This window comes from Thalassospira sp. MCCC 1A02491 (genome assembly GCF_001613785.1).
GTDB lineage: Bacteria > Pseudomonadota > Alphaproteobacteria > Rhodospirillales > Thalassospiraceae > Thalassospira > Thalassospira povalilytica.
Genome location: NZ_LPVX01000030.1, coordinates 172068 through 229738 on the forward strand (window position 1 = coordinate 172068; position 57671 = coordinate 229738).

Annotated in this window: 51 protein-coding genes (2 of these 51 cut by a window edge); 31 read left to right on the plus strand and 20 right to left on the minus strand. The window is 54.7% G+C overall.

The annotated features are described in order from the left end of the window. The 13 genes from glp to AUQ42_RS12295 form a co-directional block, all read left to right on the plus strand. A protein-coding gene (gene glp / locus AUQ42_RS12235; RefSeq protein ID WP_068519358.1) for a gephyrin-like molybdotransferase Glp crosses the window boundary here: on the plus strand, positions 1 to 629 show its 3' portion. It extends 625 nt beyond the left edge of the window; only the last 629 of its 1254 coding nucleotides appear in the window; the start codon falls outside the window, past its left edge; the stop codon is at positions 627 to 629. 86 nt (positions 630 to 715) lie between these two features. Beyond that, the gene (locus AUQ42_RS12240) at positions 716 to 2290 is read left to right on the plus strand and encodes an MBL fold metallo-hydrolase (RefSeq protein ID WP_068519359.1); all 1575 of its coding nucleotides are present in this window, start codon (positions 716 to 718) and stop codon (positions 2288 to 2290) included. A 236-nt stretch (positions 2291 to 2526) separates the two neighbouring features. Continuing rightward, positions 2527 to 3627 carry a glycosyltransferase family protein gene (locus AUQ42_RS12245; RefSeq protein ID WP_228195356.1) on the plus strand — a complete coding sequence of 367 codons (1101 nt, stop codon included), beginning with the start codon at positions 2527 to 2529 and terminating at the stop codon, positions 3625 to 3627. Between the two features lie 21 nt (positions 3628 to 3648). Further along, complete coding sequence (locus AUQ42_RS12250) at positions 3649 to 4932, plus strand: glycosyltransferase family 4 protein (protein WP_068519361.1); 1284 nt, start codon at positions 3649 to 3651, stop codon at positions 4930 to 4932. 11 nt (positions 4933 to 4943) lie between these two features. Continuing rightward, positions 4944 to 6098, plus strand: coding sequence for a glycosyltransferase family 4 protein (locus tag AUQ42_RS12255; protein WP_068519362.1), 1155 nt, complete (start codon positions 4944 to 4946; stop codon positions 6096 to 6098). Continuing rightward, complete coding sequence (locus AUQ42_RS12260; RefSeq protein WP_068519363.1) at positions 6095 to 6697, plus strand: histidine phosphatase family protein; 603 nt, start codon at positions 6095 to 6097, stop codon at positions 6695 to 6697. The genes AUQ42_RS12255 and AUQ42_RS12260 overlap by 4 nt, the downstream gene beginning before the upstream one ends. Beyond that, positions 6697 to 7827, plus strand: coding sequence for a glycosyltransferase family protein (locus AUQ42_RS12265; RefSeq protein ID WP_068519364.1), 1131 nt, complete (start codon positions 6697 to 6699; stop codon positions 7825 to 7827). The genes AUQ42_RS12260 and AUQ42_RS12265 overlap by 1 nt, the downstream gene beginning before the upstream one ends. Beyond that, positions 7824 to 8582, plus strand: a complete 759-nt coding sequence (locus AUQ42_RS12270) for a polysaccharide deacetylase family protein (protein WP_068519365.1) — start codon at positions 7824 to 7826, stop codon at positions 8580 to 8582. Before AUQ42_RS12265 ends, AUQ42_RS12270 begins: the two co-directional genes overlap by 4 nt. Then, complete coding sequence (locus AUQ42_RS12275) at positions 8573 to 9211, plus strand: hypothetical protein (protein WP_068519366.1); 639 nt, start codon at positions 8573 to 8575, stop codon at positions 9209 to 9211. Before AUQ42_RS12270 ends, AUQ42_RS12275 begins: the two co-directional genes overlap by 10 nt. Beyond that, positions 9208 to 11136, plus strand: coding sequence for an ABC transporter ATP-binding protein (locus AUQ42_RS12280; protein ID WP_068519367.1), 1929 nt, complete (start codon positions 9208 to 9210; stop codon positions 11134 to 11136). The genes AUQ42_RS12275 and AUQ42_RS12280 overlap by 4 nt, the downstream gene beginning before the upstream one ends. Further along, positions 11133 to 13064: an ABC transporter substrate-binding protein gene (locus AUQ42_RS12285; RefSeq protein ID WP_068519368.1), complete on the plus strand. Its 1932-nt coding sequence runs from the start codon at positions 11133 to 11135 to the stop codon at positions 13062 to 13064. The genes AUQ42_RS12280 and AUQ42_RS12285 overlap by 4 nt, the downstream gene beginning before the upstream one ends. Positions 13065 to 13142: 78 nt before the next feature. Then, the gene (locus AUQ42_RS12290) at positions 13143 to 14141 is read left to right on the plus strand and encodes an ABC transporter permease (RefSeq protein WP_068519369.1); all 999 of its coding nucleotides are present in this window, start codon (positions 13143 to 13145) and stop codon (positions 14139 to 14141) included. Then, positions 14138 to 15307 carry an ABC transporter permease gene (locus AUQ42_RS12295; RefSeq protein WP_068519370.1) on the plus strand — a complete coding sequence of 390 codons (1170 nt, stop codon included), beginning with the start codon at positions 14138 to 14140 and terminating at the stop codon, positions 15305 to 15307. The genes AUQ42_RS12290 and AUQ42_RS12295 overlap by 4 nt, the downstream gene beginning before the upstream one ends. Positions 15308 to 15390: 83 nt before the next feature. Here the strand turns inward: AUQ42_RS12295 and AUQ42_RS12300 are convergent, their stop codons facing one another. From AUQ42_RS12300 to dusA, 4 genes are all read right to left on the minus strand, one after another. Continuing rightward, a complete protein-coding gene (locus AUQ42_RS12300) occupies positions 15391 to 16197 on the minus strand; it encodes a class I SAM-dependent methyltransferase (RefSeq protein ID WP_231856755.1) in 807 nt (268 codons plus the stop codon). A gap of 115 nt (positions 16198 to 16312) precedes the next feature. Next, positions 16313 to 17521 carry a 3-phenylpropionate MFS transporter gene (locus tag AUQ42_RS12305; protein ID WP_068519372.1) on the minus strand — a complete coding sequence of 403 codons (1209 nt, stop codon included), beginning with the start codon at positions 17519 to 17521 and terminating at the stop codon, positions 16313 to 16315. Next, positions 17518 to 19572 (minus strand): bifunctional tRNA (5-methylaminomethyl-2-thiouridine)(34)-methyltransferase MnmD/FAD-dependent 5-carboxymethylaminomethyl-2-thiouridine(34) oxidoreductase MnmC, encoded by a 2055-nt coding sequence (gene mnmC, locus AUQ42_RS12310; protein WP_068519373.1) that lies wholly within the window; start codon positions 19570 to 19572, stop codon positions 17518 to 17520. Before mnmC ends, AUQ42_RS12305 begins: the two co-directional genes overlap by 4 nt. Continuing rightward, positions 19569 to 20564, minus strand: a complete 996-nt coding sequence (dusA, locus tag AUQ42_RS12315; RefSeq protein WP_068519374.1) for a tRNA dihydrouridine(20/20a) synthase DusA — start codon at positions 20562 to 20564, stop codon at positions 19569 to 19571. Before dusA ends, mnmC begins: the two co-directional genes overlap by 4 nt. A gap of 143 nt (positions 20565 to 20707) precedes the next feature. Between dusA and AUQ42_RS12320 the strand changes: the two genes are divergently transcribed. Beyond that, on the plus strand, positions 20708 to 21061 hold the full coding sequence (locus tag AUQ42_RS12320) for an ArsC/Spx/MgsR family protein (protein ID WP_068519375.1): 354 nt from the start codon (positions 20708 to 20710) through the stop codon (positions 21059 to 21061). A gap of 11 nt (positions 21062 to 21072) precedes the next feature. Next, positions 21073 to 21747 (plus strand): HAD family phosphatase, encoded by a 675-nt coding sequence (locus AUQ42_RS12325; RefSeq protein ID WP_068519376.1) that lies wholly within the window; start codon positions 21073 to 21075, stop codon positions 21745 to 21747. A 94-nt stretch (positions 21748 to 21841) separates the two neighbouring features. On the opposite strand, the gene ggt is transcribed toward AUQ42_RS12325, so the two are convergent. Continuing rightward, positions 21842 to 23617: a gamma-glutamyltransferase gene (gene ggt, locus AUQ42_RS12330; protein WP_231856756.1), complete on the minus strand. Its 1776-nt coding sequence runs from the start codon at positions 23615 to 23617 to the stop codon at positions 21842 to 21844. Between the two features lie 117 nt (positions 23618 to 23734). Continuing rightward, positions 23735 to 24571 carry an alpha/beta hydrolase gene (locus tag AUQ42_RS12335; RefSeq protein WP_068519377.1) on the minus strand — a complete coding sequence of 279 codons (837 nt, stop codon included), beginning with the start codon at positions 24569 to 24571 and terminating at the stop codon, positions 23735 to 23737. A 246-nt stretch (positions 24572 to 24817) separates the two neighbouring features. Between AUQ42_RS12335 and AUQ42_RS12340 the strand changes: the two genes are divergently transcribed. Together AUQ42_RS12340 and AUQ42_RS12345 are read left to right on the plus strand one after the other, a co-directional pair. Continuing rightward, positions 24818 to 25498 (plus strand): Crp/Fnr family transcriptional regulator, encoded by a 681-nt coding sequence (locus tag AUQ42_RS12340; RefSeq protein ID WP_068519378.1) that lies wholly within the window; start codon positions 24818 to 24820, stop codon positions 25496 to 25498. 294 nt (positions 25499 to 25792) lie between these two features. Further along, complete coding sequence (locus AUQ42_RS12345; RefSeq protein WP_068519379.1) at positions 25793 to 26167, plus strand: DUF423 domain-containing protein; 375 nt, start codon at positions 25793 to 25795, stop codon at positions 26165 to 26167. 134 nt (positions 26168 to 26301) lie between these two features. On the opposite strand, the gene rpmG is transcribed toward AUQ42_RS12345, so the two are convergent. From rpmG to AUQ42_RS12360, 3 genes are all read right to left on the minus strand, one after another. Further along, entirely contained in the window at positions 26302 to 26469 is a 168-nt protein-coding gene (gene rpmG / locus AUQ42_RS12350; protein WP_008890790.1) for a 50S ribosomal protein L33, read from the minus strand. Positions 26470 to 26563: 94 nt separating this feature from the next. After that, a complete protein-coding gene (locus AUQ42_RS12355) occupies positions 26564 to 28195 on the minus strand; it encodes a S41 family peptidase (protein ID WP_231856757.1) in 1632 nt (543 codons plus the stop codon). Positions 28196 to 28266: 71 nt separating this feature from the next. Beyond that, positions 28267 to 28707 carry a DUF983 domain-containing protein gene (locus tag AUQ42_RS12360; protein ID WP_082817837.1) on the minus strand — a complete coding sequence of 147 codons (441 nt, stop codon included), beginning with the start codon at positions 28705 to 28707 and terminating at the stop codon, positions 28267 to 28269. A gap of 186 nt (positions 28708 to 28893) precedes the next feature. Between AUQ42_RS12360 and AUQ42_RS12365 the strand changes: the two genes are divergently transcribed. After that, positions 28894 to 29676, plus strand: a complete 783-nt coding sequence (locus AUQ42_RS12365; RefSeq protein ID WP_068519380.1) for an Hpt domain-containing protein — start codon at positions 28894 to 28896, stop codon at positions 29674 to 29676. 87 nt (positions 29677 to 29763) lie between these two features. On the opposite strand, the gene rnr is transcribed toward AUQ42_RS12365, so the two are convergent. The 7 genes from rnr to AUQ42_RS12400 form a co-directional block, all read right to left on the minus strand. After that, positions 29764 to 32181 carry a ribonuclease R gene (rnr, locus tag AUQ42_RS12370; RefSeq protein WP_068519381.1) on the minus strand — a complete coding sequence of 806 codons (2418 nt, stop codon included), beginning with the start codon at positions 32179 to 32181 and terminating at the stop codon, positions 29764 to 29766. A gap of 49 nt (positions 32182 to 32230) precedes the next feature. Beyond that, on the minus strand, positions 32231 to 34879 hold the full coding sequence (gene topA, locus AUQ42_RS12375; RefSeq protein ID WP_068519382.1) for a type I DNA topoisomerase: 2649 nt from the start codon (positions 34877 to 34879) through the stop codon (positions 32231 to 32233). 168 nt (positions 34880 to 35047) lie between these two features. Next, on the minus strand, positions 35048 to 36337 hold the full coding sequence (gene dprA / locus AUQ42_RS12380) for a DNA-processing protein DprA (protein ID WP_231856758.1): 1290 nt from the start codon (positions 36335 to 36337) through the stop codon (positions 35048 to 35050). 63 nt (positions 36338 to 36400) lie between these two features. Further along, entirely contained in the window at positions 36401 to 37057 is a 657-nt protein-coding gene (gene plsY, locus AUQ42_RS12385; protein WP_369813523.1) for a glycerol-3-phosphate 1-O-acyltransferase PlsY, read from the minus strand. A 1-nt stretch (position 37058) separates the two neighbouring features. Then, positions 37059 to 38381 carry a dihydroorotase family protein gene (locus AUQ42_RS12390; protein ID WP_068519383.1) on the minus strand — a complete coding sequence of 441 codons (1323 nt, stop codon included), beginning with the start codon at positions 38379 to 38381 and terminating at the stop codon, positions 37059 to 37061. Next, positions 38378 to 39337: an aspartate carbamoyltransferase catalytic subunit gene (locus tag AUQ42_RS12395; protein WP_101246441.1), complete on the minus strand. Its 960-nt coding sequence runs from the start codon at positions 39335 to 39337 to the stop codon at positions 38378 to 38380. Before AUQ42_RS12395 ends, AUQ42_RS12390 begins: the two co-directional genes overlap by 4 nt. Before the next feature lie 171 nt (positions 39338 to 39508). Then, positions 39509 to 40432 (minus strand): AEC family transporter, encoded by a 924-nt coding sequence (locus AUQ42_RS12400; RefSeq protein ID WP_068519385.1) that lies wholly within the window; start codon positions 40430 to 40432, stop codon positions 39509 to 39511. 263 nt (positions 40433 to 40695) lie between these two features. Between AUQ42_RS12400 and AUQ42_RS12405 the strand changes: the two genes are divergently transcribed. Further along, the gene (locus AUQ42_RS12405) at positions 40696 to 41511 is read left to right on the plus strand and encodes a VOC family protein (protein WP_068519386.1); all 816 of its coding nucleotides are present in this window, start codon (positions 40696 to 40698) and stop codon (positions 41509 to 41511) included. Between the two features lie 65 nt (positions 41512 to 41576). Here the strand turns inward: AUQ42_RS12405 and ruvX are convergent, their stop codons facing one another. Further along, positions 41577 to 42101, minus strand: coding sequence for a Holliday junction resolvase RuvX (ruvX, locus tag AUQ42_RS12410; RefSeq protein WP_068519423.1), 525 nt, complete (start codon positions 42099 to 42101; stop codon positions 41577 to 41579). Positions 42102 to 42383: 282 nt separating this feature from the next. Between ruvX and gatC the strand changes: the two genes are divergently transcribed. Genes gatC through gatB form a run of 3 tightly spaced genes read left to right on the plus strand, consistent with a single transcriptional unit; the run spans position 42384 to position 45610 of the window. Beyond that, positions 42384 to 42674: an Asp-tRNA(Asn)/Glu-tRNA(Gln) amidotransferase subunit GatC gene (gene gatC / locus AUQ42_RS12415; protein WP_008890773.1), complete on the plus strand. Its 291-nt coding sequence runs from the start codon at positions 42384 to 42386 to the stop codon at positions 42672 to 42674. Continuing rightward, positions 42674 to 44152, plus strand: a complete 1479-nt coding sequence (gene gatA / locus AUQ42_RS12420) for an Asp-tRNA(Asn)/Glu-tRNA(Gln) amidotransferase subunit GatA (RefSeq protein ID WP_068519387.1) — start codon at positions 42674 to 42676, stop codon at positions 44150 to 44152. Before gatC ends, gatA begins: the two co-directional genes overlap by 1 nt. 3 nt (positions 44153 to 44155) lie before the next feature. Next, positions 44156 to 45610, plus strand: coding sequence for an Asp-tRNA(Asn)/Glu-tRNA(Gln) amidotransferase subunit GatB (gatB, locus tag AUQ42_RS12425; RefSeq protein WP_068519388.1), 1455 nt, complete (start codon positions 44156 to 44158; stop codon positions 45608 to 45610). 254 nt (positions 45611 to 45864) lie between these two features. On the opposite strand, the gene AUQ42_RS12430 is transcribed toward gatB, so the two are convergent. Together AUQ42_RS12430 and AUQ42_RS12435 are read right to left on the minus strand one after the other, a co-directional pair. Then, the gene (locus tag AUQ42_RS12430; protein ID WP_068519389.1) at positions 45865 to 46065 is read right to left on the minus strand and encodes a heavy-metal-associated domain-containing protein; all 201 of its coding nucleotides are present in this window, start codon (positions 46063 to 46065) and stop codon (positions 45865 to 45867) included. Positions 46066 to 46136: 71 nt separating this feature from the next. Beyond that, positions 46137 to 46817 (minus strand): type 1 glutamine amidotransferase domain-containing protein, encoded by a 681-nt coding sequence (locus AUQ42_RS12435; protein WP_068519424.1) that lies wholly within the window; start codon positions 46815 to 46817, stop codon positions 46137 to 46139. Between the two features lie 106 nt (positions 46818 to 46923). Here AUQ42_RS12435 and AUQ42_RS12440 point away from each other — a divergent pair, with 106 nt between their 5' ends. Next, positions 46924 to 47832 carry a LysR family transcriptional regulator gene (locus AUQ42_RS12440; RefSeq protein ID WP_068519390.1) on the plus strand — a complete coding sequence of 303 codons (909 nt, stop codon included), beginning with the start codon at positions 46924 to 46926 and terminating at the stop codon, positions 47830 to 47832. Positions 47833 to 47905: 73 nt separating this feature from the next. After that, the gene (locus tag AUQ42_RS12445; protein ID WP_068519391.1) at positions 47906 to 48484 is read left to right on the plus strand and encodes a thymidine kinase; all 579 of its coding nucleotides are present in this window, start codon (positions 47906 to 47908) and stop codon (positions 48482 to 48484) included. 36 nt (positions 48485 to 48520) lie between these two features. On the opposite strand, the gene AUQ42_RS12450 is transcribed toward AUQ42_RS12445, so the two are convergent. Further along, positions 48521 to 49144: a LysE/ArgO family amino acid transporter gene (locus AUQ42_RS12450; protein WP_068519392.1), complete on the minus strand. Its 624-nt coding sequence runs from the start codon at positions 49142 to 49144 to the stop codon at positions 48521 to 48523. A gap of 102 nt (positions 49145 to 49246) precedes the next feature. Here AUQ42_RS12450 and AUQ42_RS12455 point away from each other — a divergent pair, with 102 nt between their 5' ends. The 7 genes from AUQ42_RS12455 to AUQ42_RS12485 form a co-directional block, all read left to right on the plus strand. Continuing rightward, positions 49247 to 50146, plus strand: coding sequence for a LysR family transcriptional regulator ArgP (locus AUQ42_RS12455; RefSeq protein ID WP_068519393.1), 900 nt, complete (start codon positions 49247 to 49249; stop codon positions 50144 to 50146). 147 nt (positions 50147 to 50293) lie between these two features. Further along, complete coding sequence (locus AUQ42_RS12460) at positions 50294 to 51625, plus strand: paraquat-inducible protein A (protein ID WP_068519394.1); 1332 nt, start codon at positions 50294 to 50296, stop codon at positions 51623 to 51625. Then, on the plus strand, positions 51622 to 53301 hold the full coding sequence (locus tag AUQ42_RS12465) for an intermembrane transport protein PqiB (protein ID WP_068519395.1): 1680 nt from the start codon (positions 51622 to 51624) through the stop codon (positions 53299 to 53301). The genes AUQ42_RS12460 and AUQ42_RS12465 overlap by 4 nt, the downstream gene beginning before the upstream one ends. Continuing rightward, complete coding sequence (locus AUQ42_RS12470; RefSeq protein ID WP_068519396.1) at positions 53298 to 53894, plus strand: membrane integrity-associated transporter subunit PqiC; 597 nt, start codon at positions 53298 to 53300, stop codon at positions 53892 to 53894. Before AUQ42_RS12465 ends, AUQ42_RS12470 begins: the two co-directional genes overlap by 4 nt. A gap of 263 nt (positions 53895 to 54157) precedes the next feature. Continuing rightward, on the plus strand, positions 54158 to 55846 hold the full coding sequence (locus AUQ42_RS12475) for a hypothetical protein (protein ID WP_068519397.1): 1689 nt from the start codon (positions 54158 to 54160) through the stop codon (positions 55844 to 55846). 132 nt (positions 55847 to 55978) lie between these two features. Continuing rightward, positions 55979 to 57028, plus strand: coding sequence for a GlxA family transcriptional regulator (locus AUQ42_RS12480; protein WP_082817844.1), 1050 nt, complete (start codon positions 55979 to 55981; stop codon positions 57026 to 57028). 72 nt (positions 57029 to 57100) lie between these two features. After that, positions 57101 to 57671 carry the start of an MFS transporter gene (locus tag AUQ42_RS12485; protein WP_068519398.1) on the plus strand. It continues 614 nt past the right edge of the window, so the window shows 571 of its 1185 coding nt (coding positions 1-571); its start codon is at positions 57101 to 57103; its stop codon lies off the right edge, out of view.

A 57671-nucleotide genomic window follows, 5' to 3' on the forward strand; every position in this document is an offset into this window, starting at 1 on the left:
TTTATGATTCCAACCGGTTTGCGATGATCGGCATGTTGCGCGACATCGGATGTCAGGTCACCGATCTTGGCCTGCTTGCGGATGATTTTGACGTGCTTGCCACCGCAATAGGGGACGCTGCCCAAAATCATGATGTGGTGATGACATCGGGCGGGGTGTCTGTGGGCAAGGCGGACTTGCTGAAACCGGTTGTCGACAAACTTGGTGAAATCACGGCCTGGAAGCTTGCCATCAAACCGGGAAAGCCGTTGATGCGTGGCCGGATTGGCAAATGCCTGGTCATCGGATTGCCAGGCAATCCTGTTTCGGTGCTGGTGTCCGGTCTGCTGTATGTTTTGCCACTGCTTCGTCATATGATGGGGGCGGAACGGTCTTGGAGTGAGCCTGTGCGCATTCCGGTTCGCGCCGGTTTTGATTTTCAGCGTGGGACCGGACGTCGCGAATGGCTGCGTGCGAGACTGATACAGACTGATGACGGTGAATTTGAAGCGGTCGCCTTTTCTTCGACCAGTTCGGGGATGCTATCATCCATGGTATGGGCAGAAGGCCTGATTGAAATCCCTGAAAATTGCGGCAAGCTGTCCAAGGGCGATCAGATTTTGTATCTGCCGCTGCGTGGTTTGCAATAAAGCGTCCAATAAGTGATCCATATCATTGCAATGACAGGTTTATTCCTGAATCCTTGCAGCCTTGTTGACGTGCAGGAGGAACGGGAATGACCGTATCAGTTACGTTTTGTGGTGCCGCTGGCGGTGTGACCGGCTCGTGTTATCTGTTGCAGACCGACCATGGTCAGTTTCTTGTTGATTGCGGCATGTTCCAGGGCAGCAAAACTGTCCGCGAACTGAACTATGGCCCGTTTCCGTTCAAGGCATCCGATATTTCAGCCGTTTTGTTGACCCACGCCCATATCGATCATTCCGGATTGTTGCCGAAACTGGTCAAGGCAGGCTTTGAAAACCACATTCTGGCGACCGAGCCGACCTGTGATCTTCTGACCTATATGTTGCCTGATTCCGGATATATTCAGGAAAGCGAGGTCGAACGCCTTAACCGCCGCAATGCGCGCCGTGGACGTCCGGAAGTAACCCCGATCTATACCCGCAAGGATGCCGAACAAACCTTGCAAAGGCTCAAACCCGTCGAATATCACGAATGGATTGATGTCATCGACGGTGTGCGTGCCCGCTATTGGGATGCCGGGCATCTGCTGGGCTCGGCCTCGATCGAGGTTGAAGTCGCACCGGTTGGCAAGGAAACCAAACCGACCCGCATTCTGTTTTCGGGCGATATCGGTACCGGCGAAGCCGTGTTTAACGAGGCCCCCGAAGGCCCGTCTGATCTTGACTATCTGTTTGTCGAGACGACCTATGGTGATCGCAATCGCCCGAATGTCAGTGATGATGAACGCCGTGCCATGTTGGGCAAGGAAGTTCGTGATGCACTGAATGCCGGTGGCAACCTTGTCATTCCAAGCTTTGCCGTCGCCAGAACCCAGGAATTGCTGGTTGATCTTGCACATCTGTTTAATCGCGGGCACTTGCCCGAGGCAAATGTCTTTGTCGACAGCCCGCTTGCGCAACATGCCACAGACGTTTTTGCCCGTCATCTCAGTCATGAAGATGCGCGTGCCCTTGAACATCCGAAATTCCATATGGTTCCCGATGTTGAAGCCAGCAAACAACTGGCACGGGTGACCAGCGGTGCGATCATTCTGTCGGCAAGCGGCATGTGTGATGCAGGTCGCATTCGCTATCATTTGAAAAACAACCTGTGGCGGGCCAACTGCACCGTCTTGCTGGTCGGCTTCCAAGCCGCGGGATCATTCGGACGTGTCTTGCAGAAGGGGGCGAAACATGTCCGCATTCATGGCGACGAGATCGAGGTCCATGCCCGAATTCGCACGCTTGATGTCTATTCCGGTCACGCAGATCAGGACATGCTCTTGCGCTGGACCAAAGACAGACTACCTGTGGCCAAGCGCATTTTCCTTACCCATGGTGAAGAGGGCGCGCGAACTGCCTTCCAACAAGCGCTGATTGCCCATGACATACCTGTCGAAAAGATATCCCTGCCCATGCTTGATGAAACAGTGACCTTGCAAAAGGGCACCTTGCATGTGGTTCAGCACAAGCCGAGACTTTCGGGTGAAGAACTGTCGCGTGATGATTGGCATAACATGTATGCCGGGACCATCACCGCGCTTTCCGAGAAGTTGCAGTCACTTGGCACACCAGCCGAAAGGCAGAAGCTGCTCGAAAAAGTCTTGCGCGATATTGGGTCAGTGTGAGAGCAATTAGCTGGGAAAACAAAATGGCAAACCGGATTTGTACAAACGGATTTGCTTGCCAATAAGAGATATCCTGTCACCCTGTGAGGTGGGGAGACAGGATATTAAGGATCACTACGCAGACGGGCGGGTATATGTCTATCGTGGGGAACTCCGGGTATCGGGTTCTAATTTACAGTCATGATACGTTTGGGCTCGGCCATCTGCGCCGTTGCCGCACAATTGCGCATGCGCTTGTGTCACGTCGTGATGATGTTTCTGTTCTTATCCTGTCCGGGTCACCGATCATTGGCAGTTTCGAATTCCGTTCGCGAGTCGACTTTGTCCGTATTCCCGGCGTGATCAAACTGTCGAACGGGGAATATACGTCCCTTAATCTGAATATCGACGTTGATCAGATCCTTGCGATGCGTGAATCGATCATTCAGCACACGGCCGATGTCTTCAATCCCGACATTTTCATCGTCGACAAGGAACCACTTGGTCTTCGTGGCGAAGTGGAATCGACGCTTAAGATGTTGCGTCATCGCCGGACCCGTCTGGTGATGGGCTTGCGTGATGTGATGGATGATCCGGCCAATCTGCGCGAAGAATGGGATCGCAAACAATGTGTTCCGGCGCTCGCCGATCTGTATGACGAAATCTGGGTCTATGGTTTGCAGGAAATCTGTAATCCGCTCGAAGGGATTGATTTGCCGCCGGGTGTCGAAAACAAGATGGCCTATACCGGATATCTGCCGCGTACTGCAACACGGCGCCCGACCCCGGAACATGGTGCGCTTGGTCTTGAAGAACCCTATTATCTGGTAACCACCGGTGGTGGCGGGGATGGTGTCAATCTGGTGGACTGGGTGATCAGTGCCTATGAAACCGACCCGACGATTGCAGTCCCGTCGCTTGTTGTTCTAGGACCATTCATGGCGCCCGCAGAACAAAAGGCCTTCATGGAACGTGCCGAAAAGATTGAAAAGCTCTCGGTCATTACCTTTGACGCCAATGTCGAAATGCTGATGGACAAATCGGCCGGTGTTATTGCCATGGGCGGTTACAACACGTTTTGCGAAATCCTGTCCTTTGACAAGCCCGCGGTTATCGTGCCGCGCACAGTGCCGCGTCTGGAACAATATGTCCGCGCATCAGCCGCCGAAAAGCTCGGACTGGTCAAGATGCTGACCGAAGATGGCGGGCGCGATCCGCGTGAAATGGCCGATGCCCTTCATGGACTGATCCATCAGCCCAAACCGTCCCACGTCACGGTGCCCAACCTTATGGGCGGGCTTGATCGGGTCGGGGATCTTGTTGATCGCTGGCTTCCGCCGCAAATGGCCGCTGAATAAGCATTTCCGGGAACAAAATTGATGACACGCGACAATCTTGCAATCGTGGTGAAGGGATATCCGCGATTGTCGGAAACCTTTATTGCGCAGGAAATTCTTGGCATTCAGCAGGCAGGTATTCCGTATCGCATCGTTTCATTGCGTCATCCGACCGACAAAAAACGCCATCCGATCAATGACCGGATCACCGGGGCTGTCGATTACCTTCCGGAATATGTTTATCAGGAACCGATGCGTGTTTTGCGTGCCTGGTTAAAGGCCCGCAAACTTCCGGGATATCGCCGGGCTTTCAATATCTGGTGGCAGGATTACCGTCGTGATCGCACGTCCAACCGCGCACGGCGGTTCGCACAGGCAGTGGTCATGGCGGCCGAGCTGCCTGATGATGTGACGCGCATTTATGCGCATTTCCTGCATACCCCCGCATCGGTGGCCCGTTATTGCGCGATCATGCGCGGCTTGCCATGGTCATGTTCGGCGCACGCCAAGGACATCTATACCAGTGAAGACTGGGACATGCGCGAAAAGCTGCGAGATATGGATTGGCTTGTGACCTGTACCAAGGCCAATGTTGATTACCTGCGCACGCTTGCCGAAGACCCGGACAAGGTGAACCTGCTCTATCATGGGCTTGATTTTTCGCGCTTCCCCGAAGAATTGCCAAACCGGCCGATGCGCGATGGCAGTGATCCGGAAAACCCGGTGATCATACTGTCGGTCGGTCGTCTGGTCGGCAAAAAGGGATATGACGATCTTTTGCGTGCGCTGGCAAAATTGCCAGCCGGCTTGCATTGGCGGTTCATCCATATCGGCGGTGGCAGTGACAGCAAATATAAACAGCTGGCCTCAGAACTTGGCATTGCGGCGAAATGTGACTGGCGCGGTCCACGCGACCAGAAGGAAGTCATCGCGGCCTGTCAGTCATCGGACCTTTTCGTGCTGGCCAGCCGCATTGAACAGGATGGTGATCGGGACGGCTTGCCCAACGTCCTGATGGAAGCCCAGCTTTGTGGTCTTGCTGCGGTGTCGACGGCAATTTCGGCCATTCCGGAACTGCTTGTTGACGGGGTGAATGGAAAACTTGTTCCACAACGCAATCCCGATGCCCTGGCCGATGCCCTGCAAGTCGTCATTACCGATCCGGCGATGCGTGATGCCATGGGGCGCAAGGGCAATGAAATTGTACGCCGCGACTTTTCATTTTATCGCGGCATGAAAGATCTGGCGCATCGTTTCGGTGTTTCATATCCGCTTGCCGGTGACGGTTCCCCGAATTCGGACACCCATCAACCCGCCGCCCAGTAGGAGGCACGCGTTTGCAGGTTGCCTTTTATGCACCGCTGAAGCCAGTTGACCATCCGGTCCCGTCGGGTGACCGGCTTTTGGCGCGCCTGTTATGTGATGCGCTGCGCCATGCGGACATGAATGTCGATATTGCGGCGCGACTGCGCAGCCGGGTGGCGGATGGCAGTGTTCTGAAACAGGCCCGGCTTGCCGAACTTGGTACGAAACTGGCCGGGCGCTTGTTACGCCAATATCAATCAGGCTTTCGCCCGCGTCCCGATGTCTGGTTTACCTATCATCTGTATTACAAGGCCCCGGACTGGATCGGGCCGATTGTCGCCAGTGCCCTTGATATTCCCTATGTCGTGGCCGAGGCATCCTTTGCACCCAAACGTGCTGGTGGTCCCTGGGCGCAAAGTCATGCGGCGGTTGAAACCGCGTTGCGCCATAGTCGCGCGGTCTTTTCGCTTAACCGTTCAGACATGGTTTGCCTGCGCGATATTTGCCCCGACGAGGCCCTGCATTTTATTGCCCCGTTTACCCATGTTGAAAACTGGCAGATTTCCGACCGCCCATCGGTTGATCCCGCCTGTATTCGTCTTGTCACCACAGCGATGATGCGCGATGGCGACAAGCTTAGATCATTTGACCTCCTTGCGCGGTCATTGGGGCGGTTGTTGCGTGATGGAGTAGGGAACTGGCACCTGACCGTGATCGGGGATGGCCCGGCCCGCGACCGGGCCGAGGCGATGTTTGATCATGCCGGCATTACCCAAAACCATGTCACGTTGGCGGGCCTATGTGTGCCTGATCAGACGCGCGACATTCTGGGGCAATCCGATCTTTTTGTCTGGCCGGCAATTAACGAGGCTTTCGGGATGGCGATGCTCGAAGCACAAGCAGCAGGGTTGCCCGTGCTGGCCGGGGATGCCGGGGGTGTTTCGGGGATCGTTTCCAATGGTGTGACCGGCTGGCTGGTTCCGCCGGGGGACGAGGATGCCTTTACCAATCGGCTTGCGCAATGTCTTGGCACGGACATATCGGCCCTGCGGTCCTTTGGGGCGGCCGGGGAATCAAAGGCAGTACAACATCACACAGTTTCAGCCGCATCGGACATTCTGGGCACGACATTGCGCGCGATTGTGGGTGATCATGCAGCGCAGATCCCGGGAAAGGACGGCGCATGAAAGCGGTTCGGTTCGCGTTGCTGCGTCACGGGGTTACGGACTGGAATGCCCAAAAACGTATTCAGGGCCATTCCGACATATCGCTTCGCCCCGAAACGGTCGCAGCCTATCACGACAAAGCCTTGCCCGCGTTATGGCAAAATGTTCCATGGTATTGCACACCGCTGAAACGCACGCGTGAAACGGCCGATGCACTGGGCATCAAAACGGTCGATTTCGCGCAGTCGCTGATCGAAATGAACTGGGGATCATGGGAAGGGCGCAAGCTTGCCGATTTGCGGACCGAACTGGGCGATGCCATGCGGGACAATGAAGACCGCGGCTGGGACTTCCGGCCCGAAGGGGGCGAAAGTCCCAGGGACGTCGTCAGGCGTGTGGAAGACTTCCTGAAAGCCTGTTCAGATACGGTCTTTGGTGCCGTGACCCACAAGGGGGTTATTCGCGCGGTTTATGCCGCGGCCAAACCATGGAACATGATGGGGAAGTGCCCGGACAAGCTCGATTGGGATTGCCTTCATGTTTTTGACTGGTCGGATCGTGACGGGTTTTCAATCTGCAATCTGAATGTGCCCCTGGTCGCGCGAACAAAGGAAACCTGATGGCAGACGTTTTTGTCTATGTGCAGCATCTTTTGGGGATTGGTCATGTTCGCCGGATGGCCCTAATCAACCGTGCGATCCATGACCGCGGGCTTTCGGTTATGGTCGCAAGTGGCGGGGTTCCCGATGCCGGACTTGATTTTACAGCAGATCAGGTTGTGCAGCTGTCGCCGTGCAAAACAGCAGACAGCAGCTTTTCGACCCTTGTCGACCCCAAGGGCAATCGTCTTGGCGATGACTGGAAAGAAACGCGCAAGGCCGAATTGCTGACGGCTTTTGTCGATGCCAGACCCAAGCTGCTATTGGTCGAGATGTTCCCGTTTGGACGCCGGGCATTTCGATTTGAACTGATCCCGTTATTCGAGGCCGCAAAGGCCGCGGGAATTCCGGTTGTCTGTTCCGTGCGTGATCTTCTGGTCCGCAAAAAGGACCCGGCAAAAACGCAGTGGATGGCAACCATCGCCAGAAAGTACCTGACAAGGGTGCTGGTACATGGTGATCCGAACGTGTTTGATTTCGCACACAGCTTTGAATGTGCCGACCAGATTGCCGATTTGATCACGCATACCGGATACGTCGCAGCCGATCCCGGTATAAAAATAACTGAATCACGGTCGGGGGTTCTGGTATCTGCCGGCGGTGGTGCGGTTGGCGCGGAGCTGATTGAACTTGCCATTGCTGCACGCCAGTATTCCGGGGCCTACGGGCAGGCGAAATGGGATATCGTTGCCGGACCGCATTTCCCACAGGACCGGCTTAACAAGATTGCGTCAACGTTGCCTGACGGGGTCGAACTTCACCGCTTTCTGCCTGATTTCCGCGAACGGATGGCAAAGGCCGCTGTATCGGTGTCACAAGCCGGATATAATACGCTGATGGACGTGCTGTCGACGGCGACACCGGCTGTTATGGTGCCGTTTGCAGATGGCGGTGAAAGCGAACAGACAGAGCGCGCAGAAATTCTTTCAAAAGAAGGGGTTATTTCCCTGCTTGATCTTGATGGCCTGTCTGCGCAATCATTGGCAAAATACATAGATCGCGCCAGCCAACCGGCAAATGTCAAAATTGCCCTGGATGGCGCGCAAAAAACTGCGGCAATTATCGCAGGGATGATTAAGGGGCAGGTATGAGCAGTTGGGATCATTTGCGCACGGAGCTTGATCTGTGGCAGGCCGCAGGGCGCGTTGCCACGGCCTGGTGGCGCGATGATGATGCCGTGACCGTGACCCCGGAACTCGAAACCCTTCTTTCGTTTGAACAGAATTACAAGGTGCCCTTGGCACTGGCGGTCATCCCGGCCAACCTGCAGGATGATCTGGTTGAACGGCTGGCCGAAACACTTGATACCCGCGTTTTGCAGCATGGCTGGTCCCATCAGAACCACATGCCCGAAGGTCGCAAGAAACAGGAACTCGATGATGTTCGCGATATCGGTGCGGTGGTTGCGGACTTGCGACAGGGGTTTCACGTGCTGGAATCGCGGTTCGGAAACCGTTTCCTGCCGGTAATGGTGCCGCCATGGAACCGCATTGCAGATGATGTTGTGGCCGTGCTGCATTCACTTGGTTTTTGTGGGCTTAGCACCTTTAACCCGCGCAAAGTAGCCGAACCTGACAAGGGCCTGATACAGGTTAACACCCATGTCGATGTCATTGACTGGCGCGGGTCGCGCGGATTTGTCGGCGAAGACGCCGCCCTTGGCACCATGGTGTCGCATCTGGCGGCCCGGCGTACAGGGCAGGTCGACAAGGCCGAGCCAACCGGCATTTTGACCCACCATCTTGTCCATGATCGCGCCACCACGAAGTTTCTCGATAATTTGTTTTCAATGGAACATTCAGCATTGAGCTGGCTTAGAATTCCTGGAGTATTTCCATGGCAATAAGGCCCAGAAATCATATCGAAGCGGAACCGGTGGACGCGCCAGAAGCGGCCCAGAATGCCGATCCTGTCAAACCGGCGGGTGTCGGTGACAGCGACGTTCAGATGATGTCCTATCCACCCAAACTGATGGCACCGGATCTGGCGAAATCGATTGTCGGTTTGCTGATTTGCGGTGTGATCGCGCTGATCCCTGACATGCTTGAAATCATTCAGTGGACGGCGGCCGGGCTGGCATTGTTGTTTGTGTTCTATTTTGCGCGAACATTGATCCGGTTCCAGTCAAAGCTTTTTGTTTCGGAATATGGCATTCGTCTTTCAAGCCTTCGGGGCGGGACCGCTTTTGCCTGGCCGGAACTTTCGAAATTCCGTCTGCGTTATTTCAGCACCAAACGCGATGGCAACAAAGGCTGGTTTGAACTGACTCTTCATGCCGGTGAAACCAAAATTGTCGCAGAATCAACACTGGACGGTTTTGATGATCTGCTTGAAATTTCACGGGATTGGGCGAAAGATAACCAACTTCTGGTCGATGATGTGACAAGAACAAACCTGATGCGCATGGATGAGGCCGAAACACTGGTTCAGGCCGCCGCAGCCGAGCGTACAAATGGTGGTGCCAAACGAACATGACTGACATTCTGCGTATCAAGGATCTGAAAGTTGAGTTTGTCTTGCCGCATATGCGCGTCAAGGCCGTCGAAAACGTTAGCTTTCGCATCGGTGCGCAAGAAACTGTCGCTTTGGTCGGGGAATCCGGTTCGGGCAAAAGCACGATCTCCCAGGCTATTATGGGACTGCTGCCCAAAACAGCGCAGATCACCAAAGGATCAATTATCTTTGCCGACCCGAAAAAGCCGGGGACGCGGGTTGATCTTGCCATGCTTGATCGTTCGGGCGCAGAAATGCGCGCGATCCGCGGTGGCCGTATTTCCATGATTTTTCAGGAACCGATGAGTTCGCTGTCACCATTGCATACCATTGGTGACCAGATCTGCGAGGCCGTGCGCCTGCATCGCAAGGTCGGCCGGGCAGAGGCCAAAGAACTTGCTGTTGAAATGCTGACACTGATCGGCTTTCCCCATCCCAAGCGGGCCTTGAAAACATATCCATTCGAACTGTCGGGTGGTTTGCGCCAACGCGCGATGATTGCCATGGCCATGGTGTGCCGTCCCGCACTTCTGGTTGCGGATGAACCGACAACCGCCCTTGATGTCACGATTCAGGCGCAAATTCTGCGGCTGATCAAGGATGTGCAAAAAGAACTGCAAATGTCGGTTTTGCTGATCACCCATGATCTTGGTGTGGTGGCAAACATGGCGGACCGCATGGTGGTGGTCTATGACGGCCGCGTTGTTGAATCCGGCAAAACCGATGATGTCTTTATCAATCCGGGGCATGCCTATACGCAATCGCTTCTGGCGGCTGTTCCGCATTTTGATATGGGGCCGGATGAACGGTTGCGTCCGCTTCGGGAAATCAAACCGAAAACCGGTAGTCTGCTTGCCGAAAGCAGCCAGCAAGAAAGCGCGCGTGATACATCCGATGTTCCGCCGTCACTGGCCCTGCATCCGGCGATGGCAAGTGAACCGGTTCTGTCGGTCCGCCATCTCAGCAAAAGCTTCACCACGCGCAAGGGCAACTGGATCAAATCCGAACAACACCTGATCCCTGCTGTTGCGGATGTGTCGCTGACGGTCAATCGCGGGGAATGTGTCGGGCTGGTCGGTGAAAGCGGCTGTGGGAAGACAACGCTTTCAAAGCTGATCATGCGGGCAATGGACCCGGACGAAGGGTCCATTCTTTTCCGCGGTGAAAGCGGCCAGATGACCGAATTGACCGGACTTGATGAAGATCAGCTCAACCCGTATCGCAAACGGATACAATTCGTGTTTCAGGATCCGTTCGGGTCCCTTAATCCACGCATGACGGTTCAGGATATCATTACCGAACCGATGTTGATCCACGGGGTGGGTGATGCGGAATATCGCAAGAATATGGTCCTTGAACTGATGGATCTGGTCGGGCTTGATCCACGCTTTCTAAGCCGGTATCCGCACAGTTTTTCCGGCGGACAGCGCCAGCGTATTGGCATTGCCCGCGCGCTGAGCCTTAAGCCCGATCTGTTGATTTTTGATGAGCCGACATCCGCACTTGATGTATCGGTTCAGGCGCAAATTCTTAATCTTTTGAAAGATTTGCAGCGTGACCTTAATCTGACATATCTGTTTATTTCGCATAACCTTGCAGTTGTCGATTATATCGCGGACCGGATTGCGGTGATGTGTGCCGGGCGAATTGTTGAATCCGCACCGCGCGAACAGTTGTTCCGTAATCCGTTGCATCCCTATACCCAGGCCTTGCTCAATGCTGTGCCGTTTGCCGATCTGGAACATCTGCTTGATTTCGATAAAATCGTTGATGGCAAGGCATCCGATCCGGCACGCTGGCCTGCACCCTTTACGATCAATGACACCAGTGCACCCAAAATGATGCAATTCGCCGAAGACCATTTTGTGCGTGCCGAACGTGCCGATTTCACGGAGATCGCAATATGATCAAGCTTTGTGCCAGTTCAGCTGTATCAGCCCGCCGTCTGTTCGGTGGTCTGATGATGGGGATGGGGCTTGTCGGGACCAGCTTGTTGCCAACCGGCGCAAAGGCAGAAGTCCCGTATTTTGAAGACGCGGTTGCCAAGGGCACCTTGCCGCCAATGTTGCAGCGGCTTCCTGAACATCCCAATGTCATTGATTTCGGTGCCGAAGGCAAAACAGTCGGAAAATATGGCGGTGAATTTGTCACCATCATGGGCCGGTCCAAGGATATCCGCATGGCGGTTGTTTATGGCTATGCGCGCTTGGTGGGCTATGACCAGGATCTGAACCTGCAACCCGATATTCTTGAGGCACTTGACGTTAACGAGGAGGGCAATGTTTTCACCCTTCATCTGCGCAAGGGTCACAAATGGTCGGATGGTGCGCCCTTTACGGCCGAAGATTTCCGGTATTACTGGGAAGATATCGTCAATAATGATGAATTGTTCCCGGTCGGCCCGCCACGCTTCCTGTTCGTTGGTGATGAACCGGCAAGTTTCGAAGTCATTGATGAATACACGGTGCGTTACAGCTGGTCGCGGCCCAATCCGTTCTTCCTGACCGAGTTGGCAGCGACCCGTCCGCCATTCATCTACCGTCCGGCCCATTATCTTAAGCAGTTTCACGAAAAATACCGGGATGCGGCAGAACTGGACGCATTGGTGCAGGAACGTGGTCTGCGCAGCTGGGCGGTGTTGCATACCGACATGGACCGTCCCTACAAACTTTCAAATATCGACCGTCCGTCCCTCGAACCGTGGTTGATCACGACCGAGGAACCGTCCGACCGGTTCGTTTTTGTGCGCAACCCGTATTATCATCGTGTCGATCCCGAAGGGAACCAGTTGCCCTATATCGACCGGATGATCTTCAATATTTCCAATTCCAAACTGGTCCCGGCAAAGGTCGGTGCCGGTGAAGTCGATTTGCAAAGCCGCATTCTGTCGCTTAAGGACTATACGTTCCTTAAACAGTCCGAAGCCAAACAGAACTATCAGGTGCGTTTGTGGGATGTCGGGGCGGGGGCCTATGCTGCGCTTTATCCCAACCTGACATGCAGCGACCCGGTGTGGCGCGATGTCATTCGCGATGTGCGGTTCCGCCGTGCGCTTTCACTGGGCATCAACCGGACCGAAATCAACCGCGTTCTGTTCTTTGGTCTAGCACAGCCGACGAATAATACGGTTCTGCCCAAAAGCCCGCTTTTCAAACCGGAATATCGCGAAAACTTTATAAAATTCGACGTCAAGGCGGCAAACGCCCTGCTGGACGAAATGGGGCTGGACAAGCGTGACGGTGATGGCATCCGTTTGCTGCCTGATGGTCGTCCGATGGAAATCATCGTCGAAACCACCGGCGAAAATCCCGAACATGACGACATGCTTGAACTGATCGGTGACAGCTGGCGCAAGATCGGCGTTAAAATGTATATCAAGGGACTTCAACGCGAAGTCCTGCGTAACCGCGCCTATAGCGGCGAGACGATCATGTCGATCTTTAACGGTGTTGATAACGGTCTTGCCACCGCGAACTCGGTGCCGTCCGAATTCGTACCGGTACAGCAAGACAGCCTGCAATGGCCGAAATGGGGCCAATATTATCAAACCAACGGCGAGGCCGGCGAAGCACCTGACATGCCGGCTGCTCGGGAATTGATGGACCTTTACAATAAATGGCAGTCCAGCAATGAAAAGGGCCGCAAGGAAGCCTGGCAGGGTATTCTGGATATCAATTCAGAAAACATGTTTTCGATCGGTCTGATCGGAAACGTGCCGCAGCCTGTCGTGGTCGACAAGGATCTGCGCAACGTACCGGAAAAAGGCATTCACAGTTGGGAACCGGGCGCATTCTTTGGCATGTATCGTCCAGACACATTCTGGTGGGACAGATAAGCCTGACATACTGATAACAAGACGTTTTGTTGCCAACGAGGGAAGGGCGCAAAACGACACGGGGGAGCGATTTCGCCGATGCTGACTTTTTTGGCAAGACGGCTTTTTGTAATGGTACCGACACTGATCCTGATCAGTGTGCTGGTATTCGTGATCATTCAGCTCCCGCCCGGGGATTTTCTGAGCACCTATCTCAATGAACTTCAGGCCCAGGGCGAGGCCGTCGATCCGGCAAAGATCGAATTTCTCAAACGGCAATACGGGCTCGATCAACCGATCTATGTGCAATATGCCGAATGGGCGTGGGGGTTGTTGCACGGTGATCTCGGCTTCTCGTTTGAATATAACCTTCCGGTAAGTGACGTGGTCGGCGACCGGTTGTGGTTGTCGATGGTGCTCAATTTCAGCACGGTCATTTTCATCTATATCGTAAGTTTCCCGATCGGGATCTATTCCGCGACACGGCAATATAGCTGGGGCGATTATGGGTTTACCCTTTTGGGCTTCCTCGGCCTCGCAATGCCGAACTTCCTGTTTGCCCTGATCCTGCTTTATTACGCCAATGTGGTCTTCGGGACGTCGATCGGTGGTCTGATGGATCCGGAATTCATCAATCAGGGCTGGTCATTTGCCAAAATCATGTCCGTTGCCGAACATCTTTGGGCGCCGGTCGTGGTGATCGGCACGTCGGGGACCGCATCGATGATCCGGCGGTTGCGTGCCAATCTGCTTGATGAACTCGGCAAACAATATGTCGTTACCGCCCATGCCAAGGGCCTTTCACCGACCAAGGTGCTGTTCAAATATCCGCTGCGCATGGCACTTAACCCGTTTATTGCCGATATTGGCAATATCCTGCCACAGGTGGTGTCGGGCTCGGTGCTGGTATCGGTGGTGATGTCCTTGCCAACCACCGGGCCGATGTTGCTTGCCGCGTTGCAAAGTCAGGACATGTATCTGGCCGGGTCGTTCCTGATGTTTCTGGCGTTGCTGACGGTTGTTGGCATGTTCATTTCTGACGTATTGCTGGCCTGGCTTGATCCCCGCATTCGCTTGCAGGGAGGTGTCTCCAAATGACGACGGATGACAACAAGCGCAACGAACATTTTGTTGATACCGCGCCCTTTGATCCCTGGGACCGCGAAGCTCTGACGCCGGAACAGGAAAAATACTATCTCGCATCGCAATGGCAATTGATGTGGTGGCGTCTTAAACGTCACCGGCTGGCGTATTTTTCTCTGATCATTCTGGCGATCATGTATGCCTCGGTGTTCATCGTCGAGTTTATCGCCCCCTATGCGCAGGAAACGCGCAATTCGGAATTCATCCATCACCCGCCACAGGCAATCCACCTGTTCCATGACGGGGAGTTCGTCGGGCCATTTACCTATGGCACGGATTTCTCGGTGGATATGGAAACGCTGAAGCCGACCTATACGACCAATATGGACCGTGTTGATCCTGTCAGGTTCTTCTGTTCGGGGGATGAATATGAATTCTGGGGCATGGTGGATATGGATTTCCATTTCGTCTGTCCATCGGAAGACGGGACATTGTTCATCTTTGGAACGGACCGGCTTGGACGCGACATGTTTTCGCGCATGGTGTATGGCGCGCGCGTGTCGTTGACCATCGGACTGGTGGGGATTTCGGTCAGTTTCCTTCTGGGGATCCTGATTGGAGGTGCGGCTGGCTATTACGGGGGATGGGTGGATGCCACGGCACAGCGTGCCATTGAAGTCATCCGATCATTGCCCGAAATCCCGCTTTGGATGGCGCTGTCGGCAGCCTTGCCCGTAACCTGGAGCCCGATCCTGATCTATTTCGGGATCACCATCATTCTCGGACTGATTGACTGGACCGGGCTTGCACGTGCGGTACGTTCAAAACTTCTGGCCCTGCGTGAAGAAGACTATGCCCTTGCCGCACGCTTGATGGGGGCAAAGCCCAAACGCATCATTGCCCGGCATCTGTTGCCGAATTTTGCAAGTCACCTGATTGCATCCGTGACGCTTTCAATTCCCAACATGATCCTTGGCGAAACCGCCCTCAGCTTCCTGGGGCTTGGCCTGCGTGCGCCGGTAACCAGTTGGGGCGTGCTTTTGAATGATGCTCAGAACATCAACGCCGTTGCCGTTTATCCGTGGTTGATGTTGCCTGTGGTGCCGGTGGTCATCGTTGTTCTGGCCTTCAACTTCCTTGGCGATGGCCTGCGCGATGCCGCGGATCCCTACAAGAACTAGGAAACCGCGACAACCTGTAACGACTTATAACATCAAAGGGCGGCCTGATCAGGCTGCCCTTTGATGTGTTCGGTGATATCTGTTTATCGTTTGCGCAGCCAAAGGCTGGTTTCATGTGCGCCGTCGGGCAGATGAATGCCATTGGCTATTGAATTTGTGACCAGATCATCAAGCCGGGTCGTGGCATAGGCGCTTGACCACATGATTTCAAATGCACCGCCCGCCAGCAACGCAGCAACGCCCTGTTGTTCGTTGTAGCCGCGCCATTGCCAGATTTCCGGATAGTCATCGGGCAGGGTGATGTCATGGATGTGAATGATCGTTCCGCTGGGCAGGATCGGAATAACCGATGAAAACAGCAAATCAACATCGGTGCCGGGCATCAGGATATGGCTGGAATCAATCGACAGGAAATCCGATCCGACAAGATCGCTAAACACGGTCTGGTCGGCTTTCTGGACAATGTTGCGCTCGATCGTGATCGGCAATTTAGCGATGTCGGCGCGCGGGGCGGGGTCAATGGCGTGAAACTGTGTCGGAAGATCGCCATCCTTGATGGCCCGGTAATAAAACCGTGTCGAATGACCCGATCCGATTTCTATGATCCGGTTGGGACGAAATTCGCGGGTAAAGACATAGGCCATCATCCCGTCAAGGCGCGGAAACCAGCTTTGCTGCCAGCGCGGTTCAGGCGGGGAGGCATTGCCAAAGCTGGCAAAGGCATCCTGATAAAGCGCAGCCTTGGTCAGCCAGGCTTTCATCGTCGGGGCGGCCTGTTCCATCATGGCTTCAATCGCCGGATATGTCGGCCGTCCGACCGCCTTTTGAGTTTCCGCGGCATAGCGATAAGGGATGAAATATCCCGCCGGTTCGGATCCGAAAAGCGTCATCAAACCGAGTTTCCAACGGCGCATTCTGCGTGAGAACGGCATCGACGTCATATTGGCAGTCCTTATGGTCAAACGGTTTGAATAGGGATTGTGCTGTTATGTGGTGCACAAGACATTAATCACAAAACGTTTTGTCTTCACCACGCCAGCTTCGCACAAGCCAGAAGGCGAATACCAGCGCAATCCCCGAAAGACCAGCCATGAAGTAATAGGCATGTGAACCAAATTGCTCATAAAGCGGCCCGGATGCCCAGATGCTGCTGCCCAGAAAAACACCCATCGACAATGTCGCCATCAGGCTTTGTGCGGATGTGGCAAGCTGTTGCGGGATGGCGCGCGCAATAAAGCTGACCGCTGCAAGATGGGTGATGCCAAATGTCATGGCATGAAGCGGCTGAACAAGCACGATCATCCAGACATTGTCGCTGGACCCCAAAACCGTCCAGCGCAGGATACCGGCCATCGCACCAAGCGAAAACAGAATGCCCGGATGGCGTCCGCGAACAAACCTACCTGCAACCGCAAACAGGACAATCTCGGCAACCACGCCGATTGACCAGAACATGCCGATCATTTCATGCGAATAACCGACCGATTCCCAATGGACAGAGGCAAAACTGTAATAGGTGCCATGTGCCCCCTGTGCAAAGCCGATGCAGCCCAGATAAACCAGAAACACCGGTTTGCGCAGCAAATAGATCAGGGATGACCCCGAACGCAACGGACGATCGGTTTGGGGATCGGGCATGCGGGTGGTGATGACAAAATTGACAATGCCGGCAATGAACAGCATCCAGACGATCCATTGCGTCGATGTCCCGTCCAGAACCCAGCCGGCACCGTATGACGCCACAATGAAGGCAAGCGACCCCCAAAGGCGGACACGCCCGTAATCAAGTTCCCGTGCCTTGCATTCATGCACGGTTATGGTCGTGCCAAGCGGCAATAGCGGCGAAAAGGTAAAACCGATTACCACCGATAACGCGGCAAGCCACCAGAAATTGCTTGAAACCGGAAAGGCCAGAATGGACAGCACATAAATGCCCGCCAGCCACAGCATCGGCGTTTTGCGATTGCCGGTGCGATCGGCGCGCTGTGCGATCAGCGGGTCGGCAAATACCCGCACCCAGTTGGGCAGGGACAAAAGAATGCCGATTTCACCGGCCGATAGTCCCTGCGCCTTCAGCCATACCGGCCAATAGGGCAGGAACACCCCCTGAATCAAAAACAGGCCAGAAAAAAACAGGGCAAGCACGGTCGCTGTTTTCATGCGATCCGGGTCTTTTTGCGGGGCGGCGTTCATTGTGGTGGCTTGGTCATTCATGTTGTGATCTGGCGACGTTTCAGCCCGCGAATGACAAAGCGTGCCGGATGTATGGCATCCATCAGGGATTTTTCCAAAGGCAACGGCATGGCGCAAATCTCGCTGGCAAGAATTTCGGCGGCAAGCGGGGCACCAATCAGTCCACGCGCCCCGAACCCGGTACAGATATACACGTCTTTGTGGTAAGGCGCACGGATATATCGCGCGCCTTTTTTCCCTTTATCTATATCGTGATAGCACGAAAGATAGCGGTCAAAATCCGGTGCAGGCCCGATCAGCGGCAAGTGATCGGCTGTGGTGGTGCGGACCGCCGCCCGACCGTCCAGTGTCTTACCCGACAAATGTTCAGACAGTGCTGGAAGGATTTTCGATAACTGTCTGATATTAAATGCATGATCGCTTTCGCGGAGATCTGTTTTGGCATCATCGCGCCCAAACGTTGCTCCGATCACGTGCATGCCGTCACGTTGGGGGGTGATATATCCCTTATAGCTTAGAACACAACGCATGTTAGCGCTAACATACGTCTCGGCCAATGCGTCGGCCGGGCAATAGGTGATCTGCCCGCGGACCGGGTTAAGGTGATCGGAAAGCCATCTGGTTTGGGCAAGGTTTGCGGTTTCGAGGGCACCGGCGATCACCACCGTATCAAACGGACCAAATTCGCGGCCATCGTTGCTGCGCAGTCGCTTGCCATCCGGGGTATCAATGATTTCGGAAATACAGGTCGCAAGCTGACATTCGATATCTGCTGTCAGGGCGCGGACAAAAGATGGCGGATGGACCCATCCGGCAGAAGGATAGAACAGTCCATCCATCGGAACCGGAATGCCGAGCATGTTGCTGGCTTCATCGCTGGTCATGGCCCGAACGAGATCGGGTTTGTCATGCAAGCGGGCGATCAGGCCGTCAAGACGTTCACGTTTGCGCGGACTGGTGGCAAGGTCCAGCACCCCGCAAAAATCGGCCTCGACCTTGCCCTGGTCGGCCAGGCGTTTGACCATGCGATGACTGAACCGATACCCGGCCTCATAGAAACGGCCCATGATCGCGTGATCAACCGTCAGATATGGTTCAAGCATCCCGATCGGATTGCCCGATGCGGCTTGGGCAAGGTCGCGCTGCTGTTCGAACAACACCACCTTGCAGTCACGCTGATGCAGGGCATTCGCGCAGGCGGCACCGGCCATGCCGCCGCCAATGACGGCAACGGTTTTTGCTTTGGTTTTGGTCGCACCGGGCAGGTGAAACCACGGATCATCGGCAATTTCATAGCGTGCCTCATCATCGGCAAGTTCCGGTTGGCGGGCCGGAAGGTTTGCCGTGATCATGTCGCGCTTATAGGCAAAGCCTTTGCGTTTGCTGACCTCGAAACCGGAACCTTCCAGCCCGTCACGGGCAATGCGGGCGGCCGTAAAGGTCGCAAGTGTTGCACCGGCCGGGTTAGATGCCGCTGCCAGCGCCGCAAACAGGGACGGTTGCCACATGTCGGGATTGCGCGACGGGGCAAAGCCGTCAAGAAACCAGCAATCAATTGCCCCGGAATATCCCGACCAGCAGTCGATCGCATCCCCGATCAAAAGCGTCAGGGAGATGGCGCCATCAGCAAGGATAAATCGGTGAATACCGGGCAGCATCGTTTCATGGGGCCAGACTTCGCCAAGTTGTTCTGACAAGTCTGCCAGTTCCGGCCAGCTTCGATGCGCGCGGATCATGTCATCGCGCGATAACGGGTATTTTTCGACCGAAACAAAGTGCAGGCGTTTGGACCGATCCGGGTCCTGTGCCCAGCATTGCCACGCCGCCAGAAAATTCAGCCCGGTGCCAAATCCCGTTTCACCAATGGTAAAATTGTCTTTGCCTTGCCAGGCCGTCGGCAAATTGTTGCCATCGACGAATACATAATGTGTTTCAGCAAGCCCGTCTTTGGGATTGTAATAAACATCGCCAAAATGCGGGGAAAATGGGACATCGCCATCGCGCCAGGTTATCGCGCCGGCTTTGGTGGGGGCGTCATCTTCCCCGATGACGTCATCGTCCCGTACTGTCATGCAGACAGGGCCTCGTCATCACGTTCGGGCACCAGTGCCAGTGCTTCGCGCACGACTTCGGTTCCGGCACCTTTGCGATGGGCATTTTCGCTGAGATAACGACGCCATTGCTTAGCACCACGCATTTGCTGGAACAGGCCAAGCATGTGACGGGTGACATGACCAATGGTGGCATTTTCTTCGGTAAGATGTTGCTCGATATAGGGCAACATGGCTTCGACCACCTGATGACGGGTCAGCGGTTTGGCATCATCGCCATAAAAGCGACGGTCGACATCCGCCAGAATATAGGGGTTCTGATAGGCTTCGCGTCCGATCATCACACCATCAACATGTTTAAGGTGCTCTTCGGTTTCATCAAGCGTCTTGATGCCGCCATTGATCAGAATTTCGAGTTCCGGGAACTCCTGTTTAAGCTGATAGACCAACTCGTATTTCAGGGGCGGGACTTCGCGGTTTTCTTTGGGTGACAAACCTTTGAGCCAGGCCTTGCGGGCATGGACAATGAATGTTTTGCACCCGGCATTGGCAACGGTTTCGGTGAACCGTTTAAGGGATGGATAGTCTTCCTGATCATCAATACCGATCCGGTTTTTGACGGTAACCGGCGCGTCACTGGCAGCGATCATTGATTTGACGCAGTCGGCCACAACATCGGGTGTCCCCATCAGGCAAGCCCCGAACGCACCATTTTGCACCCGATCAGACGGGCAGCCGCAATTCAGATTAATCTCGTCATAGGCATATTGATTGGCGATGTCACAGGCACGTGCCAGATCATCCGGATCGCTGCCGCCAAGCTGAAGCGCAACCGGGTGTTCCGCCGCGTTGTAGCGCAGATGCCGGTCAACGCCGCCATGAATGATCGCGCCTGTTGTGACCATTTCGGTATAAAGCAACGTATGACGACTGATCTGGCGCAAGAAATAGCGATCATGTCGATCCGTCCAGTCCATCATCGGGGCGACGGAAATACGTCGATTAACAGTCATATGCCTACCGTTTGTGTTCAAAGCGGGTGAATGGGGTTGCCGTATTCCAAGCGCCGTCTTTATATAGGTTCAGGGATTAAGGGTCAAAACCGATTGAGCGATGCATGGCTGCATCCCGAGTTTGAAAATTAACAGGAATAGATATGGTCACGATTTACGGCATCAAGAATTGCGATACTGTCCGCAAAACCCTGAAATGGTTCGATGCACAAGGTGTTGAAAACAAATTGCATGATTTCCGTGCGGACGGCATTGATGCCAAAACCATCGAAGGATGGCTTGATGAAGTCGGTGGCGCGGTGCTGATCAATAAACGCGGGCCAAGCTATCGCAATCTGACTGATGCCGATAAGGCGACGCTGGAGCAGGGCGGGGCAAAGGCCGCAGAAATTCTTGCTGCCAACCCGACTGTGATCAAACGGCCGGTTGTTGATTTCGGTGCGACCCGTTCGGTCGCCTATGATGAAAAACGCTGGACGGAACTGGCGGGCCTTTAAGGGTATCTGACATGACAAAGCCGGTTATTCGTGGCGTGATCTTTGATTGCGACGGTGTTCTTGTGGACACGGAAACACTTGCCTGTCGTGTTCTGACCGAACAGCTGTGTGAATATGGCTGCGATATGGACATGACAAAGACCCATGATCTTTTCATCGGCGGGACGCTTGCGATGGTGCCCCCGAAAATGAAGGAACTGTTTGGCATCACCTTGCCAGAAGACTGGCTTGCGGAATGTTATGAACGGACCTTTGTGGCGTTTCGCAATGATCTGGAACCCTTTGCCGATCTGGGACCGATCCTTGATCTTCTTGATCACCACGGCATTCCGATGGCGGTTGGCAGTAACGGCCCCCACAACAAGATGGATGTTTCATTGGGCAAGGTCGGGATCAAGGATCGCTTCGGGGATCGGATCTGTTCGGCCCATGACGTCAAAAATGCCAAACCGCATCCGGATGTCTATTTGCTGGCGGCGGAAAGAATGGGACTGCCGATCACGGACTGCGTGGTCGTTGATGACAGCCAGAACGGGGTCAGGGCAGGCGTGGCATCGGGGGCAACAACCGTCGGGTTGGTTGACATCACACCGGCACAGTATCTGCGTGATGCCGGTGCTCATTTCATTGCCAATGATCACAAGGATTTGCACAGCCTGTTTGAAAGCTGGATCACAGCAGCCTGAATAACCGCCGATCACGGCAAAGATAAAAGGGCGGAACAGTATCACTGCTGTTCCGCCCTTGTTGTTGCATGGTGTTTTGCTACGCTTGTTTGGCCTAATTTCCGATAACCAGTCCCTCGCGGCGGGGATCGGCGCCACCAATCAATGTATCATCGGTGATCATGATGGCGTGAATGCCGGAATTAAGGTCCTGGATACTGGTTTTAAAGCCCATTGCCTCCAACTCGGGTGCAAGTGATGTGGCGGGTGTGCCCGCCTCGACATCAAATGTACCAAACCGGTTGACCAGATGGGGCATGTTGATGGCTTCTTGCGGGGACATGTTCCAATCAATCATTGCGATGAGTGACTGGGCGACATACCCGATAATGCGCGACCCGCCCGGGGAGCCGACGGCAAGGAACGGTTTGTCATCTTTCATCACGATGGTCGGGGCCATTGACGATCGCGGGCGTTTGCCCGGTTCTAGCCGGTTGGCGATGGGAACGCCGTCCTTGTGTGTGCGGAATGAAAAATCGGTCAACTCGTTATTGAGCATGAAGCCGTTCACCATAAGCCGCGAACCAAAGCCGTTTTCTATGGTTGTTGTCATCGACACGACATTGCCATAGCTGTCGACAATTGAAAAATGGCTGGTACTCGGGAACTCGATGGCTTCATCATCGGCAAGATTCATCGCATGGCTAAAGGATGGCAAACCGGCTTCGACGTTATCAAGCGAGCGCTTGCTGGTAAGCAATTTGGACCGTTCACCAAGATAGTCCTTATCGAGCAATCCACTTAACGGCATCGGGACAAAATCGATATCGGCCATATACCGGCCTCGGTCGGCAAAGGCCAGCCGCGATGCATCCCCGATCAGGCGCCAGCTTTCAGTCGCATTCGGCCCAAGCGTTGCGATGTCATATGGCTCGATCAGGCCAAGGATTTGTCCGACCGTAAGTGCGCCTGACGATGGCGGGCCCATGCCACAAACGTCATAGCCGCGATATTCGGCACAGACCGGTTGACGTTCCTTGACCTGATAATTGGCAAAGTCACGCATGGATAAAACGCCGGGGTTCCAGGTCGCGCCTTTGATTTTGGCTACAATGTCCCGTGCGATGGACCCGTAATAGAAGTTTTCAGTGCCATGTTGGGCTAGATCGCGCAGTGTGGCCGCATAATCCGGATTGCGCAGGGTTGTCCCGGCGGCAATCGGGGTGCCATTGCTGTTAAAGAAATAATTCCGTGCCGTCGGGTCGCGCGACAATTTTTCCTGATCTGCCGCGATCAATGACGCCAGGCGTTCGGAAACCGCAAATCCGGCATCCGCACGTGTGATGGCTGGTGACAGGACGACCGGCCAGTCAAGTTGCCCCCATTTTTCATGGGCCGTTTTCAGTAATGCCGGGGTGCCCGGTGTTCCAACGGACCGGCCACCGACAACCGCGTCATAGAATTTAAGCGGTTCGCCATTGTCATCCTGAAACAGGGTCGGGGTCGCATCAAGCGGGGCGGTTTCACGGCCATCAAGGGTGGTGAGAGTGCCGCTTTGTGCGTCGTAATAAACAAGAAACGCCCCGCCACCAAGGCCGGACGACTGTGGTTCAACAAGGCCCAGCATCGTTTGGACAGCAACCATGGCATCAATGGCATTGCCGCCCTGTTGCAGAATATCTGCACCAGCCTTTGCGGCATGCGGATTGGCTGCCGAAACCATCCAGTGTCGGGCGTGAATGTCTGTGCGCGGGGCGGATGTGGCGGTACCGTTTTCCGGGGCAACGGCATCGGTGGCCTGTTGGGCTGTTGCCGATGTGCTGATCGTGCCTGCGATCCCCGCCATGGCAATGACGGGAAGGATCCGGATCAATGGGAAAAGACTGTTCATGTGGGGCATGTCACCAACCTTTGTTCTGGCTAAGGTGAACATGCTCCCAGAAAATGTCTGTGATTTAAAGCCATCGTTTTGCAGCGGATAAAAAGTTCAACCACAAATGATCGATGATCATGCCGCGCTTTTGTTGCCCTTGGTGCGTTGCTGGGTCACCAGCTTGACCTGAAGCCATTCAAGCATGGTCTCGGCCACCTTTTCCCAGTTTTTATCAAGCATCATGGCGTGGTGAATATCATCAACCAGCGCATAGTCGGCGTGATATTTCCTGGCAGTGTGGTGGATCAGTTCGCTTTGAATGATTTCATCATCGTGGGCCCCGATCACCAGCATTGCCGGTGCGTCGTCCGCGGTCAGGAAAATCGGATTGGCACCCATCATATCAAGAAGTGCGCGCTGACTTTCTGTTTCCAGACGCCCGAAATAGATCATGCCTTCGTCTTCGGCGATGTCGGGCGACAGCATGGCGCGGCCCAGTCGTTCGCGCAAAAATGTGTGCGGGCCGATCGCCTGAAGCCAGGCCATCTGAAAATAAAGATCGGGCTGGGCCATCGCCATCATGGCATTGCTGGCCAGAAGGCCTTCGGGCGGGACCGATGCCATCAGAATGGCGGCTTCGGCAGTGTGCTGTTCCAGAAATTTCTGAATGATATAGCCGCCCATTGAATGGCCGATCAGCACCGGCGTTTGCCCCAGTGTGTCGACAACTTCTTCCAGATCCTCGACATAATCATCAATCGAGGCAAGACTGCGCAATTGTCGTCCGCCACTGCCACCGTGCCCTCTGAGTGAAAAGGATACGGTTTCAAATCCCTTGTCGGCAAACCAGTTCAGGAAATGCTCGTTCCAGCACCAGGCACCAGTAAAGGCCCCGTGCACGAAGACAAGCGGGTGTTTGCTTTTGGGTTTGCCCGTCGGACTGCGGCGGAAAATTTCCAGTTCTGGACTCATGCTGGGTCTCCTAAAGGAAACAGGACCAATATGTTATGAAGTCGTATGGGAAATTCTGCCAACATGTTCGCACATGCAGCATAGTCATGTCTATCGGGATGTGCTGATTTGCATCTTGTTGCAATAGATTGTCAGTGCCTGGTTGTTTGCTTATGATTGTGTTCGGGACAGTGGAAGTATCAAGAGGGGCAGCGTCACAGTTGCCAATTCGAATAACAACAACAGCGCAACATAAAGCATGGGTTCATGACCAAATTATCTGTCGTTGGCATTTTTGCGAACCTCGACGAAGACGCACTTGGGGACGTTGAACGTCACATCAATCGCAAAACATATGCAGCCGGTGCCCAGATCATCGAGCCCGAAGCAGACAGTTCAGACGTCTATCTGATTTTGTCGGGCCGTGTACGGATCGTGAATTATTCCCTGTCAGGGCGTGAAATCACGCTTGAGGAAATCGGTGCTGGCGGTTGTGTCGGTCAATTGTCCGCGATTGACGGGGAACCCAGATCGGCCTGTGTTTTTGCTGTGGATGATACGGATGTCGGGATTTTGAGCCCCGCGAACTTTGAAAAAGTTGTCAAAAGTCATCCGTCTGTGGCCTGGAATGTGATCAGCGAACTGGCGCGGATTGTGCGCACATCAACGCGCCGGATTGTCGATGTCAGCACGCTTGGTGCAAACGAACGGGTGATTGCCGAAATCCTGCGCCGGGCGCAACAGGTTTGCGATGACAAGGGGGCGGCAACCTTGTCGCCAGTACCGGTGCATTCAGAGGTGGCCGGTCGTGTAAGCACGTCGCGCGAAACCGTTGCGCGCGTGATGGGAAGTCTTGGCCGCAAGGGGCTGGTCAACAAGATTGACAGCGGATTGCATGTTCCAGATGTCCGTCGCCTTGAAGAATTCCTGAGCGAGTCCATTCACTGATCGTCTTACGGATCGTCGGTAAAATTGCCAAAAACGATGTTTCTGCTCGGAAATGTCACAAAATGAACGATTTTTCGATCAGTTGTGATGGCTGTCACAGAAATAGCGAGTATGCGCAGGTAGTAATAATCTTGTGACGGGCATTTCGATGGTCCGGCACATCTCCCCCAAGAGAGTTTACTGGCCGTACTTTTTAGTACGGCCATTTTTTTGCGTTTTCGCATGGCGATGGTGCGGATGCCTTTGTAATCTGACGCGATTATTCAGCATCATTAACGCAAAAGGATGGCAGGAATGCGGTTATCGGTTGTGATGGCGGGGCTTAACGGGGCGATGGCGGTTGCCCTTGGTGCCTTTGCTGCCCACGGGATGGCAGGGACGGATATGGAATATGCGCGAAGCCTGGTTGAGAAGGGCGCGCATTATCAGCTTGTTCACGGGGTTGCGCTGGCCGCGATTGCAGGCCTTGTGCATCATGTTCCTGACGAAAAACTTTTGCGGATTGCGGCTTATGCGATGCTGGCTGGCATCCTGTTTTTCTGCGGATCGCTTTATGTCATCGCCTTTAGCGGTATTTCCGGGTTTGGGGCAATTGCACCGATTGGCGGTGTATCGTTCATTGCAGGCTGGCTTGCGCTTGCCGCGGCGGGGTATCGCCGGTTTGCATAGCCAGGGCGGGGAATGCCATGCCCGATCCGTCGGGCTGGCGTTTTGGTCTGAAGCCTGGAAATAAAAAAAAAAGACGTGACCCGAAGGGCACGTCTTTTTTAAATCGTCCAGTAGTCCGGTTCCGAAGAACCTGATTACTTCATTTTCGCTTCTTTGAACACGACGTGCTTACGCACGACCGGGTCGTACTTGCGAAACTGGAATTTCTCGGTGGTATTCCGCGGGTTCTTCTTAACAACATAGAAGTAACCGGTATCTGCGGTGCTTACCAACTTTACGAGGATCGAAGCGGGCTTCGCCATGTCTCTGCATCCTGTGTTCAGGTGTATCTCAGGCGGCGGAACATAAAGGTTATCGCCAGAGTGTCAAGCCATTTTGGCAAAAAAGAATGCATTTTTAATGCGCGTCGAAAGTATCGGCGATTTCCTGTTGTCCGACAAAGGCGAGATTCTTGTAATCAGGGCTGTTTTTCAGCAATTCCAATGCAACTTTGATGTCAAATTCGTCATTGTTGCTGTGGGCCGGGCAGACGCTTCGAAGTTCCCGGCGGCTTTTTTCATCCCGGTAATCAAGGGTGCGCCATTTGGTCAGCATGCTGGCCGTCTGATCACGCTGTGACAGGGCGGTTGAAACCCGGTGAACCGGGGTATCATTATCATTCGATTGCGTGCAGATCGCCGGGAACAGTCCGATTCTGTCAAATGTATAGCCCGACGGGGCCGTCATCCGCGACCAGGTAAAGGTCAAGGTGCCATGGTTGGGCAAATCATTGATTGCCTGAACCGATCCTTTGCCAAAGCTGGTGGATCCGACAAGCACAGCACGATTGCGATCCTGAAGGGCCGCGGCAACCAGTTCGGCCGATGATGCGGTGCGCCCGTCAATCAGGACAATCAGCGGTGCACCCTTGGTCAGGTCGCTATTGCCGGCCCGAAACGTATGGCGGGCGGCCATGACGCGCGAAAATGTGTTGCCGATCGGGCCGTTTTCAAGGAACAGGTCGGCCACAGCGACCCCCTGTTGCAGCAAACCGCCGCGATTGCCCCGCAAATCGAGGATAACCCCCTTAAGGCCGCCATCATAAAGTTGCGCCTTAAGGATGTTGTCGCCCAATGTGCTTGCAGTTGCACTGTTGAAGCTGGTGATGCGGGCAATCAGGATATTGTCGCGGGTTTCAGCAAAAACAGTCCGGTCAATGACACGTTCGCGCATGATTTCAACCGGGACAATTGCCCGATTGTCGGCCTTGTTGATGTCGATGGTTACCCGTGTGCCTTCTTCGCCATGAAGAAGATCGGCGGTATAGGTGCTGGTCTTGCCATACATGTCTTCGCCATTGACCGCGACGATCTGATCCCCGGGATGCAGTCCGGCCTTGGCCGCCGGGCTTTCGGGATGCACCAGTTTCACCACCGGATAGCCGTCACCGCCGATAACGCGAATGCCGATGCCGATATATCCGTCACGCCGGTTGCGCGCCGTTTCGGCCTGTTTGGGGCCTTCATAGCGGCTGTAACGGTCTAGGTTGCGAATGGCGCCACTGACCAGGGCGGCCTGAACATCAAGGGTGTCGCTATTGCGCAGCACTGGTGAATAGGCCCGATAGGTACCAAGCCCGCGCAGGGTGATTTCAGACCAGATCTGGTTGCCTTCAACACTTGTCTGATCATAGTTGGTCTGCGGAAGGGCGATGGTTTGTACCGTCTTGCCGTCATATTGCAAGACGAGGTCATCCGGGGTGATATCGACCCGGATGTTGTCATCGATTTCAGACAGGCCATCAAGGGTGTTGACCAGAATCTGATCGCGGCTGATCGGATCAATATACCGGGTAGCGACAAGATCGATTGTCTGGGTAACCAGTTCGCGGGTTTGCGGATCATCCGGGGCGGTAATCCCGGCAACCTGCGGGGTGCCACAAGCCGCCTGTAAAAGGCAAAGCCCAAGCGTAGCCCCGATACGCCGCCAATGGCGCAAGCTGGTCTTAAGACAAAGGTCTTCAATGCGGGGCCGGCCAATCGTGACCAAGGGAAACATCCGACTAATTTTGGAAATCCAAGTTACTTATTCTAAAGGAAAATGTGCCCGATAGCCAATGACTATCCTTTGATGCGCATGGCCCACTGGGTGCCAAGCACCGCGCCTTTGATAAAGGGCAGGAAACCAAGGCACAGCAACACGGTCGCCGGCAGCCAGATCGACATTTGCATCCAAAGCGACGGCTTGATTGTTTGCTCCATCATCAGAACGCCGGGCACAACAATATGTCCAACCAGAAAGATGGTGAAATAGGGCGGTGCATCGTCGCAGCGATATTCACCAATCGGGTGACTGCAAACATCACATGCCGGGCGCAGTTTGAGATACCCGCCAAATGCAAGCCCGTGGCCGCAATTGGGGCACTTGCGCCGGAACCCGCGCCGAAGACCAAGCAGCAACCGCTTGCCGCTATCGGTCGGGCCGGAAAGGCTATCTTCGGTATGGGACGAGGACGTCATATCGCGAAGGGGATCGTTCTGATCGTTGTGGGGCATCGTCATGGGGCGCTTAACTCCTGTTTCTTTTCTGCCCGCACTTGATCCAAAGGGCAAAAAGGGGCATTGAAACGGTATGCCATCATCATGATGTTCAATAGCGCAAGCAAGTAAAATCGACCCGTTCTAATCACCCTATGGGCGACTTTGCGATTGTAAAGCATAATTGAATACCTGCTAAAGGAGTGCCCAATGGGAAATGCGGACGATATCGTTGCCAGTCTGAAACAGGACTTCATTGAGGACACAATTGAACGTGTTGACCGGATTGAAACAACGATTGATCGTATCGCCGGCGGAATGGATGAAGCGGGGCCGGGCATTGCGGAAATTCGCCGCGAAGCCCACACCGTCAAGGGTTTGGCCGGATCATTCGGGTTTCCCCTTGTTGGCGCAATTGCCCATCGCATGGAAGATTACATCGCCGAGCTGACCAAGATCGATGATCTGGAAGCCGCATCCCTGGTCGATTTCACCAGCTGGATTCGCGAAATCATCGAAAGCGGCACCAATCCGCAGGCCGAGGAAGAAACCCGCATCCTGCGTTCTTTGCCGACCCGCACGGTAAAAAGTGATGAAAAGGCCGAAAAATCCCACAACGGATCGGCGCAGGACAAGGAAATCCTGCTTGTGACCGCAACGGCTGTTCAGGCCCATTTTCTGCAGCGCGAATTGCGCGAACAGGGATTTCGTACCATTACCGCGCGCACTGCTGTCGAGGCCTTTGAAACAGTTGTTCAGTCCCATCCCGATGCGATCATTACCGCGGCTGTTCTTGACGGGCTGAGCGGCATTGAACTGATCCGTGCCTTGGCAGCGATGAAGACGTTGGCGGATAAAAAACTGGGCCTTCTGACAAGTTTTGATGCATCGCATCCTGATCTGGACGGGTTGCCGGGCAATGTCGCGATCATCAATAATCGTGGCAAACAGACATCCGAGCATCTGGCGAAATTCATCGCGACCATGATGTAACTGGCGTAATTTATTGTTTTTATTGCACAAAGGGCGGCCAGATGGCCGCCCTTTGTTTGTTTGCGTGTTTGTTCACGGGGGGGTTTATTAGGACTTGTCGTCGCGTTTGGCAGTGTTGCGGGTGACGCGGTTTGACGCGACCAGCTTGCGTTGCTTTTTGGGCGTCGTTTTCTTTTTGCCCTTTGACTTGGTCGCAGACGTGCCACCAGGGCCCTTGCCATCGCGCGGGCCGGAACGGAAGCCGGGTTTGCTGCCATGACGGTGGCTGCGGTCCCCTGGGCTGCTGCCCCGACGTTTGCCCTGGCCTTTGCGCCCACGTGGTCGTTCGACCAGATCGCGGGCGGTGATGTCGGCATGTTCGGCCAGTCGCAATGCCAGTGACCCGGTTGCGGCATCGGCATCGGCGATGCGGACCACAACGCTATCACCCAACTGGAACTTCTTGCCGCGATTTTGCCCGACCAGTGCGTGGCTTGCGGCATCATGGATGTAATAGTCATCGGGCAGGGTGGAAATCGGCACCAAGCCGTCTGCCCCGGTTTCATTGAGCGAAATGAACAGCCCAAAATGCGTGACCCCGGAAATCTTGCCCGGGAATTCGGCACCAACCTTGTCAGACATATAGGCCGCGACATACCGGTCGACCGCATCGCGTTCGGCCATGGCCGCCCGTCGTTCCGTGCCGGAAATGTCTTCGCCGATCTGCTCGAACCGTTCACCATCTTCGGGCGGAAGGCCGCCTTCACCCAGTTTCAAACCGGCAATCAGCGCACGATGGACCAGAAGGTCGGCATAACGGCGGATCGGGGATGTGAAATGGGCATATTTCTTCAATGCCAGGCCAAAGTGCCCTATATTATCGGGGCTATACATCGCCTGTGACTGGCTGCGCAGAACGACCGTGTTGATCAGCTCTGCCTCGGGTGTGTCCTTGGCCAGTTCCAGAATGCGGTTAAAGTCCCGCGGACGCAAAACCGATGCCTTGTTCAGCTGATAACCGGCCCCTTCAAGGAACTCGCGCAGGGCTTCAAGCTTTTCCTCGCTCGGGGCATCGTGGATGCGATACATGCAGGGCTGCTTGATGCGTTCAAGTTCCTCGGCTGCACAAACGTTGGCAGCAATCATGAATTCTTCGATCAGCTTGTGGCTGTCAAAGCGCGCACGCGGGGCAATTGCGACGATCTGGCCCTGGTCATTCAGCTCAATCTTGCGTTCGGGAACATCAAGTTCCAGAACGCCACGTTTTTTCCGCGCTTCGAGGAAGGCGTGGAAAGCGCCATAAAGCGGCTTGATGATCGTGTCGACCAGCGGCCCTGTGGTGTCATCGGGCTGACCATCCATGGCGCGCTGCACCTGATCATAGGTCAGGCGCGCCGCAGAACGCATCATGCCGCGACAGAACTTGTGACGCAGCTTGTGCCCGTGCTTGTCGAGCCACATCTCGACCGCCATACAGCCGCGATCTTCATGGGGAACCAGCGAACACCAGCCATTTGACAGCTCAAACGGCAACATCGGAACAACGCGGTCCGGGAAATAGCAACTGTTGCCGCGTTTCACCGCTTCGCGGTCAAGCGCGTCGCCCGGGCGCACATACCAGGAGACGTCGGCAATCGCGACCATGATGTGCCAGCCGCCTTCATTGGCAGGATCGGGGTCGGCTTCGGCCCAGACGGCATCATCGAAATCACGCGCGTCGGCACCATCAATGGTCACCAGCGGAATATCGCGAAGGTCGGTACGTTTGCCAAGCGGCGTGGCCTTTGATTCCCGTGCCTGAAGTTCGACTTCCGGCGGGAATTCAAACGGAATGCCACGCGCATGGATCGACACAAGGCTGATCGATTTCGGTTCGTTGATATTGCCAAGAACCTCGGTGATCCGGCCCTTGCGCAATCCGAAATGTTTGCCCGGCAGGATTTCCGTCAAAACCAGCGACCCGGCCTCAAGATCGGGATGATCATCAAGCGGCACTGCGATTTCGCCGCTATCCTTGCGATCGGTGGGCACAACGCGACCTTCGCGTTCATTGGGGCGGTAAAGTCCCAAAACGCGCTGTGGACCGCTTCCAAGGACCCGCATGATGCTGGCTTCGTAGGTTTGCTTGCCGGTATAGCGCAGCTTGGCCAGGATCTTGTCACCGATGCCAGGCGCACTTGGCCCGCCACGTCGGATCGATTTGACGACAATCTGGGGCGGTTCGTAGTCATGTTTCCAGACATTCGGCTTGGCCAGAACCTCGCCATCATCGTCGATGCCGGTAATTTCAAGCACCTCGACCGGGGGCAGACGGTCGGGTTTGTCAAACCGTCTGCGTCCCTTGACGACATCGCCGCCGATTTTCAGTTCCTTGAGGATTTTTTTAAGCTCGATCTTGGCTGCACCCTTGATGTTAAAGGCGCGCGCAATTTCGCGCTTGCCCACCGGGGTGGGGCTCACATCGATGAATTCGATGATTTCTTCCCGGGTCGGGAAGTGTTTTTTGTCTTCTGTATCGTTCGCCAACTTCGCGGCGTCCTTTCACTTAATTTCCACTGAAAAGGAAAGCGGCAGATTAATCTGCCGCCGCCTTTTTCGTGGTTGTCTTCTTTGCTGCGGTTTTCTTTGCAGCCGTTTTCTTTTTCGCGGGGGCTTTTTTCTTTGCCGTCGCGGTTTTGGTTGCCGTTTTCTTGGTCGCGGCTTTTGATGTTTTGCCCGACTTGGCTTCCTTTTCCTTGATGGCCTTTATCGCCATCTCAAGGGTGATGTCATCGCGTTCAACATCGCGGATGTTGGCGATGGTCTTTTTGTGTTTCACAAACGGACCCCAACGACCAACTGCGACAAAGATCGGTTCGTTGTCATCGGGATGTTTGCCGATTTCCTTGCCGGCTTTTTCGCGCTTGTCCGCGATCAGGGCGATGGCCCGGTTTTCACCAATGGTCAGCACGTCATCATCGGCCTTAAGAGACGCAAAGATGCTGCCGGCCTGAACATAGGGACCAAAACGTCCGATATTGGCTTTCATTTCCTCGCCGGTATCGGGGTAAATCCCGACCACGCGCGGAAGTGTCAGAAGCTCTTCGGCCTTGGTCAGGTCGACGACCGATGGCTCCAGCCCCTTGGGCAGGGAGGTACGTTTCGGTTTGACCTTTTTGGGTTTGCCGTTCTTGCCTTCGACTTCTTCTTCTTCACCAAGCTGAACATAAACCCCGTACGGGCCTTTGCGCAGGGTGATTTCCTTGCCGGTTTCCTTGTCGATGCCCAGAACCTTGGGTCCGGCATCAAGTTCGGAATCATTGCCATTTTCATTGGCAACCAGCGGCCGGGTGAAGTTGCAGTCCGGATAGTTCGAGCATCCCAGGAATGCACCGAACTTGCCCAGCTTCAAGCTTAGGGTGCCATCAGAACATTTCGGGCATTTATGCGGATCGGTGCCGTCTTCACGCGGCGGGAACAGATAATTTTCAAGCATCACCTGAAGCGCATCAAGCACATCGGTGATTTTCAGTTCCTTGGCCTCGTCGACATTGCCTTTGAATGATTTCCAGAAGTCACGAAGCACTTCTTTCCAGGCAAGGTTGCCGGTCGAGATTTCATCAAGCTGGTTTTCAAGATCGGCGGTGAAGTTGTACTGAACATAGCGTTCAAAGAACTTCGACAGAAACGCAGTGACAAGGCGACCACGGTCCTGTGCGACAAAGCGGCGCCGTTCAAGCAACACATAGTTGCGATCCTGAAGAACCGAAATGATCGATGCATAGGTCGACGGACGGCCGATGCCAAGTTCTTCCATCTTCTTGACCAGGCTCGCCTCGGTATATCGGGGCGGGGGCTGGGTGAAGTGCTGGTCGATGCTGACTTTGCCAAGGTTGGGTTTCTGACCTTCCTTAAGCGGCGGCAGACGACGATCATTTTCGTCCTCGGCCTCGTCATCCTTGCCTTCCTGATACAGTTTCAGGAAGCCGTCAAATTTCACAACCGAGCCGTTGGCACGCAGAACAACGTGATTGTCATTCGATGACAGGTCGACTGCAACCTGATCAAAGCGGGCGTCTTCCATCTGGCAGGCAACGGTACGTTTCCAGATCAGGGTGTAAAGTGCCAGCTGGTCCTTATCAAGGTGGCGCGCCACCTGATCGGGGCGGCGGAACAGATCGGTCGGACGAACCGCTTCGTGGGCTTCCTGTGCGTTCTTTGCCTTGTTGGCAAAGCTGCGCGCACTGGCCGGAAGGTAGGCATCCCCGTAATCCTTGCCAATAAGGCGGCGTGCAGCAGCCAGTGCTTCCTGCGAAAGAACCACGGCATCAGTACGCATATAGGTGATCAGACCAACAGTTTCACCGCCGATATCAACCCCTTCATACAGGCGCTGGGCAAGCTGCATGGTGCGTTTTGCCCCAAAGCCAAGCTTGCGCGATGCTTCCTGTTGCAGGGTCGATGTGGTGAAAGGCGGCTGCGGACGACGTTTGACGTCCTTGCGCTCAACCTTTGAGACCGCGTAGCTTCTGCTTTCGACCTTTTCCTTGGCGATCTTGGCGGCGTCTTCGTTGCCAAGCGCCAGTTTATCAAGCTTTTCGCCGTTCAGATGCGTCAGGCGTGCGGTAAAGTTGCCTTCGGGAACGGCAAAGCCGGCCTCAAGCGACCAGTATTCGTCGGGTTTGAAGGCCTCGATCTCGATTTCACGTTCGCAAATCAGACGCAGGGCAACCGACTGCACACGGCCAGCCGAACGTGAACCCGGAAGTTTGCGCCACAGAACCGGCGACAGGTTGAAGCCCACAAGATAATCAAGCGCACGGCGCGCCAGATAGGCATCAACCAGTTCCTGATTGAGTTCACGCGGATTGGCGATGGCGTCCGTGACGGCCTTCTTGGTGATCTCGTGAAACACGACGCGGTGCACATCACGCCCGCGGAGCAATTTTTTCTGCTCGAGAACTTCAAGAATATGCCACGAAATAGCTTCCCCTTCGCGATCCGGGTCAGTCGCGAGATAGATGGTGTCGGAGTCACGGGCCGCTGCGGCAATCTCGCGGATCTGCTTTTCCGATCGTCCATCCGTTTCCCAGACCATCGAAAAATCATTGTCGGTATCGACTGATCCGTCCTTGGACGGCAGATCGCGGATGTGACCGAAAGAGGCCAGCACCTTATAATCATCACCGAGATATTTGTTGATCGTCTTGGCTTTGGCCGGGGATTCGACGATGACAAGATTCATTACGTTTTTCGTGTCCGGTTCTTGCGCCCGAAGGCGATATTTATGTTGTGCTTCAATTAACCCGAATGCGAGACGCACATATATATAGTGTGTCTGTATTTCAAATCAGATTGCGCAAATTGCGGCAAATCACAACAATATTTGTCACGCCGAAATCCGACGCGACTCTCATTTGGCGATACGCGATACCCTATTTCCGGGGTGACGTTCAACCCTTCCTGCAAGTTCGAGTTCAATCAAAATTGTTGAAACCCGGTTTGCCGACAGCTTTGACGTGCGGATAAGTTCGTCAATCAGAAGGGGCGAAGTCGACAGCAAATCAATCACTTTGTCATTGTCATCAATATCGGTTCCGCCATTGGTATGCGTCGCGGTTTCCTGCGCGTTTGCAATGTCCTGATGCCCCTGTTTTGCGCCGGAAAATTCGGCGTCATGTTCAAGGGATCTGATAATGTCATCATAAGTGCCCTGTATGTGATCGGGCTCACTGTTGCGACCGTCTGTGTTGAATTGATGAAAACTTTCAAAAAGCTGTGTGTTTTTTTCTGCCGACCTCACGGCATCAAGAATCACATCCGCAGAGTCGCATAAAATTGCACCATCCCGGATCAGACTGTTTGGTCCGGCCGCCCGCGGGTCGGTCGGTGATCCCGGAACCGCAAAAACATCGCGCCCCTGATCGGCGGCAAAGCGCGCGGTAATCAGCGACCCGGAATTGCGCCCGGCCTCTATGACAACGGTTCCGTGTGCAAGGCCCGATATGATCCGGTTTCGCCGCGGGAAATGGCGTGCTTGCGGTTTAAGGCCCGGCGGCATTTCCGATATCACCAGACCATCCTGACAAAGCTGTTCATAAAGCGCGCGATGTTCGCGCGGATAAATGACATCAACACCCCCGCCAAGGACCGCAATTGTACCGCCGCCCGTTTTGCCACCCGTGGTTCGGGCGGCATTGAGTGCGGCCTCGTGCGCGGCCCCGTCAATGCCGCGTGCCATTCCCGATGCCACGACATATCCGGCCGATACCAGTTCGTGACTTATTTTGCGTGCAAAACCGCACCCATTGGCAGATGCATTGCGCGCACCAACAATCCCGATCGCAGATTGCGCCAAAAGTTCCAGGCGACCGATGGCATAAAAATAGGGCGGGGCATCTTCAATACGGGCCAGAAGGATGGGATATTCCGGGTCGCCAAAAATCACCGGTTTTGCGTGACTTTGTTTTGCCAGTTCGATTTCGGCAACCGTGTCATCACGACTGGCAAGGGTGATTTTGCGAACAGTTCCCGAATGACGGCCAATGTCTGGCAGTGCATCGATGGCATTGCGTGCAGACCCGAACCGTTCAAGCAATTTGCGAAATGTCACCGGGCCAATATTGGTGCTGCGCGCAAGCCGCATACGGGCAAGGCGTTCGGATTGTGCCAATCGTGCCGGTTGTTGATCGCTAAAATGCATAACGCCCGGATTGTGATCATCCGGGCGTTGTTTCGTCAAGTTATTCAAAAGAAAGGAACGGGATCAGACCGTCTGGCTATCTTGTTCTGCTTCTTTCTTTTTCTGTCCAATCTTGGGTTCTTCACCCCGAAGCAGACGACCGATATTGGCGTGATGTGCTGCCCAGACAATCACAGCCAGAAATACCCCAAGCCATCCGGCACCCTGATCATTGGCGATGAAGAAGGCGGCAAGCGGGGCGGCGATCATTGCAATCAATGCCGAAAGCGACGAAATGCGGAAAATCAGCGCCATGACAAGCCACGTCAAAGCAGCACACAGACCCATTATCCAGTTAACAGCCGCAAGGGTGCCAAGCGTCGTTGCAACGCCTTTACCGCCCTTGAAGCGCAGCCAGATCGGGAACATGTGGCCGATAACCGCAGCACCACCGGCAAAGATACCCTGTTCAACGCCCGAAAGATGGGTAAAGAGCAGGGCGGCAAACGCGCCTTTGCCCGCATCCCCGATCAGGGTCAGGAACGCCAGTCCCTTGCGCCCGGTGCGAAGCACGTTGGTTGCACCGATATTGCCCGAACCGATCTTGCGGATATCACCAAGGCCGGCCATCCGGGTCAAAACCAGACCGAACGGGATCGAGCCAAGCAAATAGCCGCAAACCGTCGCAATTTGCAGGGACATCAACATGGCTTTGTAGCCTTCATCGAGTGCCTGTTCCATATCAGGAGCCTTCCGTGAAAACTTCGCGGCCATCAATCAGGGTCCGCAAAACGCGGCCCTGTGTCAGGCGACCGTCAAAAGGTGAGTTCTTTGATTTCGAATGGAACTGATACGGATCGATTTTCCACGGACGATCCGGATCAAACACCACCAGATCCGCCGCCGTTCCCTCGGCAAGGGTTCCGGCACCCTTGATGCGGACAAGATCCGCCGGAACGCGTGTCAGTTTGGTGATGACATCAAGCAACGACATATGGCCGTTGTGATAAAGTTCAAGCGAAATGGGCAGAAGCGTTTCAAAACCAACTGCACCCGCCGCCGCCTGTGCGAAAGGCAGGCGCTTTGAGTCCGCATCTTGCGGATTGTGATCGGATGCAATGGCGTCAATGGTGCCATCTGCCAGACCGGCCACGATCGCCTGACGGTCATCTTCTGATCGCAGGGGCGGGGACAATTTGGCAAATGTCCGGTAATCGGACACCGAATTCTCGTTCAAGGCGAAATAGGGCGGTGCCGTATCGCAGGTTACTTTCAGACCGCGTTTCTTGGCCTTGCGAATGACCTCAACCGACTCCCCGGTCGAGATATGGGCAAAATGAAGCCGCCCGCCGGTCATTTCAGCCAAACGCAAATCACGTTCGATCTGCATGACTTCCGCCAGCGGCGATACCCCCGAAAGACCCAGACGGGTGGCAAGTTCGCCACTGTTCATTGATGCGCCCTTGGACAATTCCGGCTCTTCCGGATGCTGGACGATCATGCCGTCAAAGAAGGTGGAATATGAAAGTGCCTGGCGCAGCAGGCGGGCACTGGCGATTGTTTTGACACCATCACAGAACGCGACCGCACCTGCCTGATGCAGAAGTCCCATTTCGGTGATTTCCTTGCCTTCGATGCCCTTGGAAACCGCACCATAGACAAACACCTTGGCCAGGCCGACCTTGCGCGCGCGTCGTGCAATGAATTCGACACCGGCAACATCATCAATGACCGGATCGGTATTGGGCAGGGCGATGATCGTGGTCACCCCGCCAATGGCCGCAGATTTGCCAGCCGTTTCTATGGTTTCCTGATGCTCGAAACCCGGTTCACGAAGCTGGGCACGCATGTCCACCAGACCCGGGGCAAGGCAAGCACCGCCAAGGTCAATGATTTCAAATCCTTCAGGAACGGTGTCCTTGGTGACTTCCGCGCCGGATTTGGCAATCGTGTCATCCTGGATCAGAAGGCCGCCCATGCCATCGGTCTGTGCGACCGGGTCGATCAGACGGGCATTGATAAAGGCCTTTTTACCTGCGCCTTTGGCGCGAATGGCGGGGCTCATGCCTGACCTCCCATCTTTCTGTGGTTCTGGACAAGCAATTCCAGTGCTGCCATGCGAACGGCAACACCCATCTCGACCTGTTCACGAATGACCGATCGTTCGACGTCATCGGCAACTTCGCTGTCGATTTCCACGCCACGGTTCATTGGGCCGGGATGCATGATCAGGGCGTCGGGTTTGGCATTGGCAAGCTTGGCGCGATCAAGGCCATGGAAATGGAAATATTCGCGGACGGACGGGATAAAGCTTCCTTCCATGCGTTCAAGCTGAAGACGCAGCATCATGACGATGTCGCAGTCTTTCAAACCTTCTTCCATGTCGTGGAAAATCTCGACGCCCATGCGATCGATCTTTGACGGGATCAGGGTGGGCGGGGCTACAAGCCGCACCCGCGATCCCATGGTATTGAGAAGCAGGATGTTTGACCGCGCCACGCGCGAATGGGCGATATCGCCGCAGATCGCGACATTCAGACGGTGCAAGCGTCCCTTGTGACGGCGGATGGTCAGGGCATCAAGCAGGGCCTGCGTCGGGTGTTCGTGGCGACCATCCCCGGCATTGAGAACCGCACAATTGACCTTTTCACTCAGCAACTTGACCGCGCCACTATCGGCATGGCGAACCACAAGGGCATCCGGGTTCATCGCATTGAGCGTCATGGCGGTGTCAATCAGGGTTTCACCCTTTTTGACCGAACTGGTGCCCACCGTCATGTTGATGACATCCGCACCAAGCCGTTTGGCGGCAAGTTCGAATGACGTCAATGTACGGGTGGAGTTTTCGTAAAACAGATTTACAACCGTGGCACCGGCCAGAATATTGCTGGTCTTGTCAGCAGAGCGGTTCTTTTCCGCGTAATGCTGTGCCCGATCAAGAATAAGGGTGATTTCCCCGGGGGTGAGACCCTCGATACCGAGGAGGTGTGGGTGCGGATAGTGATCCGCCGCTGGTCCCATGACGCTCATGGCGTTGCACATTTCCCTTGGATGGTCTGGAAAAAATTTCGCGCGGAGCATAACGAATTGCCCGTGTGACGAAAAGGTAAATATTCCAAAGAATGGTGTGATTTCATGCCGAAAACCTGACTGTCCGGTCAGGTTTTCCGGGGGATTTTCATGATCGCTGGATCAAACCACATGCATCAGAACGGCAATGATCGGCATGGTGATGATCGCGGCAAGGGTGTGGACCGTGATGATACTGGCCATCATCTGTGCATCACCGCCCATCAGGCGCGCCAGGACATAGGCACTGGCTGAACAGGGAAGGGCGGCATAAAACACCACAGCCGCACTTTCGATCCCCGGCAACCCGAGCGCCAGACAAAGTCCGGCCGCAATGGCCGGGCTGGCAACCAGTTTGCCAATGGTCGAAATGCCGACCGGAAAACCGGCATTGCGCGCAGCCTTGAGATCAAGACCGGCCCCGACAGCAAGCAACCCGATGGGCAGGGCCGAGCGGCCAAGAACTTCAAGAAACGGGCCAATCACCGGGGGCAGGCCAATTCCGGCAACATTAAACAGGCTGCCCAGCACGCAGGCGACCAGAAGCGGGTTCTTTGCAACATCACGAAGCAGCGACAGCAAACCCGGTTTGCGGTCATTTTCCCCCCAATGGGCACAGGCCAGAACCGATATGACATTGACCGTCGGAACAACCAGCGCGACACAAAGTGCGGTTACCGTCAGTCCAGCCGTTCCCAAAAGGGCGGCCGCAACAGCAAGCCCGATATAGGTATTGGGGCGGATCGCCCCCTGAACCAGGGATGAAAATGCCGCGGGACTGACCTTCAGAACCGGTTTCAGAGCCATGATCAGGATGGTGCAAATCGCAACAGTTCCCAGCATTGCGCTGGCAATCCCCAGTAACGGCAAACTGCCGAGATCGGCCTTGGCAGTGTTGGAAAACAGCAGGGCCGGGAACGTCACGAAATAGGTCAGCTTTTCCGCGCCGGGCCAGAATGCGTCAGGCAGGAACTGACGTTGACGCAGGCCATAGCCCAGAACAATCAGGGCGAATGTCGGCAGCAGGGCGGAAAGAATGGCGATCATGAACGGACCTTTTGAACGAAAAGCACAGGTCATGCTTTGGCGCGACGCGCCGGGTGACCCCGTATGTTGTCGGACAAAAATGTAATCACTGCAAGCGATTGAATTGTGCTGTGCGCCAGCTGACTTTAATTCAGCTAAATGGGAGTTGTTCTTTGTTGCCAAAGCATAATGTGATAGTCAGCACATCTATAAGAGTGCGGCAGCGATAAACTGAATTCAATCTAAAGCTGTCCGGACCGCCACCAATGCCACGAGGGGACGCCATGTCGCGCGCGATTGATCATCTTGTTCTGTGTGTGAATGATCTTGAAGCGGCAATTGCTGCTTATTCCCAGCTTGGATTTAAAGTAACGCCGCGTGCAACCCATCCGTTTGGAACGGGCAATGCGCTGATCCAGCTTGACGGCATGTATATCGAATTGCTTGCTGTTGTTGATCCGGACAAGATTACCGAAACCGATCTGTCTGTGCCGTTTTCATTTCCGATCTATAACCGTGATTATCTGCGCCATCGCCAGGGCATGTCGATGCTTGCCCTTCAGTCGCGCGATGCCGAAAAGGATCGCGAAGAATTCATTGCGGCCGGGGCAGCTGTGCCGTCGGTATTTCATTTTGAACGCGATGCGCTAACCCCGTCGGGCGATACGGTGGGCGTTGCCTTTTCACTGGCCTTTGCCAACCATCCGTTGCTCCGCCATGCGGTGTCGTTTGTTTGTCAGCATCGCCATCCGCCACAGAATTTCTATTTCCCGGAATATCAATCCCATCCCAACGGTGCCAAGGCGATCGGAAAGGTCGTGCTTAGTCACTGGGCGGCGGACGCCGTGCGCGATTTTTACGAGGCCATCGGGATCGATCATTTGGTCGACGCCCTTCACAGTGACGAGCTGATTGCCAAATACGGTTTTGATGATACCGATTTTCCGACGGACGGTTTCGCCGGGTTCGAATTGATTGTCGATGATCTGTCCCGGATTTCCGAAGCCGCGCTGTCACTTGGCGCGGTTCAGAAAAAAGGCCAGATTATCCTGCCGCCATCGAAGTTCTTTGGCGTGATGGTCGTCATCAAGTCGAAATGACGTACAAAAAAAGCTGCCGGGCGAACCTGGCAGCTTTTTGATCTTGTTGTGTGACCGATCTTAAATCAGTCTTCGTCTTCATCGAACGCGTCTTCATCGGGTTCGGCATTTTCGCCGGGATCGGTGTGACGGTTAAGATGGTCCAGCGCGCCCTGAAGAATATAGGCCGCCGCCGTTTTATCGACGACTTCCGCACGACGTTTACGGGTCATGTCGACTTCTTCGATCAGGATACGTTCAACCGCATTGGTCGACAGACGTTCGTCCCACATCAGAACCGGAAGATCGATGTATTTTTCCATCTCGTCGACAAAGGCATAGACACGGTGGCATGCCTTGCCGATCGAACCGTCAAGTTCACGCGGGAAGCCGATGATGATGCCGCCGACATTCTGCTTGTCGATGATCGATGACAGCTGTGCGATATCGCGGGTGAATTTCTTCCGCGAGATCAGCTCATAAGGTGAAGCGATCTGCAGCCCGACATCTGAAAGGGCCACGCCAATGGTTTTGGTGCCAAGGTCCAGGCCCAAAACGCGCGCTGCTGGTGGTAAGAACCGCAGCAATTCCTGAGTATCATTGCAAATCATGGCGACCTTATAGGCGTGTTGATTGGAAAACACCAGCCGAATTGCCGCGATGGCAATGCAATTCAGACATGCCTGATTGTAACGTCATTTGGCACTGCTTGCGGGCATTTTTATCGCCAGATCGCGCCCGGATGAACAATGATCGCCGATGTCGCGCATTTAGGCCGTTTGCGGCCCTTGCGATAGGGGCGGCGGGGTGCTAGTTTCCGCGCTGTAATTCAAGTTCTGGCAGATTTCGTATCTGCCGGGTTTTTTGTCATTCCTTAAGAGAGACTTTCATCCATGTCGTCTTTGGATAAGGAAACAGTTCGCCGTATTGCCTATCTGTCACGTATCAACGTGTCCGAAGAAGGCCTGTCCGAACTGGCGGGAGATTTGACCCGTATCCTCGATTTCGTCGAGGAACTGCAAGAAGTTGATGTCGAGGGTTGCGAACCGCTGACCTCGGTTGCCGATCTTACCCTGCCGCTGCGCAAGGATGAAGTCACCGATGGCAACATCCAGCAAAAAGTGCTGTCGAATGCACCGATGACCGATGCTGGCTGTTTTGTTGTGCCCAAGGTGGTTGAATAATGACTGATCTGACAAAGCTGACACTTGCAGAAGCCCGCGACGGGCTTGCAAAGGGTGAATATACTTCGGTCGAACTGACCGAAGCGCACCTGAAATCGATGGAAGCACATCGCAATCTGAACGCTTACATCACCGAAACCCCGGAAAAGGCCATCGAAATGGCCAAGGCATCCGATGCCAAGCGCGCCAAGGGCGAAGCTGGCAAAATGGAAGGCCTGCCGATTGCGGTCAAGGATCTGTTCTGCACCGAAGGTGTCCAGACCACGGCGGCGTCGCATATCCTCGAAGGGTTCAAACCTGAATATGAATCCACTGTCACCAGCAAGCTGTTTGAAAATGGCGCGGTGATGCTGGGCAAGGCCAACCTTGATGAATTTGCCATGGGGTCGTCAAATACGTCTTCCTATTACGGCAATGCAATCAACCCGTGGAAAGGCAAAGACGGCAAGGACCTGGTTCCCGGTGGTTCGTCGGGCGGTTCTGCGGCTGCTGTTGCTGCCAACATGGCGCTTGCGGCAACCGGTACCGACACCGGTGGTTCGATCCGCCAGCCGGCATCCTATTGCGGTATTGTCGGTTTGAAGCCGACCTATGGCCGTTGCTCGCGTTGGGGTATTGTTGCCTTTGCAAGTTCGCTTGATCAGGCCGGCCCGATGACCAAAACCGTTCGTGACGCGGCAATCATGCTGGGTTCGATGGCCGGTCACGATGCCAAGGACAGCACGTCTGCGCCAATGGCGGTTCCGGATTTCGAAGCTGCCCTGACGGGTGACATTCGCGGCATGAAAATCGGTATTCCGAAAGAATACCGTGTTGATGGCATGCCCGAAGAAATCAGCAAGCTGTGGGACGATGGTGTTGCCATGCTGCGCGATGCGGGTGCCGAAGTGGTCGATGTGACCCTGCCGCACACTAAATATGCGCTTGGCACCTATTATATCGTGGCCCCGGCAGAAGCATCTTCGAACCTCGCACGTTATGACGGTCTGCGTTATGGCCAGCGTGTCATGGATGAAGGCGACAGTCTTGATGACATGTATATGAAGTCGCGCGCAGCCGGTTTCGGCAAGGAAGTCCAGCGCCGCATCATGATCGGCACCTATGTGCTTTCGGCTGGTTACTATGACGCCTATTACAACAAGGCGCTCAAAGTCCGTCGTCGCATTTACGAAGACTTCGCCAATGCCTTTGGCACGGTTGACACCATTCTGGCGCCGACCGCACCGTCGGCGGCGTTCGCCATCGGTGAAAACGAAGGCGATCCGGTCAAGATGTATCTGAACGACGTCTTCACCGTTCCGGCAAGCCTTGCTGGTCTTCCGGGCCTGTCGCTTCCGACCGGTCTGTCGTCCGAAGGACTTCCGCTTGGCCTGCAGCTGATTGGCAAGCCGTTTGATGAAGAAACCGTTCTGCGTGTCGGTGGTGTGCTTGAAAGTGCCGCCAACTTCACCGCAAAACCGTCCGGGCTGGAGGGTTAATCCATGAGCTATGTGATTGAAGGTTCGACCGGCCCGTGGGAAATCGTTGTCGGTCTGGAAGTTCACTGTCAGGTGATTTCCGAGTCCAAACTGTTTTCCGGCGCATCGACCAAGTTCGGGAACGAACCGAACACCAATGTCAGCCTTGTTGACGCGGCGATGCCGGGCATGCTTCCGGTTGTTAATGCCCAGTGCGTGCGTCAGGCCGTTAAAACCGGTCTGGGTCTTAAGGCCAAGATCAACAAGGAAAGCGTTTTTGCCCGCAAAAACTATTTCTATGCCGATCTGCCGCAGGGCTATCAGATTTCGCAGTTTGACAAACCGATTGTCGGCGAAGGCACGATCATTCTTGATATGCCCGATGGTTCGACCAAGTCGGTTGGCATCGAACGTCTGCATCTTGAACAGGATGCCGGCAAGTCGATGCATGATCAGGACCCGAAATATTCGCATATCGACCTGAACCGTTCGGGCGTGGCGCTGATGGAAATCGTGTCCATGCCAGATATCCGGACCCCGGAAGAGGCCGGTGCATACCTGACCAAGCTGCGTGCAATTGTGCGTTATCTTGGTACGTGTGACGGCAACATGAACGAAGGTTCTATGCGTTGCGATGCCAACGTTTCGGTCCGTCGTCCGGGCGAGCCGTTCGGCACCCGTTGCGAGATCAAAAACGTCAACTCCATCCGTTTCGTGATGCAGGCGATCGAGATCGAAGCAAAACGTCAGGTCGAAGTTCTGGAAGCCGGCGGTGAAATCGTTCAGGAAACCCGCCTGTATGATCAGCGTCTGGGTGAAACCCGTTCGATGCGGTCCAAGGAAATGGCACATGATTATCGCTATTTCCCGGATCCGGATCTGTTGCCGCTTGTCTTCGATGATTCTTTCATCTCGGAAATCGAAAAAGAGCTGCCGGAACTCCCGGACGAGAAAAAAGCCCGCTTCATGCGTGAAAACGGTCTGTCGGCATATGATGCCGGTGTTCTCGTTGCGGAAAAGGAAAAGGCTGATTACTACGAAATCGTCGCCAAGGGCCGTGACGGCAAACTGGCTGCGAACTGGGTGATCACCAACCTGTTTGGCGCGCTGAACAAGGCAGAAGTCGGCATCGCGGACAGCCCGGTTTCGGCTGAAAACCTTGGCAAGCTGATCGATCTGATTTCCAATGACACCATTTCGGGCCGTATCGCCAAGGATGTCTTTGAAATCATGATCGAAACCGGTGATGATCCTGAAAAGATCGTCGAGGAAAAAGGTCTTAAGCAGATCACCGATACCGGTGCCATCGAAGGGGCGATTGACGAAGTCATCGCAGCCAACCCCGACAAGGTACAGGAAATCCGTGACGGCAAAGACCGCATGCTGGGCTGGTTCGTTGGTCAGGTCATGAAGGCCACCGGCGGCAAAGCCAACCCGGGCATGGTCAACAAGCTGCTGCGTGACAAGATCCTTGGCTGATTAATCATCAGACCATTGAAAAAGCCGCCCTGATCGGGCGGCTTTTTTTGTATGAGGAATGCCTGGTCGCGGTGCGCTCATGGTGATAATGCTGCCAGGGGGGGGCATTGGTCCGCCCGGCAACATGCTGCATCATTCATGCCCGCGGTGATGGGCCGGTTGGCGGTGAGTGAATAAAAAAGCCGCCTGTATCATGATCATACAGGCGGCCTTGACGTTCGGGTGGGGGGAGACACGAACGTTGATGGTATTGATCAGCTGGTTACGGACGCGGGATAACCTGCATCGGTGATCGCTGCGATCAGGGCGTTGACATCCGCGGTGCCGGAAACGGCAATTTCACCAGATTCCAGATCAACCTTTGCGCTTTCGACGCCGCTGACCTTGGTGGCGGCTGCGGTCACTGCATTGGCGCAGTGGCCACAGCTCATTTTTTCGACCTTCAGTTTTACCATTTGAATACTCCATAAAACCGGTATCTATGCCTGCAGTATGAAGGTTCCAGTAGATGGAAGGTCAAGCAGTTTTATGCGGACAAAAGTTTGATAACTTCGTCTGCGGTTGCGTCGCTTGATGCCGGGTTCTGTCCGGTAACAAGTTTGCCGTCAACCACAGCAAATGGCGCCCACATTTCACCACGTTCATAGGTGCCGCCATGTTTCTTGAATTCGTCTTCAATCGACAGCGGAACCACCTTTTCAAGGCCGACAGCCTTTTCTTCGTCATTGGTAAAGCCGGTGACACGTTTGCCCGCAACAAGCGGCTTGCCATCAGCTGTTTTGGCATTCACCAACGCAGCAGGGCCGTGGCAAACAGCGGCGACCGGTTTGTTCTGTGCGACGAATGCTTCGATCAGGGCAATTGATTTTGCATCGGTTGCAAGATCCCAAAGCGGGCCATGCCCACCCGGATAGAACAATGCGTCAAAATCATCTGCCTTAAGGCCGTCAAGCGTGACGGTGTTTTCAAAGGCCTGTTTGGCGGCCGCATCTTTTTCAAAGCGTTCGGTCGCTTCGGTCAGGGCATCGGGAACCAGACTGTTGGGGTCCAGGGGCGGCTTGCCGCCTTTGGGCGATGCCACGGTGATTTCCGCACCGGCATCGAGAAAACGGAAATAGGGGGCTGCAAGTTCTTCTAGCCAGATACCGGTCTTGTGGCCGGTATCACCCATGCGGTCGTGCGACGTCGTAATCATCAAAATACGCATCAAATCCTCCATGCGCTGATTTCATTTGCCATGATCGTAACTGGCTGACAAAATTTGCGTAAGCGTGAATTATTGAACAGATTGTCAAATTAATTGAGCATATTAAATGTCGGCACTTGATGAAGTCAGAGCAATGATGATCTTTGCGCGCGTGGTCGAGGAGGGCGGGTTTTCGGCTGCTGCGCGCAAGATGGGGCTTAGTCGCGCGGCCATTTCACATCAGATCCGCCAGCTTGAAGCCAAACTTGGCGTGCCGTTGCTGCGCCGAAGCACCCGCACATTCAGCATCACGGATGCCGGTGAACGGTATTACGACAGTTGTCGCACCATCATGTTGGAGGCCGAAGCGGCCCGCAAACGGGTCGAGGAATTGCGTGATGAACCTGTTGGCAAGATTTCAATTACATCTTCGGTACATCTTGGCAATTTGCGGATCGTTCCGATCTTGAACCGGTTCCGCCGGACATATCCCAGCGTCGCAATTGATGTGCATCTGAGTGACGATGTTGTTGATCTGATTGGTATGGGCATGGATATCGGCATCCGGTCAGGACCGCTGAAAAGTTCCGATCTCAAAAGCTTCAAGCTTTATCAAACACGTCGCATTGTCTGCGCCAGCCCGGACTATCTTGATCGTGCGGGGCATCCGCAAAAGATTGACGATCTCGCCCTGCATGATTGGGTGATGTATAGCCGCATCCCGGAAACCCTGACCATGACCTGCAACGGTATAGAACAGAAAGTCCGGGTCAACGGTCATGTCCGCGTTGATAATGCCACGGCGCGGTTACAGTTCCTTCGGGGCGGGCACGGCATGGCTGTTGTACCGCTATGCGATGTTCAGGATGATCTTGAGCGCGGGGATCTGGTCCGAATTCTCCCTGACTGTATTCTGCCGGATTTGCAGGTTTATGCCGTTTATCCTGCCGGTGTAACGCGCAGCGCCAAAGTCCAGGCATTGCTGGAATTCATGCGCCGCGAATTGCGTGACATCGATATTTCACGGAATGGATGACGGTGCAATCATCGCCATATTGATCAATTGTGCCTGATCGGCTATGTCCCATTGACGACTTTCGGGGGGATCCATGGCCAATCTGTTTTTCTATTACTCGTCCATGAATGCGGGCAAATCGACCACGCTGCTTCAGGCAAGCTTCAATTACCGCGAACGGGGTATGGAAACGCTGTTGCTGACGGTTGCCTTTGACGACCGTTTTGGCGAGGGCAAGATTGCGTCACGCATCGGTCTGGAAGCCCCGGCACTTCTGTTTGATGGCCAAACCGATATGTGTGCGCTGATCCTTGGGGAAATGAAAAAGGGCAAGGTCGATTGCGTCCTGATTGACGAGGCCCAGTTCCTGAGCAAGGAGCAGGTCTGGCAACTTTCTGATATCGCTGACAAGCATGGTGTTCCGGTACTTTGCTATGGCATTCGCACCGACTTCCAGGGGCAGTTGTTCGAAGGCTCCAAATGGTTGCTGGCCTGGGCGGACAAGCTTAATGAGCTCAAAACCATCTGCCATTGCGGTCGTAAAGCCGGCATGGTGCTGCGTGTAGATGAAAATGGCGATCCGGTCCGTGAAGGGGCGCAAGTCGAAATCGGCGGCAATGACCGATATGTCCCGGTATGCCGCCGCCATTTCAAGGATGCCATGGGCCAGTGAGGCCAGAATAATGGTTTCTGGTCCAGCGGCGCGCGCTTACGCAAGGATGGCGCTGATTTCCGGTGCAAGCAGGCTATAGGCAACAAGCCACATCACAGCACAGGTGATTGCGTCGACAATTTTCCAGGTGATTGGGCGCGCGACATAGGGGGCAAGCCACGCAGCCCCAAGCGCGATCGAAAAGAACCAGACGAAACTGGCACTCATGGCACCAAGGGCGAAGCCAAGTCGTTCATCCGCCGGATATTGGCCGCCGATCCCGCCCAGCATCACCACGGTATCAAGATACACATGCGGGTTCAGAAGCGTCACGGCGAGTGTCGTTGAAAGTACTGCCTTCCAGCCCTTCTTTGATCTGGTGTCATCTGACAGCGTTTCGGTTTCAAACAGCCGCCGAAACGCGCCGATACCGTACCAGATCAAAAAGGCACCGCCGCCCCAGGCCGCAATTTTGGTCAGAAGCGGGTAGGCCGCAATAAGTGTTCCCAACCCGGCCACGCCCGCCGCAATCAGGATCGCATCACACAGCGCACAGACCAGCGCAACCATCAACGGATGGTTACGGCGCAATCCCTGTCCCAAAACAAATGCGTTCTGGGCACCAATCGCGATAATCAATCCGCCGCCAAGGCCAAATCCGGTTGCGTAAGTCAAAAGCATGTCGGTGTTCCTGTTTGAAGTGATGGCCCACTGATATCAATTTCACAAAATAAGAAAATCGAATTATGATTAAGCACCATTAGAAAAAATTATGGATCAGGCATGCTTGATTACAAACTGTTGCAGGCCAGCGCAGAAGTCATCCGCCATGGCAGCTTTGAAAAGGCCGCCCGTGATCTTGGGCTGACACAGTCTGCTGTGTCACAGCGCGTCAAACTTCTTGAGGAACGTTTGGGGCAGCCGGTCATCATTCGGGCAAAGCCGATTGCCGCCACGGCCGCAGGGCAAAGATTGCTTCAGCATTATCAAAGTGTTCGGTTGCTTGAACAGGAACTGCTTGATGAAATGCCCGACATTCAAAGTGATGGCGGCTATGGTCAGGTCGCGCTCGCGGTGAATGCCGACAGTCTGGCAACCTGGTTTGTCGATGTCCCCAAATATCTGTTTGATCAGCTTGGGCTTCTTGTGCATTTGAAGGTGGGGGATGAATCGCTTAATCACAGTGCGCTTCAGGATGGCACGGTGCTTGGCGCGGTCGATATGCGTTCAACACCGATCCAGGGATGCCGGGTGCGTCCGTTGGGGTTGATGCGCTATGTCATGGTCGTTTCGCCGGAATTCAATGCGCGCCATTTTGCAAATGGCGTGACGGCAGATGCGTTGCGATCCTGTCCGGCCGTCAATTTTTCCGAACATGACGAACTGCAAAACCAGTTTCTTAAGCAATATTTCGGCTTGAATCCCGGCGAATTCCCGGCTCACACCATTCCGAGTTCACAAGGCTTTGTCACTGTCGCGGAACAGGGGATTGCTTATGCCGTTGTTGAACAGCACCAGGCAGAGGAAGCATTGCGAACCGGTCGTCTGATCCGTCCATGCCCGTTTGAAATTGACCGGCCGCTATATTGGCACCACAAAACCATCCAAAGCCGTTTGCTTGATCAGGTCAATGAGATAGTGCTTTCACAAGCCCGCCGTTTTTTGCCCAAAATTACGACATAACAACAAGATAGCGGATAGTGTTCGGGGTGTTTGTTCAGGGATCATGTGATCGTGGCGACACCGATGCGGTTTGACTTCATGTCAAAAGTGTCGCTTACTTTGATGGACGAGCCATCATGGATAACGGTTTGTTTCAACAGGAAAACCATGTCGCGTCGATTGATTGCGTGTGAGCATTGCGACTATCTCCATGTCGAGGAAAGCATCCCGGCAGGCAGTGTGGCGTGTTGTGTGCGGTGTGGCTCACCGCTTTATTCCGCGGAACAAAACCGGTTCGACAAACCTCTGGCACTGGCGGTGACGGCACTCATTCTTTTTGCAATCGCCAACACCTTTCCGGTTTTGACGTTTGGCATGGAAGGCCGGGTTGAAACCAATACACTGGCGAGCGGGGTGGTAACATTCTGGCAGGAAGGATTTCCGTTCCTTGCCTTTATGGTGGCCGTGACATCAATCATCGCACCGTTGCTTTTGATTGCGGCGCATATCTATGTGTTGTTGCCGATCTGGCGAGGAACCAGTTGGCCCGGGATGAAACGGGTATGGCGTGTTCTTGCCGTGGTACGTCCATGGTCGATGCTTGATGTTTTTCTGATCGGGTTGCTGGTGGCATTGACCAAGCTGACCGACTTTGCCCAGGTGATTGCTGGCCCGGCCTTTTTTGCGATTTGCTGTCTGATCCCGACCGTTCTGTTGATGAATGTGACGCTTGATACGCGTGCGGTCTGGCGGCGCATTGCCCCGTCGTCATTGCGCTATCCCGATCAGGATGATTTGCGCGAAAGCACCATGCCAATATCGGGCGCGGTTGCCAGAAAGCACGGCTTGCTGAGTTGCCATACCTGCGCGATGGTGGTCATCGAACAGGAAAATGGGCCAACGAAATGCCCGCGTTGCGGCGATGTTGTGCATCAGCGCAAGGCAAGAAGCCTGTCACGTGCCTGGGCGCTTTTGCTGGCGGCGGTGATCCTTTATGTGCCGGCAAATGTGTTTCCGATCATGCAGGTGACCTATCTTGGCCGGTCCGAAGCCGATACCATTCTGTCTGGTGTCGCGGCATTGACAGCAGCCGGGGAATGGCCAATCGCCATTGTGGTCTTTATCGCCAGTATTCTGGTGCCGATCGTCAAGATCGTGCTTCTGGGATGGGTGTATTTGGCAACCTATCTTGGTCTTGCCGGACCGCTTCGTGAACGCACCCTTATTTACCGGGTGACAGAGCTGGTCGGGCGATGGTCGATGGTTGATGTGTTTATGGTTTCGATCTTGGCCGCGCTTGTGAAGCTGGGCAATATCGCATCGGTTCATCCCGGGTTTGGCGCCGTTGCATTTTGTGGTGTGGTTATTTTGACCATGTTATCAGCAATGGCATTCGATCCGCGGCTGATTTGGGATCGTGCGGAATTGAAGGCGCTGAAATCGCGATCCGATACAGGTTTTGAACGGAACCAAGTTGAAAAACAGGGGACGCCGTCATGATTGACGAACATTCGACTTCATCAGATCCGCGACCCGGATCGCCGGATGTCAAAAAGGGATGGGGGCGTTTTTCCATCGTCTGGCTTGTGCCGTTGGTGGCGTTGATCATCGGGGGCTGGCTGTTATGGCGCGATGTCATGTCAAAGGGGCCGGAAATCACCGTTACCTTTGAATCGGCCGAAGGCATCGCCGCAGGAAAGACTGCCGTTCGTTACCGCGATGTTGATGTCGGGCAGGTGGTCGAAATCGATCTTGCCGAAGACCTTGATCACGTGCGCCTGACCATTCGTATGGATGCGGATCTTGGCGACTATCTGACCGACAAAACGCGTTTCTGGGTGGTTCGACCGCGGGTGACCGTACGCGGGATCACGGGTCTCGATACCATTGTGTCGGGGGCCTATATCGAAGTCGTCCCCGACAAGACCGGCAAAAAACAACGCGATTTCGTTGGCGAGGAAGAACCACAGATCATTCATGACGAAGAAGACGGAACGCGCTTTGTGCTCAAGGCTGACGAGCTTGGCTCATTGGGGACCGGCACGCCGGTTCTGCTGCGCGGTATAGAAGTCGGTGAAGTTCTTGATACCGAACTGACCGAAGATGCAAGCGGTGTGACCATCCCGATCTTTGTGCGCAAACCGTTTGATGCCCTGGTCAAGCGCGATACACGTTTCTGGGATTCAAGTGGTATTGCGCTTGACCTCAATTCCGGCGGCTTGTCGGTTCGTGCACAGTCGGTGCGTTCTGTTCTGGCAGGCGGGATCAATTTCTATACGCCCAACGACAGCACGAATGATGATATGGCGTCTGCCGATACGGTCTTTCGCCTGCATCCAAGTTTGGAAAAGGCCGAGCTGCTGGCCCAGGGATACAGTCAGGAATATATCCTTTATTTCGATTCTTCGGTGCGTGGCCTGTCGCGCGGGGCGCCGGTTGAATTCAATGGTATCCGGGTCGGAACGGTCGAAAGTGTCGATCTGGAATATGTTGTGAACCGCAATATTTTCCGGGTTCCGGTTCTGGTCACGATCGAGCCAGAACGCGTGCGACTGGTTGGTGGTGATCTTGGTACCCGTGATCCGCAGGCAACCATTGAAACGCTTGTCGCCAATGGTTTGCGCGCCCGTCTTAAAACCGGAAGCTTTATCACAGGGCAACTGTTTGTTGACCTGGCGATGAACCCGGTTTCGCCCGCCCGTTATCTTGGCGACGGGCAGGGGCCGTATCCGGAATTGCCAACCTTGCCGCAAAAACTTGACGAAATCGCCAATTCGCTGACCAGCTTGCTTGAAAAGGTCGAAACCTTCCCGCTCGAGGAAATCGGCATTCGTCTTTTGGGGACGGTTGAAGGCATGGAAAATATCGTCACTTCGCCGGCATTGAGTGATGCGATGACTAACCTTAAACAGGCCGCAGCCGGTGTGAGCAGTCTGGTCAACAACCTTGATACCAGCGTTCTGCCCGCAACCCAGACCGCCCTTGATACCGCGCGCGAGGCATTGGGTGGGGTGCGCGATGTGACGGCCCCGACATCACCCGTGCGATACAATCTGGAACAGGCGCTTAAGGAACTGAGTGCCACAGCACGGTCATTGCGGGATCTGACCGAGTTCCTTGAACAGAACCCAAGTGCGCTGATCCTTGGAAAAAGTGGCCCGAAGGAGGATGAATGATGCGACAGATAATCCGGATGCAGACGCGTAAATATCTGTTGTTGCTTGTCGCACCGCTGCTTGTTGCCTGCGCATCGCAATCGGGAACAGATCGTTATTACCTGCTGTCTTCAATGATGCAGCAAACGGCTGATCGTTCCGCACAGGCACCGGTTGTCGGTGTCGGGCCGGTGACCATTCCAAGCCACCTGGACCGGTCAACGATTGTCACGCGCAGCAGTGCCAATCGGCTGGAAGTCAATGCCGGTCATCGCTGGGCTGAACCGCTTGATGAAAACATCAACCGGGTTCTGATGGACAATCTTGATCGAACCGGGCGCGCGTCGCGGCTTGAAACATTCCCCTGGACTTCCCGTGACGGCGTAGTGTGGCAGATCGTTCTTGATATTGACCGGTTCGAACGCCAGGCCGATGGCAATGTTGTTCTGGTGGCACGCTGGAAACTGGTGCATTTCGAAGACGGCGCCATTGTTGAGTCGGCAAAATATAACAAGATCAGCAAACCGGCAGACACCACAATCGAAAGCACCGTTGTGGCCATGAGCACGTTGCTTTCAGATATGACCGGCGAGATCGCAAGTCATATTCCCTAATCTATACAATGGGTTATGCGCACGTTATGCGTGTGAATTCGCATCCGGGCATAAAGGGACGATGCCGTGGATTTCAGGGCCGTTAAGGCATTGAAGGGCAACGGAAAGCGCAGTTATTGTAAAAGTTGTTGATCAACCTATTGTTTTCATACCCCGAATGGACTTATAAAGAAGATACAAATATAAAAAACGGGACACGCGCCTGACTGATTACCGGCAAGTAAATGCCGCCCAAACAGGAAGTTAGGGAGCCAGAGCGCATCATGTCGGATACGACATTTGAAGTATTGGTTCAGCGGGGGGATCGCTGGATCATCCACTCGACATTTGACGTCGAAAAAGAAGCGGTTTCAGAAGCGGAAAAGGTTCTGAAAACCAAGGTGTCTGCCGTACGCGTGGTCCGTAACTGGGAACGCGGCGATGGTCGTCATGTTGAAAAGGTTCTTCTGGAAAAAGAAGGGGCAGGTGACAGCGAAGAAGAAGACGTCCGTGTTTCTTCGATCGATGAAGCGCCGCTTTGCGAGACCGACAACGACCTTTTGCAGAAAGAAAGCCGCGCAACCATCAACCGGTTGCTGCGCAAATATTTCGAACAGGAAATTCTGACTCCTTGCGAGGTAATGTACAATTACCAGAACCTCCGCAAGTTGATGTTCCATGACACCTTGATGCCGACGGCTGTCGACAAGGTTGCCGGTTTGCATGCCAAGGCAACCGATGGCGACCATATCGAGGCGATGAACAACCTTCATGGCGCGATCGAACAATTGTCTGCGCGCGCCCGCGAAGTTGAAAAGGTTGATCTGCCGGCATTCGAAGACGCCACCATCTCGGAAGTGCGCGACGAAATCCGTCGTCTTAACCTGGCCGAAGATACTGATTTCCTGACGATGGTAGCGCTAACACGCGTTCTGTCATCAACCCGCAACTGGGTCGGGAAGCTTGATCTTGCCCTGAAGGTCAAGGGCGACGAAAAAGACGAAGCCGCCCGCAAGATGCTTGATGACGTGATTGCCGATATTCTCGGATCACCGGTCGCGCTCAAGGAATTGCTGGGAAGTTCACGCAGCTTTGGCGAGGCGGTGACGCTTCATATCGATCTGGCTCTTGGCCGTGCAAAAGGCAACCGCGGGGCCGCGGATGATATTCTTGAACTGCTCAACCCGTTATTCGGATCCGGGCTGTTGTCGACCAGTCAGGAAGCGATGTTTGATTACGTCGTACGCGAGTTGCGCAGTGCCAACAACCTGACCCGCCATGAAAGTGATCCCGATCCGCTGGTTGGTATTCTTGATCGTCTGATCACGGAGCGCGGCGTTGTTTATGGCACCCCGATGGTCGAAGCCATCGCAGAACGCGGTGCTCGGTTGCGCAATGTTGGTGGTCCACGTGCCCTGATCGAAGGTGTTGCCGAAATCAACGGCCGCCTGATCCCCAACTATCGCAAGCTGACCTGGCTGATTGCGGTCGCCAATAGCGGCATCGTCGAAGATTTCGCAGACGAGCTGTATGTCATGATGCAGGACGCGGTAAAGGATATGCGGGCCTTGCGGGCCTTCTGTGATCCGGAATCCAAACCGCGCGACAAGATGGCAACGGTCAAGCATATGAATGACCTGCTCAGCGAAAGCAACCTGCCCGAAGACCAAAAGACCCAGATCGGTGCCAAGCTTGATGATGGATTGGCAGAATATCTGGTGCGTGAAAAGGTGATCGAGCGGATTGATAATCCGTCTCTGCACCTGCGCAAACGTGCCTATATGCTTGTGCAATTCTGTTCCAGCGGCGTCTTGATCGAAGGTAAATCGGCGGCAATGGCGCGCAAAAGGGTGGTTGGATATCTGAAACAGCCCAACTTTACCGACAAGCTGGTTGATGACATCAAGGATATGACCGCCAAGGAAGGCACGATCCGCGATTTTTATGCGTTGCTGCAAAGAAGCGGGTTCTGATCGCCAGCCCACAGCATTCCTGATCTGATTGCAAACACCCCGCGATGCCATTTGGCAAAATTCGTGGGGTGTTTGTCATTGTTGCCAAAACCTGTTTGCGGCATGCTTGGATCAATCCAGCAAGGTGTCCGCATGTCAGTATCCAAAACAGCCGCAAAATCAGAAACCCCAAGACGATTGATCGTCTGCCATGCCTATGACCGGGTGATGAGCCTCGATGTCGTCGGGCCACTTCAGGTTTTTGGTTCTGCCAATGACGAATTGACCCGAACCGGGCGGGCAGCAGGATATGACGTGCTTGTCACGGCTACCCGGTCCGGTCCGGTCAGGACGTCCTGCGGGGTGCAGCTTTATGCCGATTGTGGCTGGCAGGATCTTGATCTTTCGACGGTTGATACATTGCTGGTGCCCGGAGGGGACGGGGTTGCGCGTTTCTTTGATGACCATGATTTTCTTGAATGGCTCTGTGCTGCGGAAAAAGTCATTCCGCGCCTTGGATCGGTTTGTTCAGGCGCGCTGATCCTGGCCGAGGCCGGGCTTCTGAACGGGCGCATGGCGACAACGCACTGGTCGCGCTGTGATCAGATGATCCGTGATTATCCGGCCATCCATCTGATGGCCGATCGACTGCACAGCTACGATCCGACCGGATATGACGGTGACCCACATGTCTTTACATCGGCCGGGGTGACGGCGGGCATTGATCTTGCCCTTGCAATTGTCGAGGCCGATTACGGTCGGGCGCTGGCCTTATCGGTTGCGCGGCGGCTTGTGATGTTTCTGAAACGGCCGGGCGGGCAGGCGCAATTCAGTGCCTATCTGACGCCTGAAGGCGGGGCGACCACCCGCTTGGCCGGGTTGCTGGAATGGTTGCCGGCAAATCTGGCCGAAGACCTTTCGCTTGAAACGCTGGCCGGTAGGGCGGGTATGACACCGCGAACCTTTTCACGGGTCTTTAGCCGCGACCTTGGAGTGAGCCCGGCACGCTATGTCGAACGTATCCGGGTCGAAGCCGCACGGGCCTTGCTGCAAGATGACGGGATTACAGTATCGCGGGTAGCCGAATTGTGCGGTTTCAGGCATCCGGAAACCTTGCGCCGGGCCTTTCAGCGACATCTGTCGGTCAGCCCGCAGGAATATGCCGAACGGTTCGCCCGAAAACCGTATGCGGGCGCAATCTAGCCCGCACAGTACCGGCATCAGGCAGATTGCCTGATCAATTCAACACAGTTTGATTTTTTCGGAGTTGGCAACATGTTGTTACTGACCAATGGCGCGGTGCGTCTGCTGTTTATTGCACAGGCCCTTTACTGGTCCTGTTCGTTGATCGGAATTACCCTGACCGCGCTTGTCGGGGTGTCGCTTGCGCCAAGTGCCGGGCTTGCGACATTGCCGCTTGGTGTTTTGATGCTTGGCAACCTCATGTCGGTTCATCCGCTTGCCATGGTGATGCAACGGCGTGGCCGGCGTGCCGGCCTTTTTCTCGGTGCGCTTTGTGGTGTGGCGGGCGGGTTGCTTCTGGCGGCCGGCATTTATATCGGGCAGTTCTGGTTGGTGGCATTGGCACCCTTGTTGATTGGCACCTATCAGGCATCGGCCATGTATTATCGCTATGCCGCGATCGAGGCCGTGGATAAAACGCAAAGTGGCCGGGCGGCGGCACTGGTTGTCGGGGGTGGTGTACTGGCCGCACTCGTTGCGCCGGAAATCGCCGGGTTCAGCCGTGATTTCCTGCCCGTACCGTTTGCCGGTGCCTATGTCGCACTGGCCGGTTTGGCAGCGATGGCTGCGATCATAACAATCATGTTGCCCGATGGCGGCATTC

Excerpts from the sequence above, each read along its gene's own strand:
- AUQ42_RS12460 (WP_068519394.1), top strand. The coding sequence starts at position 50,294 with ATGTCGCGTCGATTGATTGCGTGTGAGCATTGCGACTATCTCCATGTC.
- topA (WP_068519382.1), bottom strand. The coding sequence starts at position 34,879 with ATGAATCTTGTCATCGTCGAATCCCCGGCCAAAGCCAAGACGATCAAC.
- AUQ42_RS12290 (WP_068519369.1), top strand. The coding sequence starts at position 13,143 with ATGCTGACTTTTTTGGCAAGACGGCTTTTTGTAATGGTACCGACACTG.
- AUQ42_RS12360 (WP_082817837.1), bottom strand. The coding sequence starts at position 28,707 with ATGACGATGCCCCACAACGATCAGAACGATCCCCTTCGCGATATGACG.
- AUQ42_RS12325 (WP_068519376.1), top strand. The coding sequence starts at position 21,073 with ATGACAAAGCCGGTTATTCGTGGCGTGATCTTTGATTGCGACGGTGTT.
- gatC (WP_008890773.1), top strand. The coding sequence starts at position 42,384 with ATGTCGTCTTTGGATAAGGAAACAGTTCGCCGTATTGCCTATCTGTCA.
- AUQ42_RS12305 (WP_068519372.1), bottom strand. The coding sequence starts at position 17,521 with ATGAATGACCAAGCCACCACAATGAACGCCGCCCCGCAAAAAGACCCG.
- AUQ42_RS12240 (WP_068519359.1), top strand. The coding sequence starts at position 716 with ATGACCGTATCAGTTACGTTTTGTGGTGCCGCTGGCGGTGTGACCGGC.
- plsY (WP_369813523.1), bottom strand. The coding sequence starts at position 37,057 with ATGGAACAGGCACTCGATGAAGGCTACAAAGCCATGTTGATGTCCCTG.
- AUQ42_RS12275 (WP_068519366.1), top strand. The coding sequence starts at position 8,573 with ATGGCAATAAGGCCCAGAAATCATATCGAAGCGGAACCGGTGGACGCG.
- AUQ42_RS12300 (WP_231856755.1), bottom strand. The coding sequence starts at position 16,197 with ATGACGCTTTTCGGATCCGAACCGGCGGGATATTTCATCCCTTATCGC.
- AUQ42_RS12390 (WP_068519383.1), bottom strand. The coding sequence starts at position 38,381 with ATGAGCCCCGCCATTCGCGCCAAAGGCGCAGGTAAAAAGGCCTTTATC.
- AUQ42_RS12470 (WP_068519396.1), top strand. The coding sequence starts at position 53,298 with ATGATGCGACAGATAATCCGGATGCAGACGCGTAAATATCTGTTGTTG.
- AUQ42_RS12430 (WP_068519389.1), bottom strand. The coding sequence starts at position 46,065 with ATGGTAAAACTGAAGGTCGAAAAAATGAGCTGTGGCCACTGCGCCAAT.
- AUQ42_RS12435 (WP_068519424.1), bottom strand. The coding sequence starts at position 46,817 with ATGCGTATTTTGATGATTACGACGTCGCACGACCGCATGGGTGATACC.
- AUQ42_RS12440 (WP_068519390.1), top strand. The coding sequence starts at position 46,924 with ATGTCGGCACTTGATGAAGTCAGAGCAATGATGATCTTTGCGCGCGTG.
- AUQ42_RS12405 (WP_068519386.1), top strand. The coding sequence starts at position 40,696 with ATGTCGCGCGCGATTGATCATCTTGTTCTGTGTGTGAATGATCTTGAA.
- ggt (WP_231856756.1), bottom strand. The coding sequence starts at position 23,617 with ATGAACAGTCTTTTCCCATTGATCCGGATCCTTCCCGTCATTGCCATG.
- rpmG (WP_008890790.1), bottom strand. The coding sequence starts at position 26,469 with ATGGCGAAGCCCGCTTCGATCCTCGTAAAGTTGGTAAGCACCGCAGAT.
- AUQ42_RS12280 (WP_068519367.1), top strand. The coding sequence starts at position 9,208 with ATGACTGACATTCTGCGTATCAAGGATCTGAAAGTTGAGTTTGTCTTG.
- AUQ42_RS12345 (WP_068519379.1), top strand. The coding sequence starts at position 25,793 with ATGCGGTTATCGGTTGTGATGGCGGGGCTTAACGGGGCGATGGCGGTT.
- ruvX (WP_068519423.1), bottom strand. The coding sequence starts at position 42,101 with ATGATTTGCAATGATACTCAGGAATTGCTGCGGTTCTTACCACCAGCA.
- AUQ42_RS12480 (WP_082817844.1), top strand. The coding sequence starts at position 55,979 with ATGTCAGTATCCAAAACAGCCGCAAAATCAGAAACCCCAAGACGATTG.
- AUQ42_RS12270 (WP_068519365.1), top strand. The coding sequence starts at position 7,824 with ATGAGCAGTTGGGATCATTTGCGCACGGAGCTTGATCTGTGGCAGGCC.
- AUQ42_RS12445 (WP_068519391.1), top strand. The coding sequence starts at position 47,906 with ATGGCCAATCTGTTTTTCTATTACTCGTCCATGAATGCGGGCAAATCG.
- AUQ42_RS12335 (WP_068519377.1), bottom strand. The coding sequence starts at position 24,571 with ATGAGTCCAGAACTGGAAATTTTCCGCCGCAGTCCGACGGGCAAACCC.
- AUQ42_RS12450 (WP_068519392.1), bottom strand. The coding sequence starts at position 49,144 with ATGCTTTTGACTTACGCAACCGGATTTGGCCTTGGCGGCGGATTGATT.
- AUQ42_RS12395 (WP_101246441.1), bottom strand. The coding sequence starts at position 39,337 with ATGGGACCAGCGGCGGATCACTATCCGCACCCACACCTCCTCGGTATC.
- dusA (WP_068519374.1), bottom strand. The coding sequence starts at position 20,564 with ATGACTGTTAATCGACGTATTTCCGTCGCCCCGATGATGGACTGGACG.
- gatB (WP_068519388.1), top strand. The coding sequence starts at position 44,156 with ATGAGCTATGTGATTGAAGGTTCGACCGGCCCGTGGGAAATCGTTGTC.
- AUQ42_RS12285 (WP_068519368.1), top strand. The coding sequence starts at position 11,133 with ATGATCAAGCTTTGTGCCAGTTCAGCTGTATCAGCCCGCCGTCTGTTC.
- AUQ42_RS12340 (WP_068519378.1), top strand. The coding sequence starts at position 24,818 with ATGACCAAATTATCTGTCGTTGGCATTTTTGCGAACCTCGACGAAGAC.
- AUQ42_RS12475 (WP_068519397.1), top strand. The coding sequence starts at position 54,158 with ATGTCGGATACGACATTTGAAGTATTGGTTCAGCGGGGGGATCGCTGG.
- AUQ42_RS12250 (WP_068519361.1), top strand. The coding sequence starts at position 3,649 with ATGACACGCGACAATCTTGCAATCGTGGTGAAGGGATATCCGCGATTG.
- mnmC (WP_068519373.1), bottom strand. The coding sequence starts at position 19,572 with ATGACAGTACGGGACGATGACGTCATCGGGGAAGATGACGCCCCCACC.
- AUQ42_RS12400 (WP_068519385.1), bottom strand. The coding sequence starts at position 40,432 with ATGATCGCCATTCTTTCCGCCCTGCTGCCGACATTCGCCCTGATTGTT.
- AUQ42_RS12465 (WP_068519395.1), top strand. The coding sequence starts at position 51,622 with ATGATTGACGAACATTCGACTTCATCAGATCCGCGACCCGGATCGCCG.
- AUQ42_RS12365 (WP_068519380.1), top strand. The coding sequence starts at position 28,894 with ATGGGAAATGCGGACGATATCGTTGCCAGTCTGAAACAGGACTTCATT.
- AUQ42_RS12295 (WP_068519370.1), top strand. The coding sequence starts at position 14,138 with ATGACGACGGATGACAACAAGCGCAACGAACATTTTGTTGATACCGCG.
- AUQ42_RS12265 (WP_068519364.1), top strand. The coding sequence starts at position 6,697 with ATGGCAGACGTTTTTGTCTATGTGCAGCATCTTTTGGGGATTGGTCAT.
- AUQ42_RS12320 (WP_068519375.1), top strand. The coding sequence starts at position 20,708 with ATGGTCACGATTTACGGCATCAAGAATTGCGATACTGTCCGCAAAACC.
- dprA (WP_231856758.1), bottom strand. The coding sequence starts at position 36,337 with ATGCATTTTAGCGATCAACAACCGGCACGATTGGCACAATCCGAACGC.
- AUQ42_RS12455 (WP_068519393.1), top strand. The coding sequence starts at position 49,247 with ATGCTTGATTACAAACTGTTGCAGGCCAGCGCAGAAGTCATCCGCCAT.
- AUQ42_RS12260 (WP_068519363.1), top strand. The coding sequence starts at position 6,095 with ATGAAAGCGGTTCGGTTCGCGTTGCTGCGTCACGGGGTTACGGACTGG.
- gatA (WP_068519387.1), top strand. The coding sequence starts at position 42,674 with ATGACTGATCTGACAAAGCTGACACTTGCAGAAGCCCGCGACGGGCTT.